The organism is Streptomyces sp. NPDC005408 (genome assembly GCF_040606445.1).
Taxonomy (GTDB): Bacteria; Actinomycetota; Actinomycetes; order Streptomycetales; family Streptomycetaceae; genus Streptomyces.
This window is the reverse complement of the sequence record NZ_JBEXEX010000055.1, coordinates 1-46,168: the sequence shown is the minus strand read 5'-3', so window position 1 is coordinate 46,168 and position 46,168 is coordinate 1. Positions and strand designations below refer to the sequence as shown.

Sequence of the window (46,168 nt, the reverse complement as noted above, 5' to 3'; positions counted from 1 at the left end):
TGGCCCGGGACTCAGGTCCCGGGCCACCGCCTTGTTTCGTAGGGGGTCAGCGCATCTTTCCGCCGCGCGGCATCCGCATGCCCTTCGGCATCGGACCCTTCGGCAGCGGCATATTGCTCATGAGGTCGCCCATAGCACGAAGGCGGTCGTTCGCCGCCGTGACCTGCGGGCCGGTGAGCACGCGCGGCAGCTTGAGCATCGTGGTGCGCACCTTCTTCAGCGGCACCTGGCCCTCGCCGTCGCCCACGATGATGTCGTGCACCGGCACGTCCACCACGATGCGCGCCATCTTCTTCTTCTCGGCCGCCAGCAGTGTCTTCAGCCGGTTCGGGTTGCCCTCGGCCACCAGCACGATGCCCGCCTTGCCGACCGCCCGGTGCACCACGTCCTGGCTGCGGTTCATCGCAACCGCCGGAGTCGTGCTCCAGCCGCGGCCCACGTTCTGCAGCACCGCGGCCGCCGCGCCCGGCTGGCCCTCCATCTGCCCGAAGGCCGCCCGCTCGGCGCGGCGTCCGAAGACGATCGCCATCGCGAGGAAGGCCAGCAGGAATCCGAGGATGCCCAGATAAATGGGGTGGTCGATCAAGAAACCGATCGCGAGGAAGACACCGAAGGTGACGATTCCCACAGCCGCGACGACAAGACCGACCTTCGGGTCGGCCTTTCGGGTCATCTTGTACGTCAGGGCGATCTGCTTCAGTCGCCCGGGGTTCGCAGCAGCGTCAACGCTGTCTGAGTTTGCCTTCCTCGCCATGTCTGGAAGTTTACGTGGCCTAGGAAGTGCGACCCGCCACGGCCTCCAGTACATGCTGTGCCTCGACCCGGTCCTTGGCCCTTCGCCGGTCCTCGAGGACGGCGGTCCAGGCGTTCCTGCGGGCCGTGCGCTGCCCGCTGCGCAGAAGCAGCGACTCCATGGCGCGCAGAGCATCGGTGACGGACGGGATGGCGTTTGCGCGTACGGGACGAACCGGCGCGGCCTGCATGGTGGAGGTCCCCCTCGGGGTGAGGATCGTGGAGCGGACGGTGCGGGGGGTGCGGGGTGAATCGGCGGGGTTGATCGGGGTGGTGCGTGCGGCGTGAATCGGGGGTGGTGCGTGCTGTGCGTAGAGCCAGCGTCACTGATTGGTGTTACCAGGGCGTGACTCCGGGGTCAAACACCGATGAAACCTTTACTCACGCGCCCAAAAGACTGACGCGGCCCGTACGCCGCCCCGACCTGCGGGGGAGTATGAGCCGCGTCCAACTTGCCGTTACTCGGCAGTAGTTGCTTGTGCCTGAATTCACACAGCCTGTGATCAGACCGCCGGGCTGGCCACCGCCGCGCCGCGGCGGTCCATCGCCTGCTGGTACAGGCGTCCCGCGCGGTACGAGGAACGGACCAGCGGGCCCGACATCACACCGGAGAAGCCGATCTCCTCGGCCTCCTCCTTCAGCTCCACGAACTCGTGCGGCTTCACCCAGCGCTCGACGGGGTGGTGGCGTACGGAAGGACGCAGATACTGCGTGATGGTGATGAGTTCGCAACCCGCGTCGTGCAGGTGCCGCAGCGCCTCGCTGACTTCCTCGCGCTCCTCGCCCATGCCCAGGATGAGGTTCGACTTGGTGACCAGACCCGCCTCACGGGCGCGCGTGATGACCTCGAGCGAGCGCTCGTAACGGAAACCGGGGCGGATCCTCTTGAAGATCCGCGGCACGGTCTCGACATTGTGCGCGAGCACCTCGGGGCGGGAGGAGAAGACCTCGGCCAGCTGCTCGGGCACCGCGTTGAAGTCGGGGATGAGGAGCTCGACCTTGGTGCGGCCGGCGTCGCGCTCCGACGTCATCGAGTGGATCTGGCGCACGGTCTCCGCATACAGCCAGGCGCCGCCGTCCTCCAGGTCGTCGCGCGCGACGCCGGTGATGGTGGCGTAGTTCAGGTCCATCGTGACGACCGACTCGCCCACGCGGCGCGGCTCGTCACGGTCCAGCGCCTGTGGCTTGCCCGTGTCGATCTGGCAGAAGTCGCAGCGCCGGGTGCACTGGTCGCCGCCGATGAGGAAGGTGGCCTCGCGGTCCTCCCAGCATTCGTAGATGTTCGGACAGCCGGCTTCCTGGCACACGGTGTGCAGACCCTCGCTCTTCACGAGCTTCTGCATCTGCGTGTACTCGGGGCCCATCTTCGCCCGGGTCTTGATCCACTCGGGCTTGCGCTCGATGGGGGTCTGGCTGTTCCGGACCTCCAGGCGCAGCATCTTGCGTCCGTCGGGTGCGACTGCGGACACGACCGGCTCCCTACAGCTTCGATTCTTCGGCGAACACCAGGGTACGCCCGTAATTCGTACGGCTTTACGTCTGGCCAACCTGCGGCCGGACGGCCGCATTCCTCAGACGGACGCCTTCTCCGCCTCGCGCTCGATCTCGCGCGGCTTCAGGTCCGCGTGCTCGACCACCTCGCGCAGGTGCTTCTCCAGTACGGGGAGCACCTCCGCGATCGTGATGTCGCGGCCCAGCTCGTTCGCCAGCGAGGCCACGCCCGCGTCCCGGATCCCGCAGGGCACGATCCGGTCGAACCAGGTGTTGTCCGGGTTCACATTGAGCGCGAAGCCGTGCATCGAGACGCCCTTGGCGATACGGATACCGATCGCCGCGAGCTTGCGGTCCTCGCGGCGCTGGCCGGCGTTGGACGGCGCGTACTCCGGGCCGTTCATCCGCGGGTCGAACTCGTCGTCCTGCAGTCGCGGGTCGAAGTCGAGCGAGAGACCGCCGATCGCCGGGCGCTGCTCCACCGGGTCGCCCAGCACCCAGACACCGCTGCGGCCCTCGACCCGGCTGGTCTCCAGGCCGAAGTCGGCGCACGTGAGGATCAGCGCGTCCTCGAGCCTGCGGACATGCGCGATGACATCCACCGGACGCGGGAGCTTCAGGATCGGGTAGCCGACCAGCTGGCCGGGGCCGTGCCAGGTGATCTTGCCGCCGCGGTCGACGTCGACGACGGGGGTGCCGTCGAGGGGACGCTCGCTGTCCGCCGTACGCCGCCCGGCCGTATACACCGGCGGGTGCTCGAGCAGCAGGCAGGTGTCCTCGATCTCGTCGGCGAAGCGGGCGGCGTGGACCTCGCGCTGCTTCTGCCACGCCTGCTGGTACTCGACGGCTTCGTCGCCGAACCCCAGATGGACGAACCGCAGCTCACTCACGGCTGTGCCTCCCTAGAACCTTCAGCCTGCACTTATCACGCCCAGCCACTGTACGGCGGCCCCCGGGAGGGCGGCCGGGCAGGGATGTCCCGTCAGCGGCGCCCCCAATCCTCACACGATCGGATGAATGTGGGGCGAAGGTGGCGGTCAGGGTGGGAAGTGCCGCTAAATTCACGCCGTTCCATGTGGGCTGCTCCCCGGCCCGGAAGGCAGGAGACCGCACAGCTGATGACGGAACGACCCCCTCAGCGCATCCCCAACCGACAGCTCGCCGCGCTCATCGCAGAAGCCGGATTCTCCAACGCAGGACTTGCCCGCCGAGTGGACCAGCTCGGTCTCGAGCATGGACTCGATCTGCGCTACGACAAGACGTCCGTGACCCGCTGGCTGCGCGGTCAGCAGCCTCGCGGCACGACGCCCGCGCTGATCGCCGAGGTGTTCACACGGCGGCTCGGCCGCCGGCTGTCGGCGCAGGACCTGGGGCTCGACGCCTGTGCTCCCGTCTACGCCGGTCTGGAGTTCGCGGCCACGCCCGAGGAGGCCGTGGACATCGTCGGCGGGCTGTGGCGCAAGGACTCCGGCAGCCATGCGGAGCTGCGCAAGATCGCCTTCACCCCGGCCGGTCTGGTGGTCCCGAGCCGGGACTGGCTGATCGGCCGGGCCGACGAGCGGGTCAGCCGGGGAGAAGCGGGGCACAACGGCACCGCCCGCGTCCCCCTGCAGGGCAGGACCGCCGTCCCCCGCCAGCGCGGCACCGACCGGGGGCCCGGGCAGAAGGTCTCCAGCGGCGACATCGCGGCGCTGCGCTCGGTCGGCGAGCTCTTTCGCACCCTCGACCACGCCTACGGCGGCGGGCACGCCCGGCAGGCCCTGATGCGCTACTTGGAGCACGAGGCCGAGCCGATGCTGCGCGGCACCTACGGGGAGGTGACCGGGCGGCGGCTGTTCGCCGCGGCCGCGGATCTGACGCGGCTGGCGGGCTGGACCTCGTACGACATCGCGGCGCACGGACTCGCCCAGCGCTACTTCGTCCAGGCGCTGCGGCTCTCACAGGCCGCGGGGGACCGGGCGTACGGCTCGTATGTGCTGGTCACCATGAGCCGCCAGGCGGTTTACCTCGGGCACGGGCGCGAGGCGGTCCAGCTGACCCGCGTCGCCCAGCAGGGCGTGGGCTCGTCGGCGCCGCCGGTGGTGCAGGCGCTGCTGCACTCCGTGGAGGCGCGCGGGCACGGGGTGCTCGGCGAGGTGCGGGCGTGCACCGCCGCGCTGGTGCGGGCCGAGCGGGCGCTGGAGACGGCGCGGCCGGGGGACGATGTGCCGCACTGGGCGCGCTTCTTCGACGAGGCGCAGCTGGCGGACGAGTTCGGGCACTGCCACCGGGATCTGCAGCAGTACCGCTCGGCGGTGCAGCATGCGGAGCGCTCGCTCCAGCTGCGCGCCCCGGCGTTCGCGCGCAGCCGCCTGTTCTGCCGGGTGGTGCTCGCCTCCGCCCGGCTCGGCCTGGGCGAACTGGACCAGGCGTGCGCGCTGGGGGCGGAGGCGGCATTGCAGGCTTCGGAGATGCGGTCGGCGCGGGCGGTGGAGTACGTACGGGAATTCGAGCGCCGTCTGGAGCCGTACCGGGACGCGGCGGCGGTCCGGAACTACCGCGACCGGGTCGCTGCGCTGGGCTAGGGCGTGTTGTGAAAGTAGCTCCGTCCGCCCGGCAGGCGTCGCGGGCCAGGAGGTACTTTCACAACACGCCCTGGCCCCGGGGCTCCGCCGCGGGGCGGAGCCCCAACTGTTAGGCGACCGCCGAGAGCGCGGCCGCCTCGTCCGACGCCGACTGGACGCCGAAGTCGCGCAGGATCGCGTCCGCCGCCCTCCTTCCCGAGAACAGCGCGCCCTGCACCGTGCTCGTGTCGCGGTGGTCCCCGCACACGTACAGACCGGACAGCAGCCGCACCGGGCGGCGCAGGTCGTGGGGCGGGGGCATCGCCGGGACCGCCTCCGGGTCGTGGTGGACCGAGAGCAGTTCCCAGTCGTCGGTCGGCGTGCCGTACAGCGTGGCGAGATGAGCGCGGACCCTGCGGTCCAGATACGGCGGGGGAGTCCCCAGCACCGTCGAGGAGATCAGCACCCGGCCGGCCGGTGCCCGCGAGGGGTCGACCTCGCTCATCACGGCGGTGTGCGAGACGGGGCCGCCGCGGTCCGCGTCCAGTACGAGGGCCGGGTCGGCGAGCGGCGCCCTCGGCGCGGTGTGGTGCAGCACCGTCACCGGGTGGAACGGCGGCACCCGCAGGCCCGGCAGCAGCTGGGCCGCCGCGCGGGCGCCGGTGGCCAGCACCAGGGCACGGCAGCGGAGTTCGCCGTACTCCTCGGTCCTGATCCGGTTGATGGAGGCGTCCGTGACGCGGATCCCGGTGTGGACGGTGCCCGGCGGCAGCGCGGCCGCCAGCTGCCGGGGCAGGGCCGCGGCGCCGCCCTCCGGCACGCACATCAGGCCTCGTGCGAAGCCGCGCAGCGCGAGATCGGCGCACCGGCTCGAGGTGGTGAGCGCCGGGTCGCAGAGCAGCGTGGAGAGCAGGGGGCGCAGGAAGCCGTGGACCGTACGCGCCGGCAGCCCGCGGGCGCAGAGCGATCCTGCCGTGGCCCGCTCGGGGCGTGCGAGCAGGCGTTCCACCGGCGTGGCCGCGAGGCGGGCCAGGGACGCACCGAGCCGTGCCTGGTCCAGCGGCCTGGGGGCGCTCGCTAGGGCGCGCGCGACTGTGAATGCTCCCCCTACGCCCCTGAGGGCGTGCGGGGAACCCCTCCGCGCGCCCCCGGGTTCGCCGGTCCGCCGGACCACTTCACCGGTGCGCTGCAGCCGTCCCCCGCTGTGCACGAGCACACCCGGTGAGAACGGCCGCAGGACGACATCCCCGAGCCCGGCGGTGCGGCGCAGTTCGGGATACGAAGTGTTGAGCAACTGGCCGATGCGGTCGAGCCGGAAACCGTCGAACTCCTCGGTGGCCATCCGGCCGCCCACCTCGTGGGCGGCCTCCAGAACGCTGACCGTGAGGCCTGCGCGGCTGAGTTGATGAGCTGCCGAGAGACCGGCGATCCCGGCCCCGACGATGACGACGTCCGCATGGTGAGCGGTGCTGCTGAGCACGTGCCCCTCCCCGAGGTCGGCGCGGCTGGTGGGAGGGTCATGCCCCCAACAGGCCCCCGGAATACCCGAGTTCGGACCGAGACTAGGCAGCCGTGGCCGAAGCGCGAGTCGCGCATGCTATGGAGCACCGGTGCGCGGGGGCGCACAGGCCTTTCCTCCTTGGCCCCTGACCCCGCACCGCCCTAGCGCAGAGCCGCGCCGATCGCCTCGTCGATGCCCGGGAACGCGAACGAGAAGCCCGACTCCAGCAGCCGCTTCGGCAGCACCCGTGCGCTGCTCAGCACGTCCCCGGCCAGCCCGCCGAGCACGATCCGCAGCGCCGGGGCCGGGACCGCGAAGACCGTAGGCCGGTGCAGCGCGCGGCCCATCGCTGCCGTGACCTCGCGATTGGTGACCGGGTCCGGAGCCGTGAGATTGAAGGGACCCGACAGCGACTCCGTATCGAGGAGGTGCCGCAGCGCCGCGATCTCGTCGTGCAGCGAGATGAAGCTCCAGTACTGCCTGCCGTTGCCGAGCCGTCCGCCGAGACCGGCCTTGAACAAGGGGAACATCCGGCCCCACGCCCCGCCCTTGCGCGACACCACGAGCCCGGTGCGGGCGAAGGCCGTCCGGATGCCCGCCTCCTGCGCCGGGGCCGCGGCCCCCTCCCACTCCACCACCATGTTTGGCAGAAATCCTTCGCCGGGGGGCGCGCTCTCGTCCACCGCGCGGTCCCCGGTGTCGCCGTAGTAGCCCATCGCGCTGCCGCAGACCAGCACCCGCGGCGGCACGTCCAGCGTGGCGAGGGCCTCCGCGACGGTGGCCGTGCCCAGCACGCGGCTGTCTCTGAGCTCCTTGCGGTACGCGTCGTTCCAGCGGCGCTCGCCGATGCCGGCGCCCGCGAGATGCACGAAGCCCTCGCAGCCGACCAGTCCCGCCACATCCACGTACTGCCTGCGGGGGTCCCACTCCACCTCGTCCCCGGCCTGCGCGGGGCGGCGCACCAGGCGCACCACCTCGTGCCCGTCCGAGCGCAGCGAGCGTACGAGTGCCGTACCGATGAGTCCGGTCGAACCGGTGACCGCGATGCGCATGGGCACATCCTGCCCCGCCGGTGCCGCATGGCACAGTGGCGACCATGCCCGAGTCGCACATACGTACCGCACTCCGCACCGACGACGCAGCTCTTGGCGAGCTCGACCGGGACACCTGGTCGCCGCTGCACGCCGTACAGCCCAGGCCGGTGCCCCCGTACGACCCGTTCTTCGACTCGAACCACCGGCCCGAGCACTTCCTGGTCGCCGAGGGCGCCGACGGCACGGTCGTCGGCTACATCCGGCTGATCCCGCCCACCCCGCTCGCCTGCAACCAGCATGTGCGCCAGATCCAGGGCCTCGCCGTTGCCGAGCGGGCGCGCGGGCGAGGAATCGGGCGGGCGCTGCTGCGGGCGGCGTTCGACGAGGCGCGGCGCCAGGGCGCGGTGCGGATGACGCTGCGGGTGCTCGGCCACAACAAGCCGGCGCGGGCGCTGTACGAGTCCGAGGGCTTCGCGGTCGAGGGCGTGCTGCCGGGGGAGTTCTACCTGGACGGGCAGTACGTCGACGACGTGATGATGGGCCGCAGCCTCACCGTATAGGCGGCGGCGTGAGCGGGGATGGGGGCAACTCGCCTGTCGCACAGGGGGGTTGTCACGGTTCCCCGAAGCGCTCCCAGAGCTTGGGGAAACGTTGCGCCAGGGCCGCGTCGTCGTCGAAGTCGAACGGCGTGCCGATCGGCTCGGCCGCCTGGGGCGGGATTCCCAGATCCGGTGCGACCACGCCGGTCAGCTGCTCGTACGCCTCGTCCGCCGCGTACCCCAGCTCCTCGCCGTCCCCGTCGATGTCCTCGTCGAACTCGTCGAGCAGCTCGGCGAGCGAATCCGGATCGTGCATGGCCCCCTCGAAGATCTCCCGGCCCTGGCCGATCAGCCAGCAGCGGAAGTAGTCGAAGGCGTCGTCGCTCGCGCCGCCGAGCAGCACGGCGGCCGCGCCCCACAGATCCCAGGTGTACGCGCGGTTGTAGCGGGCCTCGAAGTGCCGTGCGAAGTCCAGCACGGAGTCGGGGTCGAGCTGCAGCAGCCGCTCGACCAGCAGATCGGCGTGGTCCTCGGGGTCGCCCTCGGCGGCCTCGCGCGTGCTGTCGATGATCTCCCAGAACTCCGTCTCGTCCATCACGGGACAAGCATCGTGGTTGGCGAGGGGCTGCGCACGCGGAGCCGCCGAAATGCTGACTCTTTCGATGAGCGGATGAATGGCGGACAGGAGATGTCGGGTATCCGTGCGACGGTCGGCCCATGACGACAGAGACACCACTCACAGGGAAAGTCGCACTGGTCGCGGGCGCCACTCGGGGCGCGGGCCGCGCCATCGCCGTACAGCTGGGCGCCGCGGGCGCGACCGTCTACGCGACCGGGAGGACCACCCGCGAGCAGGTCAGCGAGGTCGGCCGGGCGACGGAGACCATCGAGGAGACCGCGGAACTGGTCACGGCGGCGGGCGGCGAAGGCATCGCCGTACCGACGGACCATCTGGAGCCCGGGCAGGTACGGGCGCTGGTCGGGCGGATCGAGCGGGACCACGGCCGGCTCGACATCCTCGTCAACGACATCTGGGGCGGCAACTTCCTGCTCGACTTCAACACCAAGATGTGGGACGTCGAGCTGGACCGCGGACTGCGGATGCTCGATCTCGGCGCCAAGAGCCACATCATCACCAGCAGCATCGCGCTTCCCCTGCTGGTGAAGCAGCCCGGCGGTCTGGTCATCGAGGTCACCGACGGCACGGCAGAGACGAACAAGGGCTTCCGCGAGAACTTCTACTACGACCTCGCCAAGAACGCCCCGATCCGGATGGCCTTCATCCTCGGCGAGGAGCTGAAGAGCGTGGGCGCCACGGCCGTGGCGGTCACCCCGGGCTTCATCCGCTCCGAGGAGATGCTCGACATCTTCGGCCTCACCGAGGAGACCTGGCGCGACGGGATCGACAAGCAGCCGCACTGGGCGCTGTCCGAGTCGCCCCTCTATCTCGGCCGGGGAGTCGCGGCGCTCGCCGCCGATCCGGAGCGGGCCCGCTGGAACGGGCAGTCGCTCTCCAGCGGTGAGCTGGCGAGAGAGTACGGCGTCACGGACGCGGACGGCAGCCGCCCGGACGTCTGGGCGTACATCATGGCCGAGAAGGCGGCGGAGGCCCCGGAGAAGGCCGGGGACAAGCCGTCCATGGACGACTACCGGTAGAGCTGTGCGGCCGCTTCCGCCGACTCGGCGAACAGGGTGCGCAGCTCCGCCGGTTCCAGCACTTCCACATGGGGTCCCAGCGCGAACAGCTGCCCGTACGCCACCTGATGGGACTCCACCGGCAGAGTGAGCGTCACCCGGCCCTGCCCGTCCGGCGGTTCGGCGGCCGCCAGCGCCTCACGGGCCGCCACCCGGTCCGTGACGTACGGCAGGCGGCGCACGCCCTCCTCGGTGAGCCGGAGCACCACCTCGGCGCGGAGGATGGAGCGCGCGAACTGTGCCGCGCGCTCCCCCCAGAACGCGGGCAGGTCGAACTCCTCGTCACGCTCGAAGAGCTGCCCGTCCAGGTCCACCGCCGTGAAACGGTCGATCCGGTACACCCGGAAGGCCGTGTCGGCGCGGGCGCACAGATACCAGACGCCCGCCTTGAGCACGAGTCCGTACGGCTCCAACTCCCGCTCCACCTCGGTGTCCTGGCGCCGGTAGCGGGCCTTGATCCGGCGGTCGTCCCACACGGCCTCGGCTACGGCGGGAAGCAGCTCCGGCGTCTGCGGCTCCTGGTACCAGCCCGGGGCATCGAGATGAAAGCGCTGCGCCGCACTCTGTGAGGCGTCCCGCAGTGAGGGCAGCAGCGCCGCGGACACCTTCAGGCGGGCCGCGGACGCCGCGTCCTGAAGGCCCATCTCCCGCAGCGCGCCCGGGAGTCCGGACAGGAACAGGGCCTCGGCCTCACTGCGGCCGAGCCCGGTGAGCCGGGTCCGGTAGCCGCCGACGAGGCGGTAGCCACCGGCCCGGCCGCGGTCGGCGTAGACCGGGACCCCGGCCTCCGACAGCGCCAGGGCGTCCCGGGTGATGGTCCGCTCCGACACTTCCAGCTCGCGTGCCAGCTCGGCCCCGGTCATCGAGGGCCTGGCCTGGAGGAGCAGAACCATCTTGATCAGCCGGGCAGCGCGCATGACTCCATGATGACGGAGGTCAGGCGAGGGGCTCCTGCAGCTCCGTCACCCAATTCTCTCGGTCCGCCGGGCATTCCAGGCTGACCTCGCGCGCATAGCCCGCCGAACGGTGGCCGCCCGCGTCGATCCAGCGGGCCAGGTTCTGGGCCGTCGGCATGACGGCGTCCATCGGGCCGCGGTGCACGATCGTCGCCGCCCGCTCGACGGCGGGCAGGTCGACGATCTCGAAGTCGTAGCCGGGCTGCGGACCGGCGGCGACCGTCACTCCCGCGTGCACCAGGATCGCGCCGTCGCCCCCGGGCGCGTCCTCGTAGTACGCGATGCCGGGTCCCGTCGGCGTGACGCCCGCCGCCTCCACGCGCCGGAACAGCTCCTCGTACAGCGGGCTGATGACCGGCCCGATGTGCTCGGGTCCGTAACCGGCGGCAACGGCCGTCAGTTCGGCCACCCGTACCGTGGGGATGCTCTTGATGATGACGTCCTCGGTGGGCATGCGCCCCTCGCTCTCGATCGACCGGAGCCTCGCCTCGACCTGGGAAAGCCTCGCGGCCGCCTCGGCCATCGCCGCCTCCAGCTCCGCCCGCCGCAACGAGAGCATCCCGCGCAGCTCCTCGGTGCTCACCTTGCCCTCCAGGATTTCCTGCACCTGTTGCAGCGTGAAGCCGAGATCCTTGAGGGCGATGATGCGGTTGAGCTGGGCGAGCTGGGCCGCCGCGTAGTAGCGGTAGCCGCTGAAAGGGTCGGTGCGCTCGGGGCGCAGCAGCCCGATCGCGTCGTAGTGACGCAACATGCGGGCCGACACACGGCCGTGCCTGGCGAAGTCTCCGATGGTGAACATGACGTCCCCCAGTGCAGGCCTTCACACGGTGTCAGGGTCAAGCATCACCCACGACGAACCCCCGGCGGCCGTCGGGCCACCGGGGGTTCGTACCCAATAGAGGACTTACAGGCCGTAGCGCTCGCGCGCCTCCTTCACGGCCGAGGCCGGGACCTCACCGCGCCGGGCCAGCTGCGCCAGGGCGGCGACCACGATCGACTGCGGGTCGACACCGAAGTGGCGCCTGGCCGCCTCACGCGTGTCCGACAGACCGAAGCCGTCCGTGCCGAGCGAGGAGTAGTCCTGCTCGACCCACTGGCTGATCTGGTCCGGGACCTGGCGCATCCAGTCGGACACCGCCAGGACCGGGCCCGGAGCGCCCTCCAGCGCCTGAGTGACGTACGGAGTGCGCTGCTCGCCGCGGAAGAGGGCCTCGTCGGCCTCCAGCGCGTCCCGGCGCAGCTCGCCCCAGGAGGTCGCGGACCAGACGTCGGCCGCAACTCCCCAGTCGGAGCCGAGCAGTTCCTGTGCCTCGAGCGCCCAGTGGATCGCCGTGCCCGAGGCAAGCAGCTGGAGCCGCGGGGCGTCGGCGGTAGCGGCCACGCCCTCCTTGAAGCGGTAGAGACCGCGCAGGATGCCCCCCTCGACGCCCTCCGGCATCGCGGGCTGCACCTTCGGCTCGTTGTAGACGGTCAGGTAGTAGAAGACGTTCTCGGCCTCGGGGCCGTACATCCTGCGCAGACCGTCCTTGACGATGACGGAGATCTCGTACGCGAAGGCCGGGTCGTAGTTGAGCGACGCCGGGTTCGTGGACGCGATCAGGTGCGAGTGGCCGTCCGCGTGTTGCAGGCCCTCGCCGGTCAGCGTCGTACGACCGGCCGTCGCGCCGACGATGAAGCCCTTGCCGAGCTGGTCGGCGAGCTGCCACATCTGGTCGGCCGTGCGCTGCCAGCCGAACATCGAGTAGAAGATGTAGAAGGGGATCATCGGCTCGCCGTGCGTCGCGTACGACGTCGAGGCGGCGATGAAGTCGGCCATGGCCCCGGCCTCGGTGATCCCCTCGTTGAGGATCTGGCCGTCCTTGGCTTCCTTGTAGTACATCAGCTGGTCGCGGTCGACCGGCTCGTACGTCTGGCCCAGCGGGGAGTAGATACCGGCCGACGGGAAGAGCGACTCCATACCGAAGGTGCGGGCCTCGTCGGGGACGATCGGGACCCAGCGCCTGCCGGTCTCCTTGTCCCGCATCAGGTCCTTGACCAGGCGTACGAAGGCCATCGTGGTGGCCATCTCCTGCTTGCCTGAGCCCTTTTCGAGCGCCTTGAAGCCACGCTCCTCGGGGGCGGGCAGCGCCACTGCGTGCACCCGGCGTGCCGGGGCCGGGCCGCCGAGGGCGGCACGGCGCTCCTGGAGGTAGCGGACCTCGGCGGAGCCGGCGCCGGGGTGGCCGTAGGGCACCAGGCCGTCGGCGAACGCGCTGTCCGCGATCGGGAGTCCGAGCAGATCACGCATGCCCTTGAACTCGTCGATCGTCAGCTTCTTCATCTGGTGGTTGGCGTTCTTGGACTCGAAGCCCTTGCCGAGCGTGTAGCCCTTCACCGTCTGCGCCAGGATCACGGTCGGCGCGCCCTTGTGCTCGACGGCCGCGCGGTACGCCGCGTACACCTTGCGGGCCTCGTGGCCGCCGCGGGAGGCGTAGAAGCACTCGGCGATCTTCGCGTCGCTCAGCAGCTTCGACAGCTCGACGAGCGCGGGCTCGGCGCCGAAGAAGTGCTCGCGGATGTACGCGACGTCGCGGGTGGCGTACGTCTGGAACTGCGCGTCCGGGACCTCGCGCAGGCGGCGCACCAGCGCGCCCGTCGTGTCGAGCTGGAACAGCTCGTCCCAGGCGGAGCCCCAGAGCGACTTGACGACATTCCAGCCGGCGCCGCGGAACTGGGCCTCCAGCTCCTGCACGATCTTGAAGTTGGCGCGGACCGGGCCGTCGAGGCGCTGCAGGTTGCAGTTGATGACGAAGGTCAGGTTGTCGAGCCGCTCACGCGACGCGAGCGCGAGGGCCGCGGTCGACTCGGGCTCGTCCATCTCGCCGTCGCCGAGGAAGGCCCATACGTGCGAGTTGGCTGTGTCCTTGATCCCGCGGTTGTGCAGATAGCGGTTGAAGCGCGCCTGGTAGATCGCGGAGAGCGGACCGAGGCCCATGGAGACGGTGGGGAACTCCCACAGCCAGGGCAGGCGCCGCGGGTGCGGGTAGGACGGGAGGCCGTTGCCGCCCGCCTCCTGGCGGAAGTGGTCGAGCTGCTGCTCGCTCAGACGGCCGTCGAGGAAGGCGCGGGCGTAGATGCCGGGCGAGGCGTGGCCCTGGATGTAGAGCTGGTCGCCGCTGCCGTCGCCCTCCTTGCCGCGGAAGAAGTGGTTGAAGCCGGTCTCGTAGAGCCAGGCCGCGGAGGCGAAGGTGGCGATGTGGCCGCCGACGCCGAAGCGGGAGCCGCGGGTGACCATCGCGGCCGCGTTCCAGCGGTTCCACGCGGTGATGCGGGCTTCCATCGCCTCGTCGCCGTCGAACGCGGGCTCGGCGGAGGTGGGGATGGTGTTGACGTAGTCCGTCTCCAGCAGCCGCGGCACGGGAACCCCGGCCGTCTCGGCGTGCTGGAGGGTGCGGCGCATCAGATACGCGGCGCGGTGCGGTCCTGCGTGCTCGGTGACGGCGTCGAGGGACGCCGCCCACTCGGCGGTTTCCTCGGCGTCGCGGTCCGGGAGCTGGTCGAGCTCGCTCGGAAGCTTGCCTACGGGGTCGGTCATGATCGCCGCCTTCCGGACAGGAGGGGGGTGGAGAAAAGGGGGGGCCTTGTCTGGCAGGACAGGGCGACGGGTCGGTGGACCCGATGTCGACTGTAAGTCCCTGATCGATGATCGATCAAAGCTTGGCGGGAAATTGGCATCCAGTGCCGCGAAATGGGGCACAGGGTGCCGCCGCGAAACGGGGCGTAAGGGGTACTTTGCTGCTCCGCCGCGTGGGGCTGCGCCCCGGCCGCGCGGCGCGCCCGCTTCGCGACGCGCCCTGGGGCAGGCCCCCAGACCTCGTACGCGCTTCGCGCGCGTCCTCCGCCGCCGGCGGAGCCCCCGGCCGTGCTGCGCCCCGCTTCGCGGCGCGCAGCTGCCACCGGTACCCGCTTCGCGGGGCGGCGGGGTTCGGGGCGTGGGGTTCGGGGGGCGGAGCCCCGGCAAGGGCCCGTCGGCGGAGCTCCCGGTCAGGCGCGCGGGGCGCAGCCGAGGACGTGGGCCTTGACCAGCGCGCCGATCTCCGGGTCGCGCCGCCGGAACGCCGCGACCAGCTCCTCGTGCTCCTCCGCGTACGACTTCTGCACCGTCCCCAGCCAGCGGATCGAGAGCGCCGTGAACACCTCGATGCCCAGCCCCTCCCAGGTGTGCAGCAGCACGCCGTTCCGCGCGGCCCGCACCAGCTCCCGGTGGAAGGCGACCGTGTGCCGTACCTGCGCCGCCGAGTCGGTGGCCCGGTCCGCCTCGTACAGCGCCGCCACATGCGGCTCCAGCGCCGAGCAGTCGTCGGCCAGCCGGTCGGCCGCCAGCTCGGCGGCGATCTGCTCGAGACCGGCCCGTACGGGGTAGCTCTCCTCCAGATCGGCGGCAGTGAGATTCCGTACGCGTACGCCCTTGTTGGGCGCCGACTCGATCAGCCGCAGGCTCTCCAGCTCCCGCAGCGCCTCGCGCACGGGCGTCTGGGAGACCTGCAGTTCGGTCGCGATACGCCGCTCGACGATCCGCTCGCCGGGCTTCCAGCGGCCGCTGACGATCCCCTCCACGATGTGCTCGCGGATCTGTTCGCGCAGCGAGTGGACGACTGGCGGGGTCATGGACGGCTCCTGGGGAGGGCAGCGCGGACCTTGTCATTATTGCCGGGCGCGCAAGACGCCTGTGCCCCCGCCGGGCGAACCGGGCGGGGGCACAGGCACTGCTCGAAGCGGGACCGAGCGAGACCGAGCGAGGCTTACAGGCCGAGCTCGACCTCGAACTCGCCGGCCTCCAGGATCGCCTTGACGGCCGTCAGGTAGCGGGCCGCGTCGGCGCCGTCCACCAGGCGGTGGTCGTAGGACAGCGACAGGTACGTCATGTCACGGATGCCGATGACGGTGCCCTCGGCGGTCTCGATGACCGCCGGACGCTTGACGGTGGCGCCGATGCCCAGGATGGCGGCCTGGTTCGGCGGCACGATGACCGTGTCGAACAGGGCGCCGCGCGAGCCGGTGTTGCTGATGGTGAAGGTCGCGCCGGACAGCTCGTCCGGAGTGATCTTGTTGCCGCGGACCTTGCCGGCGAGGTCGGCCGTGGCCTTGGAGATACCGGCCAGGTTCAGGTCGCCCGCGCCCTTGATGACCGGGGTCATCAGACCCTTCTCGGAGTCCACGGCGATGCCGATGTTCTCCGAGTCGAAGTACGTGATGGTGCCCTCGTCCTCGTTGATCCGGGCGTTGACGACCGGGTGGGCCTTCAGCGCCTGGGCAGCGGCCTTGACGAAGAACGGCATCGGGGACAGCTTGACGCCCTCACGGGCGAAGAAGGCGTCCTTGGCCTGGTTGCGCAGCTTCATCAGCTTGGTGATGTCGACCTCGACGACCGAGGTCAGCTGGGCCTGGCTGTGCAGGGCCTTCATCATGTTGTCGCCGATGACCTTGCGCATGCGGGTCATCTTGACCGTCTGACCCCGCAGCGGGGACACCTCGAGGGCCGGAGCCTTCGAGGCGGCGGCCGGAGCTGCGGCAACCGGAGCCGGAGCGGCAGCGGCGGCCTTGGCGGCCTCCGCGGCGGCGATGACGTCCTGCTTGCGGATACGGCCACCGACGCCGGTGCCCTTGACCGACGCCAGGTCGACGCCGTTCTCGGCGGCGAGCTTACGGACCAGGGGGGTCACGTACGCGTCGCTCGCCTCGGCGGCGGCGGGAGCTGCGGGAGCCGGGGCCGGGGTGACCGGAGCCGGAGCAGCGACCGGGGCGGGGGCGGGGGCGGCAACCGGAGCCGGGGCAACCGGAGCGGCGGGCGCGGCCGCGGGAGCCGCAGGGGCAGCCGGGGCCGGGGCCGGAGCGGCGGGAGCCGGGACCGGGGCGGCGGGTGCGGGAGCAGCGGCCGGAGCGGCACCCGGGGCGCCGATCACGGCCAGCTTGGCGCCGACCTCCGCGGTCTCGTCCTCGCCGACCACGATCTCGAGCAGCACACCGGAAGTCGGGGCCGGGATCTCGGTGTCGACCTTGTCCGTGGAGACCTCGAGCAGCGGCTCGTCGGCCTCGACGCTCTCGCCGACCTGCTTGAGCCAACGGGTGACGGTGCCCTCGGTGACGCTCTCGCCGAGCGCCGGAAGGACGACGTCCGTACCGGTGGCACCGCCCGCGGGGGCAGCGGCCGGGGCCGGAGCGGCGGCCGGGGCGGGAGCCTCGGCAACCGGAGCCGGAGCGGCCGGGACGGGGGCGGCCACGGTCGGGGCCTCGGCGGCAGCCGGAGCCGGGGCAGCGGCGGGCGCGCCGCTGCCGTCGTCGATGATCGCCAGCTCGGCGCCGACCTCGACGGTCTCGTCCTCGGCGACCTTGATGGACGCGAGGATGCCCGAGGCCGGGGCCGGGATCTCGGTGTCGACCTTGTCGGTCGACACCTCGAGCAGCGGCTCGTCGGCCTCGACGCGCTCGCCCTCGGCCTTCAGCCAGCGGGTGACAGTGCCCTCGGTGACGCTCTCGCCGAGCGCCGGAAGGGTTACGGAAACCGACATGGTTTCTGTTGCTCCTAACGAATGTGCGGAAGTGGTCGTCGCGCCCGAGGGACTAGTCGTGGGCGTGCAGGGGCTTGCCCGCGAGTGCCAGGTGGGCCTCACCGAGCGCCTCGTTCTGCGTCGGGTGGGCGTGGATGAGCTGCGCGACCTCGGCCGGCAGCGCCTCCCAGTTGTAGATCAGCTGGGCTTCGCCGACCTGCTCGCCCATGCGGTCACCGACCATGTGGACGCCGACCACGGCACCGTCCTTGACCTGGACGAGCTTGATCTCGCCCGCGGTCTTGAGGATCTTGCTCTTGCCGTTGCCCGCCAGGCTGTACTTGAGAGCGACGACCTTGTCCGCGCCGTAGATCTCCTTGGCCTTGGCCTCGGTGATGCCCACGGAGGCGACCTCGGGGTGGCAGTACGTCACTCGGGGCACGCCGTCGTAGTCGATCGGGACGGTCTTGAGACCGGCCAGCCGCTCTGCCACCAGGATGCCCTCGGCGAAGCCGACGTGCGCGAGCTGGAGGGTCGGGACGAGGTCGCCGACCGCGGAGATCGTGGGGACGTTCGTCTGCATGTACTCGTCGACCAGGACATAGCCGCGGTCCATCGCGACGCCCTGCTCCTCGTAGCCGAGACCGGCGGAGACCGGGCCGCGGCCGACGGCGACGAGCAGCACCTCGGCCTCGAAGGTCTTGCCGTCGGCGAGGGTGACGCGCACGCCGTTGTCGGTGTACTCGGCCTTCTCGAAGAAGGTGCCGACGTTGAACTTGATGCCGCGCTTGCGGAACGCGCGCTCAAGAAGCTTCGAGCTGTTCTCGTCCTCGACCGGGACCAGGTGCTTCAGGCCCTCGATCACGGTGACCTCGGAGCCGAAGGACTTCCACGCGGAGGCGAACTCGACGCCGATGACGCCGCCGCCCAGCACGATCGCGGACTGCGGGACGCGGTCCAGCACCAGCGCGTGGTCCGAGGAGATGATGCGGTTGCCGTCGATCTCCAGGCCCGGCAGCGACTTCGGTACGGAGCCGGTGGCGAGGAGGACGTGGCGGCCCTGGACACGCTGGCCGTTCACGTCGACGGAGGTGGGGGAGGACAGCCGGCCCTCACCCTCGATGTAGGTGACCTTGCGGGAGGCGATCAGACCCTGGAGACCCTTGTACAGTCCCGAGATCACGTCGTCCTTGTACTTGTGGACGGCCTCGATGTCGATGCCCTCGAAGGTGGCCTTGACGCCGAACTGCCCGGCCTCACGAGCCTGGTCGGCGATCTCGCCGGCGTGCAGCAGCGCCTTCGTGGGAATGCATCCGTTGTGCAGGCAGGTGCCGCCGACCTTGCCCTTCTCGATCAGGGCGACGTCCAGGCCCAGCTGAGCTCCACGCAGCGCCGCAGCGTAACCGCCGCTACCACCGCCGAGGATCACTAGGTCGAAAACGGTGCTGGCGTCGTTCGCCACGTCACGTCCTCCATGCATGTGCGCCGGTCGCCGGTCCTCTGACCGGGCGGCGGCTGGTGTTCGGCCGCTGTTTCTTCGGCCCTGTGGTGGGGGCCCTGTCCTGCCGAGAACCCATCTTCGCACTTGTTGACGGACGGCGGGACCCGGGGCCGGTTTACCGGGGCCCGGCCTCAAGGGCCGGGCCCCCGTTCCGGCTAGCCCAGGTCGCCGTCGGCCGTGCGCTCGGCCAGCTTGACCAGGGTGCGGACCGCGGATCCGGTGCCGCCCTTGGGGGTGTAGCCGAACGGCGCGCCCTCGTGGAAGGCCGGGCCCGCGATGTCCAGGTGCGCCCAGGTGATGCCCTCGCCGACGAACTCCTTCAGGAACAGACCGGCCACCAGGCCGCCGCCCATCCGCTCACCCATGTTGGCGATGTCGGCGGTCGGGGAGTCCATGCCCTTGCGCAGCTCGCTGGGGAGCGGCATCGGCCAGGACTGCTCGCCGACCTCCTCCGCGATCTCGTGGATCGAGGTACGGAAGGCGTCGTCGTTCGACATGATGCCGAAGGTGCGGTTGCCCAGCGCCATCACCATCGCGCCGGTCAGCGTCGCCACGTCGATGATCGCGTCCGGGTTCTCCTCGGAGGCCCTGGTGAGCGCGTCGCCGAGCACCAGGCGGCCCTCGGCGTCGGTGTTGAGCACCTCGACCGTCTTGCCGCTGTACATGCGCAGGACGTCGCCGGGGCGGGTGGCCGAACCCGACGGCATGTTCTCGGCGAGCGCGAGCCAGCCGGTGACATTGACGGCGAGGCCCAGGCGGGCGGCCGCGACGACGGCGGCGAACACCGCGGCGGCGCCGCTCATGTCGCACTTCATCGTCTCGTTGTGGCCGGCCGGCTTGAGCGAGATGCCGCCCGAGTCGTAGGTGATGCCCTTGCCGACCAGGGCGAGCGTCTTGGCCGCCTTGGAGTGGGTGTAGCTGAGCTTCACGAGACGCGGCGGGTTCTGCGAACCCTGGCCGACGCCGAGGATGCCGCCGAAGCCGCCCTTGACGAGCGCCTTCTCGTCCAGGACCTGGACCTTGACGCCGTGCTCCTTGCCCGCGGCGGTGGCCACGGCGGCGAATGCCTCGGGGGTGAGGTCGTTCGGCGGGGTGTTGATCAGGTCGCGGGCGCGGTTGATCTCCTCGGTCAGCGCGATCGCGCGCTCGGCCGCGGCCTTGTACGCCTTGTCGCGCGGCTTCGCGCCGAGCAGGGCGACCTCGGCGAGCGGCTGCTTCGCGCCGTTGCCGTTCTTGGCGTTCTTCGCGTCCTTCTCGCCACCCTGGTAGGCGGTGAAGGCGTACGCGCCGAGCAGCGCGCCCTCCGCGATGGCCTCCGCGTCCTCGGACGCCTCGACCGGCAGCGCGAAGGCGGCCTTCTTCGAACCGGCCAGCGCACGGGCGGCGGAGCCGGCGGCACGGCGCAGCGACTCGGCGGCGTACGCCTCGTCCTTCTCCGGGACCGGGCCGAGGCCCACGGCGAGGATGACCGGCGCCTTGAGGGAGGAGGGGGCGGGGAGCTTGGTCACCTCTCCCTCGGCACCCGTGGCGCCGAGGGTGTCCAGCACGGAGGCGAGCTTTCCGTCGAACGCTTTGTCCACGGCCTCGGCGCCCGGCGCGACGACCGGGCCCTTGGCGCCCTTCGCGACGCCGACGACGAGTGCGTCGGCGCGGAGCGTCGCCGCGCCGGCGGTGCTGAGAGTGAGAGCAGTCACGGTGGTGAAATCTCGCTTCCGTTTAGTTCCGGGGCCGTAGAAGGGGATGGATCGACATCCCACGCCGGACAAGAGCCTACGCGCGGTCACATGCCTGGCTCACGGCGGCGCTGGTTCACTCATCCGTGGCGTCTCTTTCATGTTTTGCGCCGGAGTGGCGAGACCTCAGTCACACTCACCCCATTCAGGCAAGGGAGCGAGCGGCTTCTTTGCATCATCTCCACAGGTCCTCCGCACGCTTCGCGTGCGTCCGAGAGGCCGTGCGAGAGGGGAAAGCCATGGGGTTGTACGGACTGCGCGCGGGCAGAACCGCGGCCGCGCTGCTGGCGGCCGGAGTGCTGGCGACAGCCGCACCGGCGCCGGGAGCGGCGGCCGCCACCGCGCCGCGCATCGATCTGACGGTGCTCGTCGTCGACGACGGAGGGGGAGCGGTCGAGGCGATCGTCGCCGAGCTCAGGGACATCGGGGTGCCCTACCGCGTGCTGCGGCTGGACGACCCGGGGCGACCGGTGGTGAACGCCGCCTTCCTCAGCGACACGGTCAGTGGCCGGCCGCGCGCCAAGTACCAGGGCGTCGTCGCCCCCGACGAGGACCCCTTCGGTGCGTCGTCGGCCGCCGGAGCCGCGGAGAACGAAGCGCTCTTCGCGTACGAGAAGACCTTCGGCATCCGCCAGATCGACGCGTACACCTGGTCCCATCCGGGCGTCGGCCTGGAGTACACCGACAACGGCGGCTATGCGGGCGTGCTGGACGGCGCGAAGAGCGCGGTCACCGCCGCCGGGCGCACCTCAGGACCCTTCGGGTATCTGGACGGGCCTGTCACCTTCGAGGACAACTCCCCGCTGACCGCCGAGAGCTACGGCTATGCGGGCAAGCCGAGGGAAGGATTCACCAGCTATCTGGACACCCCGGTCGACGACGCCGGGGCGCGCGCCAGCCTGATCGGCGAGTACGCCCACGACGGGCGGAGCGAGCTGGTTGTGACCTTCGCCTACAACCGCTACCAGCGGCAGTTCCGGGTGCTGGCCCGGGGCATGGTCGAATGGCTCACCCAGGGCATCCACCTCGGGCAGAGCCGCCAGTACTTCGCCGTGCACATCGACGATGTGTTCGCGCCGGACGCCCGCTGGGACACCGAGCGCAACTGCACGCCCGGCGACATCGACTGCGGCGACGGCTCGGAAGCGACCACCACCGACATCCGGATGACCGCCGCCGACGCGCAGTACGCGAAGCAGTGGCAGCAGAGCAGCGGCTTCACCCTCGACATGGTCTACAACGCGGGCTCCGGCGAGGAGTGGAAGACCGAGCACGGCGGCACCGACGCGCTCGCCGCGCAGCTGCTGGCCGACCGGGCGCAGTACCGCTGGATCAACCACACCTACACCCACCTCTTCCTCGGCTGTGTCCAGGACGTCTCGGTCGTGCCGTGGCAGTGCGCCAAGGACCCGGCGGGCACCACCCGGTGGACGAGCCGCTCCGACATCTCCGCCCAGATCCGCGACAACCAAAACTGGGCCACCGGCAAGGGCATCCCGGTCGACCGCAGCGAGCTGGTCACCGGTGAGCACTCAGGGCTGATGACCCTGCCGCAGCAGCCCCAGGACAATCCGAACCTCGCAGGCGCACTCGCCGACAACGGTGTGAAGTGGACCGCGAGCGACAACTCCCGCGAGCCCCAGCAGCGGAAGGTGGGTGCGGCGCTGACTGTGCCGCGCCACCCGATGAACGTGTACTACAACGTCGGCACCGCGGCAGAGATGGCCGACGAGTACAACTGGATCTACGCGGCCGAGAGCGACGGGGGCAGCGGCGTCTGCGAGACCAACCCCGCCTCCACCTGCCTGGCCGAACCGCTGGACACCGCGACAGGCTACGCGTCGTACATCGTGCCGCAGGAAGCCCGCATCGCGCTGAGCCATGTCACCGCCAACGACCCGCGCCCGCACTACGTCCACCAGTCCAACCTCGCCGAGGAGCGCATCCTCTACCCGGTGCTCGACAAGGTGCTGGCCGACTACCGCGCCCTGTTCGCCGACAGCGCCCCGATCGTCAACCCGCGCCAGCGCGACATCGGTACGGAGCTCCAGCGCCGCGCCGTCTGGAACAAGGCGGTCGCGGACGGCAAGGTGACCGCGTACCGCATCGGCGACACCGTCACCGTCAAGGCGCCATCGGGGGTGAACGCGCCGGTGACAGCGCCCGAGGGCACCCGTAAGCAACAGCTCCTGGGCAGTGCGGTGTTCGGGGCCGCGTACGCGGGAGCACGGTCGGCCTGGACCGCGCCGGACCTGCTGCAGTCGGCGGTCACGCTGAAGCTGCCGACCGCCTGAAAGACCGATGACCGCTGTTCAGGGGGGACACGAATGCTGAGCTGTGGGCGCCATGTCACCATGCTCACCGAAGGCACCTATCCGCACGTCCACGGGGGAGTTTCCACCTGGTGCGACCAGCTCGTACGCGGCATGCCGGAGGTCGACTTCCAGGTCGTCGCCCTCACCGGCACCGGCCGTGAGCCGGTCACCTGGCAGCTCCCGCCGAACGTCTACCGGCACACGGCCTTCCCGCTCTGGGGGCCGGTGCCGGGCCGGCGGCTCCCGCTGTACGGGCGGGAGCGGCGCCGCTTCATCGATGTCTACGAGCGCTTCCTGCTGTCGGTGCTCGACCCGTCGGCGGGCTGCGACTTCGGCGAAGGGCTCGACGCACTCGCCGAGTTCGCCCGTGCCGGACGGCTGACGGCGGCGCTGCGCTCGGAGTCCGTCCTGCGCTCACTGATGTGGATCTGGACCATGCCGCATCTGCAGATCTCGGCGTCCCGGCCCACCGTGCACGACGCGCTCACCGCCACCGATCTGCTGGAGCACGCGCTGAGGCCGCTGGCGGTGCGGATACCGGACGACTCGATCGCGCACGCCGTCAGCGCGGGGCTCGCCACCCTGCCCGCGCTGGCGGCCCAGCGGTTCGAGGGCGTCCCGTTCCTGCTGACGGAGCACGGCATCTACCTGCGCGAGCGCTATCTCGGCTACCGCGCCGAGGGCCAGCGGGCCCCCGTCAAGGCGCTGATGCTGGGCTTCTACCGGGAGCTGAACTCGCTCGGCTACAAGCGCGCTTCTCTGATCACGCCCTGCAATCAGTACAACCGGCGATGGGAGGAACGGGGCGGGGCGCCCGCGGACCGTATCCGCACCGTCTACAACGGCGTCGACCCGCACGCCTTTCCGCAGGCCGGTCCCGAACCGGACGTGCCGACGATCTCCTGGGCGGGCCGCATCGACCCGATCAAGGACCTGGAGACGCTGATCCGGGCGTACGCCATCGTCCGCGCCGAACTCCCCGAGACGCGCCTGCGGTTGTTCGGCGGGGTGCCCGCGGGCGGCGAGGCGTATCGCATCCGGCTGGAGAAGCTCGCCGCCGAGCTGGGCGTCGTGGACGGCGTCGTCTGGGAGGGACGGGTCAGTGATGTGGCCCGCGCCTATGCGGCGGGCAGCGTGGTGCTGCTCTCCAGCATCAGCGAAGGGTTCCCCTTCTCGCTCATCGAGGCGATGTCCTGCGGCCGTGCCACCGTCTCCACAGATGTGGGCGGGGTACGGGAAGCGGTCGGCGACACGGGCCTCGTGGTGCCGCCTCGTGAACCCGCGGTGATGGCGGAGGCGACGCTGGGGCTGCTGCGGGACGCGGCACGACGGGCCGAACTCGGGCGGCTCGCCCGGCAGCGGGTCGTCGACCGGTTCACGCTGAGGCGCTCGGTGGACGGCTTCCGGCGTATCTACCTCGAACTGGCCGGGCTGCCCGAGCCGGAGGAAGCGCACGTCTGGCGCGCCCCGAAGTGGGCGCTGGGGTGAGCGGACCGCTGTGGCAAGGGCCCGGCCAGCACGTCGACACCCTGCCGGTGCTGCCGCGGCACCGGCAGGGTGCCGAGGGGTCCGGCCGGGCCGCCGATCCCCTCGACGAACTCGCCCACCGGATGGAGGAGTTGGTCGCGGCGGCCGTCCACCCCGACGAGATCGCCGCGATCCTCGAATCCGACGGCATGACGGACGACCACATCCGGCTCACCTACGGCCGCGATGACTCCTTCGCGCTCGCGGAGGAGCTGTACGCCCGTATCCCGCGCAGCTATCCGGAGCCTCCAGGGCCGCCCGTCGACCCGTGGCGGGTGGGTCTGCTCGGCTGTCTCCTGCGCGGCCTGGTCTTCGCACTGCCGGGTCTCGCATACGTCCTGGGCGCGCCGCTGCTGCGGGGAGCGGGCCTGGCCCCGCTGCTCGCGGGCGCGCTGACCGGGTGGGTGTGGAACCAGGCGCTCTCCCACCGGGCCTACTCCTGGCTGGGCCTGGGCGACCGCGAGGCGGCGGCCCGCTCGTTGCTGACGGGTGCGCCTGCGGGTGCGCTGCTCGGCACCGCTGCGGCGGGGGCCGCGGCGCTGGCCTCGTCGGGCCCGGGCCAGTGGCCGGCGGCCGGTTTCGCCACGGCCCAGGCGCTGTATCTGTCGGCGGCGACGGTCCTGCTGGTCCTGGACCGCGAACGGGCGCTGCTGTGCGCGCTGCTGCCGATGACGGCGGGGGCGGTGCTGTCGATCCCGTATGCGGTGCCGGTGCCGGTGCGGGTGGTGCTGTTGGCGGTGTCGCTGGGGGCGGCGGTGTGGTTGGCGGGGGGCGTGCTGCGGGCCGCATATCCAGCCCGTCCGGCGTTTGAGGACACGCGCGAAGCGCGTACGGGGGTCTGGGGGCTTGCCCGCAGTTTCGGGAAGGGGCGGGGTGGGGGAAACAACCGCCCACCGCTGCGGACCTCCGTCCCCTACGGACTCTTCGGCCTCGGCACCGGCCTCCTCGTCCTCTACACCGCCCTCGGCGACGTCCTCGCCGGCGACCCCGGCGCCGTCGTCTCCGCCCCGTCCGCCGTCGCGCTCACGCTCAGCATGGGCCCCGCCGAGTGGCTCCTGCACCGCTTCCGCGGCGAAAGCCTCGCCGGGCTGCGCGCCAGCACCACCTCGCGGGCCTTCTGGCGCGCCGCCGCCGCCGTGCTCGCCGAGTGTCTCGCCGGGTATCTCGCGGTCCTGTTCGTGCTCGCCGTCGCCGGGACGCTGCTGTGGCCCGACGCCCCCGCGCTCGGCGGGGTGCGCCTCGCCACCCTGCTGCTCATCGGCACGACGCTCTGGACGGGACTGCTGCTCCAGTCGTTCGGCGCGGTGACCGGCGCGGCCGCGGTCTGCTGCACGGCCGCGCTCGCCCAGACCGCCGCCCTGCTCACCGGCGCCGGAAGCCCGAGGCTCGTCGGGCTCGGTGTCGCGGCGGGGGCGGCGGGGCTGCTGGCCGGTCTTGTCTGTGTTCTGCTGGGCCGTGCGACCGCCCACCGCATATGAGGAAGCGCTCCGTGAAGACGCTGCTGGTGCCGTATTACGAGCATCCCGCCGAACAGCCCGACGCCTGGGACGCCCTGGTCGCTGCCGCACCCCGGATCCACGGCGTGGTGCTCAACCCGGCCAGCGGCCCCGGCGCCGCACCCGACCCGGCGTTCGCGGCCGTCGCGGAGCAGCTGCGCGCGGCCGGGGTCCGCGTCCTCGGCTATGCCGACACCGACTACGCCCGCCGCCCGCACGCCGCCGTCGTACGGGATCTGCTGCTCCACCGCGACTGGTACGGCACGGACGGGGCCTTCCTCGACCAGGCGTCCGCGGACCCCGAAGCGCTGCCTTACTACCGCCGCCTCGCCGTCGCCGCCCGCGCGGCCGGCGCGGAGACCCTCGTCCTCAACCACGGCGTGCACCCGGACCCCGCCTATGCCGAACTCGCCGACCTGCTGGTCACGTTCGAGGGACCGTGGGACAGCTACCGCGGCCTCGCCGTCCCGCTCTGGACCGCCGCCCACCCGCCCGAACGCTTCTGCCATCTCGTGTACGCGGCCCCGCCCGAGGCCCGCGCCTCCGCGGCCGTCCACTGCCTGGTCCCCGGCGCCGGTGCCCACCCGTGGGGCACGCTCCCGCACGCACTGGAGCCGGCCCGTTGAGACGACTGCCGCTGCTGCTCGCGCTGCTCCTTCTCGTACTGACGGGCTGCACCACAGCGCCGGACGACGACCACCCGACCCCCGGGCGCTGGCAGCCCGAGCCCGGCCTGGGCTGGCAGTGGCAGCTCAGCGGCAAGCTGGATCCGACCGTGGATGTGCCTGTGTACGACATCGACGGCTTCGACCACCCCAAGTCCGCCGTCGACGATCTGCACCGCCGCGGCCGCAAGGTCATCTGCTATCTCTCCACCGGCGCCTGGGAGGACTTCCGCCCGGACGCGGCGAAGTTCCCCAAGGAGGTCCTCGGTCGCGGCAACGGCTGGGACGGCGAGCGCTGGCTCGACATCCGGCGCACCGACGTCCTCGAACCCCTCATGGCCGCGCGCATCGACATGTGCCGCACCAAGGGCTTCGACGCGGTCGAGCCCGACAACATGGACGCGTACGCCAACCCCACCGGCTTCCGTATCACCGCCGCCGACCAGCTGCGCTACAACCGCCTGATCGCCCGCCTCGCCCACGACCGCGGCCTGGCCGTCGGACTCAAGAACGACCTGGACCAGATCCCGCAGCTGGTGGGTGACTTCGACTTCGCGGTCAACGAGCAGTGTGCGGAGCACGACGAGTGCGCGGAGCTGACGCCGTTCATCGAGGCGGACAAGGCGGTCTTCCATGTCGAGTACGAGTTGAAGACCGGGGAGTTCTGCCCCGGGGTGCGGCGCCTCGACCTCAGCTCGATGCTGAAGAAGTACGAGCTGGGGGTCTGGCGCAGGCCCTGCTAGGCCTGTCCGGCCGATCGTGCCGGGCTCGCGTGCCCTGGCACGGTACTTCGCTGCGTTGTCGTCGGTCGCCGACGCTCCGCGTCGGCTCTCCACCTGCCTTCGGCGGGGGGACCCCCATCCTCATGCCTTGCGATGCTCCCCCGTAGCCCTTCGGGCACGGGAGGTGCCCCCATCGCCAGACCCGCTCATTGATCCGGCCCGATCGACCGGACAGGACCTAGCCGAGCACCAGCGCTACGAGCGAGGCCGTCGCCGCCGTCTCGGCGAGCGCGCCGAACACATCCCCGGTCACCCCGCCGAAGCGGCGTACACAGTGGTGCAGCAGGAGTTGGGCCGCGCCCAGTCCTGCCAGGACCGCGAGCGCCTGGTGCAGCACCCCGCCGTATCCGCCGAGGAGCGCGCCCGCGGCCGCGCAGAGGGCGGTGACCAGCGCCGCGACGGCCACCCCTGTGCGTACGGGAACGGTCTCCGCGACCGCAGCGCCCAGGCCCTCCGGGCGGGCCGCCGGGACGCCCGCGCGTGAGGCCAGGGTCAGGGCGAGGCGTGCGGTCACGGCCGAGACGGCCGCACCGACTGCGCCGTGCGCCCAGCTCTGGGCGTACAGCTCGGCCACCGCCGCGACCTGGGCGAGCAGCACGAACAGCAGCGTGATGACCCCGAATGGCCCGATGTCCGACTGCTTCATGATCCGCAGCGCGTCCTCGGCGGGCTTGCCGCTGCCGAGACCGTCGGCGGTGTCGGCGAGGCCGTCCAGATGCAGGCCGCGGGTGAGCGCCGCGGGGACGGCGACCGTGGCCACCGCGGCGAGCAGCGGGCCCGAGCCCAGCAGTGCCGGCAATCCGCCGACGCCCGCCGCGAACAGGCCCACGACCAGACCGGCCAGCGGAGCGCACAGCATCCCGGCGCGTGCCGCGTCCCGGTCCCATCGGGAGACGCGGACCGGAAGGACGGTCAGGGTGCCGAAGGCGAAACGTATACCGGCCGAAAGGATCACCGGCGAAGGGTAGCCCGGCCCGACTGAAGGTAAATTGCGCGAGAGGCACAAATCGGGAGCGGGTGGCATGGGTCACTGGTTTAGCCGCAACATCACAGAGCCGGGAAAGCTCCCGATGCTGCTCGCGCTGACCTCCTTCGTGCTCACCTTTCTGATCACCCGCATGGTCGTCCGGCTGATCAGGGCAGGGCGCGGGCCGTTCAAGAACGTCACGCCGGGCGGTATGCACATCCACCACGTGGTCCCCGGCATCATCCTCATCGTCGTCGGCGGCTTCGGGGCGGTCGGCAGCAGCAGGTGGGGCGTTGCCGCCGCGGTCTGCGCAGTCGTCTTCGGCATGGGGGCGGGCCTCGTCCTGGACGAGTTCGCGCTGATCCTGCACCTCGACGACGTCTACTGGAGCGAGCAGGGCCGCCAGAGCGTGGAGGTCGTGGTGCTCGCCGCGGCCCTGGCGGGGCTGGTCCTCAGCGGCTTCTCGCCGCTCGGCGTCAATGAGATGACCCCCGACGAGCGACAGAACCGCGCCTCGCTGATCGTGACGCTGATGATCAACTTCCTCCTGGTGCTCATGACCCTGTTCAAGGGGAAGCCACGGATGGCCCTCATCAGCGTGCTGGTGCCGTTCGTCGCGATGTTCGGGGCGGTACGTCTTGCCCGGCCCGGCTCGCCCTGGGCACGGCGCTTCTACCGCAAGCGGCCCAAGGCCCGCGCCAGGGCCCGGCTGCGCTCCTTCCACCACGACCGCCGCTGGGACCGGCCGCGGCGCAAGTTTCAGGATCTGATCGGCGGCGCACCCGACCGGCCCGACGTGCGCGAGAGCTGAATCCTGCGCCGCCGCCTTCGCCGTCGCAGCGCCGAAATCCCGATCACCGTGAACACGGCCACGATCGCCGCCAGATGCTCCTTGCCCGCGAGGTTGTTCTTGACCAGCACCTCGACGATCATCGCCACGACCACGATCGCGGCCGTGAACCAGGCCCGGTAGCGCCAGCAGACGAAGAGCGCGAGACCGATGACGGCCGCGGACGGGCCGGTGTCGACGACCTGGGCGTCCGACGCGGGCAGCCCGAGGATGTGGTCGGGGCCGAGCGAGACGCCGATCCGTGCGCAAGTCGTCCCCGCCAGGGTCGAGACGTACGCGATGACCAGCGTCCGCCACTTGCCGAGGCAGATCTCCGCGATCCCGAACACCAGCAGCACCTGTGCCAGCGCGCCCCACACCGGAAGATCCAGCGCGGGCACGAACAGCGACAGCGGGGTGCGCAGCAGGGCCACCCACAGCGGGTCATCGGCCTTGACGAAGCCGATGTCGCGGACCGGGCCGAGGCCCCAGGACTGGTTCTGCACCAACTGGAAGAACGCGGTGAGGCAGACGGCCCCGAGTGTCATCGGAATGGCGCGGCACTTCTCGGTGACGACCGCATGCCGCAGGGTCGCGTACAGAGGCCCCCACTCGCGGCGCGCGAACGCGCTCACTGTGTTCAACGCTTGGTCTCGAGGTGTCTGCGGTGCATCCACTTGGGCAGACCGGGCGCCTCCAGGAAGCCCTCGGCGCGGCCCGCCGCGATCCCGATGCGCAGCAGGTCGGCGCTCTTTTCGAAGAGCATGAAACGGGGCTCCCAGATCGGCCGGTACTTGGCGTTGGCCCGGTAGAGCGACTCGATCTGCCACCAGCGGGAGAAGAAGCTGAGGAGCGAGCGCCACAGTCTCAGCACCGGACCGGCGCCGAGCTTCGAGCCGCGTTCGAAGACCGACCTGAACATCGCGAAGTTCAACGAGACCTGTGTGATCCCGATCTCCTTCGAGCGCTCGAGGAGTTCGATGGCCATGAACTCCATCAGGCCGTTCTCGGAGTCACGGTCACGCCGCATGAGATCGAGCGAGAGCCCCTTGGGGCCCCAGGGCACAAAGCTCAGCACCGCACGCAGTGCGCCTTCGCCGTCCGTGCACTCGAGCATGACGCAGCGGCCGTCACCCGGATCGCCGAGCCGCCCGAGCGCCATCGAGAAACCGCGCTCGGTCGCCCCGTCGCGCCAGTCGTCGGCGCGCCTGAGCAGGACGTCCATCTCCTCGGGCGGGATCTCCTCGTGGCGGCGGATGCGCACTTCGTACCCGGCGCGCCCGACCCGGTTGTAGGCCTGGCGCACGGTGCGCATCGCGCGCCCGTCCAGGGTGAAGTCGTCGGTCTCGACGATCGCCTCGTCGCCCAGTTCCAGGGCGTCCAGGCCGTGCCGCGCATAGATGGTGCCCGCTTCCTCGCTCGCGCCCATCACCGCGGGGATCCAGCCGTGTTCGCGCGCCTCGGTCAGCCACGGGTCGATCGCGCCGGGCCAGGCCTCCGGGTCGCCGATGGGGTCGCCGGACGCGAGCGAGACCCCGCCGACGACCCGGTAGACGACGGCGGCCTTCCCGGTCGGGGACCAGACCACGCTCTTCTCGCGGCGCAGCGAGAAGTAGCCGAGCGAGTCCCGGTCGCCGTGCCGCTGCAGCAGGACGCGCAGCCGCTCCTCGTCGTCCTCGGTGAGCGGGTCGACGGCCCGGCGCGAGCGGAAGGCCGCGTACAGAACGGCGAGCAGGAGCAGCGTGGACAGGACGTTGATGGTGACATTCACCCAGCCGGGCGTGGCGATCCCGGCGAAGCGGGAGTCGTCGGCGGCGAGCGAGACCAGTCGCATCACGCCGTAGCGCCAGCGCTCCAGGAAGGTGGAGTGGTTGGCGGAGGTGTTGGTGACGGTGACGAGGACTGCGGCGAGCAGCGAGGTGACCAGCAGCCCGCCGACCGCGACGGCCGCGGCCAGCCTGGGGTTGGAGCGGTCGCCCTTCGCGTAGAACTCCCGCCGCCCGAGCACCAGGGCGAGCACGAAGGCGGCCGTCAGGACCAGCGAGATCCAGTTCTGCGCGTGCTCGCGGATCTCGGGGTCGACGGCGATCGCGAGGACGAAGAGCAACAGAAAGAGCCCCGCAAGGACGAGGTTGAGGATCCACGCGGCCCGCTTGCGCCGGCGCATGGTGATCGCCAGGAAGAGCGTGAAGGCTCCGGAGGCGAAGCCCGCGGTCAGCAGATACGGCGTGAAGAAGTCATCGATGTTGTGGCGCCGCAGATCCTGCCCGAGAGAGACCCATACGGCGCTAAGGAGATTGATGAACGTCACGGCGCGCAGATACCAGACGGCGAACGCCGCGCTGCGCCGTGAGCGGTCGATGCTGCGGCTCGTGCTTCGGCTCGCCTCTACGCTGGACAAACGGACCTCTCCCATGAAACGCGATGATATGGGGCATCACGCGCCAAGATGGGCGAGGCTGCGGCCGCCTGTGGCGGCCGCAGCCTGCGCGTCAGTCCGTGTCGCTCTCCACCGGCTCGGCCGGTTCTTCCGGCTCAACCGGCGCCGTACGCTCCGGCAGTTCGGCCGCGAGCGCGGCAGACGCCTGCACGAGGGGGAGTGCGAGCAATGCCCCGGTTCCTTCCCCCACAGTGACGCCCTGATCGAGGAGCGGGTTGAGCGCCATCCGGTCCAGCGCCTTCGACTGCGCCGGTTCGCCGCTCACCTGGCCCGCGAGCCACCAGTCCGGAGCGCGGAACGCAGCACGCTGTCCGACCAGCGCACACGCCGCCGACACGACCCCGTCGAGGATCACCGGCATCCGGCGTACGGCGCTCTGCAGCAGGAAGCCGGTCGTCGCCGCCAGATCCGCGCCCCCCACCGCCGCCAGCAGCTCCAGCTGATCCCCGAGCACCGGCCGGGCGCGCCGCAGCGCGTCGCGGACCGCCGCGCACTTGCGCATCCACGCCAGATCGTCGATGCCCGCCCCGCCGCGGCCGGTCACCACCGAGGCGTCGGTGCCGCACAGCGCGGCGATCAGCGTCGACGCGGGCGTGGTGCCGCCGACGCTCAGATCGCCGAGCACGACCAGATCGGTGCCGGAGTCGGCCTCCTCGTCGGCGATCGCCATGCCCAGGCGTACGGCGGCCTCGGCCTCCTCGATCGTCAGCGCGTCCTCGACGTCGATCCGTCCGCTGCCGCGCCGCACCCGGTGGCGTACGACCTCCTCGGGCAGCAGCTCCGGGTCGCAGTCCAGGCCGGCGTCGACGATCCGCACTGGCACACCCATGCGGCGGGCCAGCACGGCGACCGGGCTCGCGCCCTCCAGCGTGGCGCGCACGAGCTTGTGCGCGGAGCCGGACTCCCGCCCGGAGACGCCCAGTTGGGCGACCCCGTGATCACCGGCGAACAGCACCACACGCGGCTGCACGATGGCCTTGACCGGTACGGAGGCCTGCGCGGCGGAGAGCCACTCGCCCAGCTCGTCGAGCCGCCCGAGGGAACCGGGCGGAACGATCAGCCGCTCCCGGCGTTCCTCGGCGTCACGCCGGATGCCGCTGTCGGGACGCTCGATCAGATCGGAGAAGTCATCGAGATTCAGCCTGCTCATTCGCCGAACAGTACCGGCAGCCATGTCGAGCCTGCGCAGCGCCCGTCAGCTGCGCAGCACGAGGGCCTGGCCTGCGACGACCAGCAGGACCTGCTCGCACTCGTCGGCGAAGGCGGCGTTGAGGCGGCCCAGTTCATCACGGAAGCGGCGGCCCGACGCGGTGGCGGGCACGACCCCGCTGCCGACCTCGTTGGTCACCCCGACGACGGTGCGCGAGGTGGCCCGTACCGCGGCGATCAGTTCGGTGACCCGCTCGCGAAGCGCGCCCTCGCCGCCCGCCTCCCAAGTCGCGTCGTCCCAGGCACCCGCCTTGTCCATCGCGTCGGTCAGCCACAGGGACAGACAGTCGATCAGCAGCGGCGGCCCCTCCTCGACGAGGAGGGGTACGAGATCGCAGGTCTCGGCGGTACGCCAGGAGCCGGGCCTGCGCTCACGGTGCAGCGAGACCCGTGCCGCCCACTCGGCGTCGCCGTCCCGGCTGCCGCCGGTCGCGACGTACAGCACCTCGGGGAAGGTCTCCAGCCTGCGTTCCGCCTCCAGGGACTTGCCCGAGCGGGCGCCGCCGGTGATCAGGGTGCGGCGGGGGAGATCCGATACGGCCTGGTACTCGCCGACGGTCACCGTCGTCCCGTCCGGCACGGCCCGCGCACCCGCGGCTGCGAGCCGCCGGGCCAGCTCGGGGCCGCCGCCGGGGACGTCGTGGTCCAGGTGCACGGCGATGATGTCGGTGGTCGGGCCGATCGCCCCGGACGCGCGCAGCCGGGCGATCGCGTCGGGCCGCCCCACGACATCGCCGACGACCATGTCGTACGCCGCGAGGCCCTCCGCGAGACCCGCGGGCGATCCGCCCGGCGGCAGATACAGCAGCCGCTCGCCCTCCGGCGACGTCACCTCGTACCCCGTGCCCGGGTTGTCCATCGGCACGGCCCGCACCCGGTGCCCGCTGATCAGCGTCAGTTCCCGCCCGTCCGGCACCCGCCCGGCCGCGGGCAGCCCTGCGGGCAGATCGACCGCGGGCCCGTCGTGCGGATGCGTCAGCAGCACCTGCCGTACGCCGACGAGGGAATGCCCCGCCCGCGCGGCGGCCAGGGCGGCACCGGGCGTGAGATCGAGCAGCAGGGCCCCGTCCACGAGCAGCGCGGTGGCGGCCCGCGCCAAGGCCCCGCGCGCGGTGGCACAGACGGCGCACGGACAGTCGGGCCGGGGGAGTCCGGCGGGCGCGCCGGTGCCGAGCAGAGTGAGTTCCACGCATCTGATCCTCCCGCGTCACCGCGGGGCGTGCGCGCCCGGCTACGCTGCGGGCAGCAAAGAGATCAGCTGGTGGCCCCTGGGAGTGGGAGGCGGACATGGCATGGACGTGGCGTTTCGAGAAGTCCGACGGAACGGAGGTCCAGCCGGCGGTGCAGCCGGAGGAGTTCACGACGCAGGGTGACGCGGAGTCCTGGATCGGCGAGTTCTGGAAGGACTTGCTGGAGGGCGGGGCGGACCAGGTGGTGCTGTCGGAGGACGGCACGAAGATCTACGGCCCGATGTCTCTCCAGGCGAACGAGGGGTAACTGGGGCTTCGCGGCTCCGCCTCAATCGCCGGAGGGGCTGAACATTCAGCCCCTCCGGCGATTGAGGAGCGGGGTCCGGGGCGGAGCCCCGGGTCGGGAAGGGGCGGGCAGGGGAAGGCCCGCCGCAGGCGCCCCCCGGCCCCCCGGCTCGGCCCGTCAGACCTCCCCCAGCGTCACCTCCACCCGCACCGACTCCCCATCCCTCACATACGTCACCGCCACCACCCCGCCCGGCTTCTCCACCGCCAGCGCCTCCGCCAGCGACGTGACCGTCAAGGTCTCCGTGGAGCCCACCTTCGTGATGATGTCCCCGGGGCGGATCCCCGCCTTGTCCGCCGCGCCCCCCTTGGCCACCGACACCACCGCCACCCCCGACGGCTGGTAGCTGTCGTCGAGCACTGTGCGGACCGTGATGCCCAGTGCCGCCCGGCCCGAGTCCGTGACCCGGCCGTCCTTGACGATCTGGTCGGCGACCGTCTTCACCATCGAGGCCGGGATCGCGAAGCCGATCCCCGGCGCCGCGGCCTCGCCGATGCTCGGATCCGCCGCCGCCAGCGTCGGGATCCCGATCACCTCGCTGTCCAGATTGACCAGCGCCCCACCGCTGTTGCCCGGGTTGATCGCCGCGGACGTCTGGACCATGTTGGCGATCGTCGCCCCCGTGCCGCCGCCTTGCTCGCTCTCGCTGACTGTGCGGCCGACCGCCGAGACGATGCCCTGGGTGACGCTGCTGGACAGGCCGAGCGGCGAGCCCATCGCCAGCACGATGTGGCCGACCTCGACCTTCGAGGAGTCGCCGAAGGTCGCAGGCTTCAGCCCCGCCGGGATCTTGTCGAGTTGGATGACCGCCAGGTCCTGCTCCGGGAAGGTGGAGACCAGCGTCGCGCCCAACTCCTGCTCGCCCGTCGCAACGGTCACCCTGAACTTCTTCTCCGCGCCCACCACATGCGCGTTGGTGACGACATGGCCCTTGTTGTTGTAGACGATCCCGGAGGCCAGACCACTCCCCGTCTCGATCTGCACGACGGACGGCAGCACATTCCTGATCACGGTCTGGTAGTCGGTCTGCAGATCACTGGTGACCCTCGGCGCCGCCTGCGTCGTCGCCCCCGAATCCTCGGAGGAGCCGCCCGTGCAGCCGCCCACCAGGGCGACCGCACAGACCGCGCAGACCGCAGCGGTCAACGTCAGCACGGCACGACGTCGTACGAGTGATATCTCCATGTCCGGAGTATCACTTTTGTCCGTACGTGGCGGCCTCCGGTAGACCCCCGATCAGGGGGCCGTCGCCAGGAACTGCGTCGCCGCCAGCTCCCCGTACAGCGGATCCGACGCCACCAGCTCTCCGTGCGTCCCCACCGCCCGTACCTTCCCCGCGTCCATCACCACGATCCGGTCCGCCAGCGTCACCGTCGACAGCCGGTGCGCCACCACCAGCACGGTCACATCCCGCGACACCTCGGCGACCACATCGCGCAGCGCCATCTCGTTGACCGCGTCGAGCTGCGAGGTCGCCTCGTCCAGAAGTAGCAGCCGGGGCCGCCGCAGCAGCGCACGCGCGATCGCCACCCGCTGGCGTTCGCCGCCCGAGAGCTTGGAGCCGCGATGCCCAACCACCGTCTCCAGACCGTCCGGCAGCCGGTCCACGAGAGCGTCCAGCCTTGCCCGTACGAGAACGCCCCGGATCTGCTCCTCGCTCGCGTCCGGCGCGGCGAAGACCAGGTTCTCGCGCAGCGTCCCCGACAGCACCGGAGCGTCCTGCTCGACGTAGCCGATCGAGGCCCGCAGATCGGCCAGCGGCCAGTCCCGAACATCCCTGCCGTCCACGATGATCCGGCCGCCGCCCGCCTCGTAGAAGCGCTCGATCAGCCCGAAGACCGTCGTCTTGCCCGCGCCGGACGGGCCGACGAAGGCCGTCATCCCGGCCCCGGGCACCTCGAAGGAGACGCCCTGGTGGACATAGGGGAGATCGTCCCGGTAGCGGAAGGTGACGTCCTTGAAGACGACCGACGCCGGGCCCGTGCCCAGGACGCCCTGCGGCGCCGTCAGAGTCTCCGTCTCCAGCCGCTCCGCCTCCACGATCCGCGCGATCGCCGCCGAGCCCACCTGGTACTGCGAAGCCGCCTCCACCAGCTTCGACACCGGGTCGATCAGATAGAAGAGGAACAGCAGGAAGGCCACGAGCGTCGAGACGGAGATCGCCCCTGACGCGACCCGCGCACCGCCGATCCCCAGCACCGCCAGGAACGACACCTGCACGGCCAGGCCCACCGAGGACCAGGCCGCGGACTGCCACTTCGCGGACCGTACGCCGTGCCGCCACGCTTCACGCGCAGCCTTCGAGACGACCTCCGTCTCGCGCTCCTCGGCGCCGGAGGCCTTGACCGTACGGAAGGCGCCGAAGGCCCGCTCCAGGACGGTGGATATCTCGCCGACCGCCTCCTGCGAACGCTTCGTCGCCTGCGCGATCTTCGGCATCAGCAGCCCGACACAGCCGCCGATCAGCACGATCACGCCCAGAGTGACGCCGAGCAGCACCACGTCCATCAGCCCCATCATCACGATCGTGGCGATGAAGGCGAGCCCGCCGGTCGCCGCCGAGACGATCGACTGGGTGGTGACCGCGCGCAGCAGCGTGGTGTCGGAGGTGACCCGGGACATCAGATCGCCCGGCTGGGTGCGCTCCACCTCCGGCAGCCGCAGGCGCAGCAGCCGCCCGATCAGCGAGCGGCGTGCGGCGAGGACCACGGACTCGGCGGTCCGCTCCAGGATGTACGTGCCCACCGCCTCGATCGCCGTGCCGAGCACCACCAGACCGGTGAGCAGCAGCAGGACGCCGGTGATCGACTCGTCCTGGCCGAGCTTGTCGACCAGGGACTTGGCGGCGAGCGGCTGGGCAAGACCGGTCACCGTGCCCACCAGGGCCAGGGAAGCGCCGAGCGCGACGACCCAGCGGTGCGGGCGGAAGTGTGCGTACAGCGCCCGCCAGGTCTCCCGGGCCGGGAGTCTGACGGGCGGCTTCTCTGTGGACTCTGCGGTGGTCACTTCAGTGAGGACGCGAAAACCGCCAACGTGCCTGACCCGGCGGGGAATTCAGCCGCGTACTCCGCACAGGTGCAGCAGCGCGGCGACCCTGCGGTAGGGCTCCGTGCGCCCTGCCCGGTCCTCCGCTGCCAGCAGCCGGTCCAGCTCGGCGGCGGGCAGCTCGGCGTCGTTCGGCACGTTGTCCGTGCTGTGCCTTCCCGGGGGAAAATCCCCGGACCCCCAGTCGGTGAAGACACGTACGCCGTACCAGGCGTGCAGCGGCGCCGCGATCCCCGCCAGCGTCGCCGTCAGCGCCTCCAGCCGGTCGGCGCGCACCGAAAGCCCGAGCCTGTTGGTGTACGTGTCCGAGTCGAAGGCGTTCAGCGCGCCCGGCCAGTCCCCGGCAAGGCCCGGCCGCATGGCCAGCGCGTCCCCGTTGCGCACCAGCAGGGAGAGCAGGCCCCCGGGTGCCAGCATCCGGGCCAGGCCCGCGAGCATCGCGTCCGGCTCCTGGACATACATCAGCACGCCGTGGCAGAGCACCACGTCGAAGCTGCCGGGCAGGAAGTGCACCCCGGTGTCGCGGCCGTCGCCCTCGATCAGCCGGACCCGCTCGCGGATCCCGGCCGGTTCGGTGACGAGCGACTCACGGGCCGCCTTCAGCATCTCTGCGTCGGACTCCAGGCCGGTCACGGTGTGACCGGCCCGGGCCAGGCGCAGCGCCTGGGTGCCCTGGCCCATGCCGACGTCGAGAATCCGCAGCCGCTGCCCGACCGGGTAGCGGGCGGCTATCTGCTCGTCGAGCTGGCGGGCGACAAGCTCCTGGCGGACGATGTTGCGCAGTCCGCCGAGCCCGGCCAGCCATTCGGCCGAAGCGCCCCCGAATCCGGAGACTTCCGGACTCAGGGCCGCTCTCCGCGCTTGACCTGCGGCTTCGGCAGACGCAGTCGGCGCATCTGGAGCGTACGCATCAGGCCGTAGGCGACCGCGCCGCGCTTGGGCTCGTTCGGGAAGCGCTCGTTCAGCTGCTTCTTCATGCGGAACGCCAGGCCGATCGAGTCGACGACGATCAGCACGATCACACCGAGCCACAGCAGCAGTGCGATGTTCTGCAGCGAGCCGACCCGGACCATGCTCAGGACCAGGATCACCACCGCGAGCGGCAGGAAGAACTCGGCGATGCAGAAGCGGGAGTCGACGAAGTCGCGCACGAACCGGCGGACCGGTCCCTTGTCACGAGCCGGCAGATACCGTTCGTCGCCACTGGCGAGGGCCTCGCGCTGCTTGGCGAGGTCCGCGCGGCGGGCATCCCGCTGGCGCTTCGAGGCCTCCTTGCGGTCGGCCGGCGCGCTGCTGGAGGCACGGCGGCGCTGGGTCTGGGCCTCACTGCGCTTCGGCGTGGGGCGGCCCTTGGGGGCCTCGGGGTCGCGGGGCTGCTTGGAGAGGTCCAGCTGCACCTTGTCGGTGGGGGACTTCTCTTCCTTGGAACGGCTACCAAACACAAAGCCCAAGGGTACGGGGTGGAACGCATGGACCCAACGCCGCTGGGGAACGATCCGGCAACACCGGGCGTCAGTACAGGACAGAAGCCGGCCACAAGCCGGACAGAGCGGACGTTGCCCGCGGTTTCCATGACGGCCACCTACTCCTTGCGCCGGATCGATGCCGTGAGCAGTCGTCCTTGGGGAGGAGCGCATCCGTCCCCGAACAGTGCGGTAATGGATGCAGGGCCCGTACTGTGGGTTCTGTTGGAGTGCTGAAGCTGAGTCCGTCAGAAGGGGGCGCGCGAAGCCCATGAGCGGTGTCATGAAGCGTATGGGGATGATCTTCCGCGCGAAGGCAAACAAGGCCCTTGACCGGGCCGAGGATCCGCGCGAGACCCTCGATTACTCGTACCAGAAGCAGCTGGAACTGCTGCAGAAGGTGCGCCGCGGAGTCGCCGATGTGGCGACCTCCCGCAAGCGGCTGGAATTGCAGCTGAACCAGCTGCAGGGACAGTCGACCAAGCTGGAGGACCAGGGCCGCAAGGCGCTGGCGCTCGGCCGTGAGGACCTGGCGCGCGAAGCGCTGTCCCGCCGTGCCTCGCTCCAGCAGCAGGTCACCGACCTGGAGACCCAGCACCAGACGCTGCAGGGCGAGGAGGAGAAGCTCACTCTCGCGGCCCAGCGGCTGCAGGCCAAGGTCGACGCCTTCCGTACGAAGAAGGAGACCATCAAGGCCACCTACACCGCCGCCCAGGCGCAGACCCGTATCGGCGAGGCCTTCTCGGGCATCTCCGAGGAGATGGGCGACGTCGGCCTGGCGATCCAGCGGGCCGAGGACAAGACCGCGCAGCTGCAGGCCAGGGCCGGTGCGATCGACGAGCTGCTCGCCTCCGGCGCCCTGGACGACCAGTCCGGCATGGCGAAGGACGACATCGCCGCCGAGCTGGACCGCATCTCCGGTGGTACTGATGTAGAGCTGGAGCTGCAGCGGATGAAGGCCGAGCTGGCCGGCGGCCCGAGCGCCTCGCAGCAGGCGATCGAAGGCGGCAATGGCAAGCAGGACGCCGCCCCGCAGCAGAACACCCCGAAGTTCGACAAGCAGTAGGGACTCGTCATGATCGTACGGATCATGGGGGAGGGTCAGCTGGAGGTGGCGGACAGCCACCTCGCCGAACTGAACAAGCTCGACGACGAGCTGCTGGCCGAGATGGAGAGCGGCGACAGCCCCGGCTTCCGCCAGACTCTCCGCGCGCTCCTGGAGAAGGTCCGGGAGCTCGGTGAGCCGCTGCCGGACGACTCCCTGGAGCCGTCCGAGCTGATCCTTCCCGCTCCGGACGCGACTCTCGAAGACGTACGGGAACTGCTCGGCGACGACGGCCTCATCCCGGGCTGACGTCCGCCACTCCAACAGACGGCGTGCCCCGCCCCGGATTGATCCGGAGCGGGGCATTCTGCTGTCTTCTGCTGTGTCCTCGGGTGTACGCGGCTGTCGCGGCACGCCGTACCGTTGCTGGATGTGACCTCACTCGCCACCGGGTTCGCCCGCACCCAGCAATGGCTCCGCGCGCATCCGCTGGCGCTGGACGGCGCGGTGGCCGTGGTCGTGCTGGTCTGTATGGTCGCCGGGTCCTTCGCCGACCCGAACGGGCGGCACGGTCCGCAGTTCGGCGGCCGCACCCCCGAGCTGCGCAGTGTTGTGCTGATGGTCCTGGTGGCCGGGGCGCTCGTCTTCCGCCGCCGCAATCCGATGGCCGTGCTCGTCTTCACCGGTGCGGTGTCGGTCGTCGAGCTGGTGGTGGGGGAGCCGCCGGCACCCGTCGCGATGAGCGCGGTGATCGCGCTCTATACGGTCGCATCGCGCACCGACCGGCCGACCACCTGGCGGGTCGGTCTGCTGACCATGACCGTGCTGACCGGTGCGGCGATGTTCTTCGGCTCGCCCCCCTGGTACACGCAGGAGAACCTCGGCATCTTCGCCTGGACGGGGATGGCGGCGGCAGCGGGCGATGCCGTACGCAGCCGCCGCGCCTTCGTCGACGCGATACGGGAGCGGGCCGAGCGGGCCGAGCGCACCCGCGAGGAGGAGGCCCGCCGCCGAGTCGCCGAGGAGCGGCTGCGGATCGCCCGCGATCTGCACGATGTGGTCGCGCACCACATCGCCCTGGTCAATGTGCAGGCCGGTGTCGCGGCGCATGTCATGGACAAACGCCCCGACCAGGCCAAGGAGGCCCTCGCCCATGTGCGCGAGGCCAGCCGCTCCGCGCTCAACGAGCTGCGTGCCACCGTCGGCCTGCTGCGCCAGTCCGGCGACCCGGAGGCCCCCACCGAACCGGCTCCAGGACTCGACGTCCTCGACGAGCTGGTCCTCACCTTCCGGCAGGCCGGACTGCCGGTCGAGGTGGCCCGCGCCGACGACGGCGTCCGGCTCCCTGCAGCCGTCGACCTCGCGGCGTACCGGATCATCCAGGAGGCGCTGACCAATGTGCAGAAGCACGCGGGCACGGACGCCAAGGCCGAGGTGAGTGTGATCCGGGTCGGCCCGACGCTGGAGGTCACGGTGCTCGACAACGGTGCGGAGCCCGAGGGGCAGACGGACGGCGGCGGCCACGGTCTGCTCGGGATGCGCGAGCGCGTCACGGCACTCGGCGGGACGCTGACCGCGCGCCCGCGCTACGGCGGCGGCTTCCGTGTCCAGGCGATACTTCCCCTCAAGACCCGCACGGGGGAGGACAGATGACGATCAGGGTGCTGCTCGCCGACGACCAGACGCTGCTTCGCAGCGCGTTCCGGGTCCTGGTGGACTCCGAGCCCGACATGGAGGTCGTCGGCGAGGCCGCGGACGGCGCCGAGGCGGTCGCCCTCACCCGCTCGGCCAAGGCCGATGTGGTCCTGATGGACATCCGGATGCCCGGTACGGACGGTCTCGCCGCGACCCGCATGATCAGCTCGGACCCCGAGCTTTCCCATGTACGCGTCGTCATGCTCACCACCTTCGAGGTCGACGAGTACGTCGTGCAGTCGCTGCGGGCCGGGGCCTCGGGCTTCCTCGGCAAGGGGGCGGAGCCGGAAGAACTGCTCAACGCCATCCGGATCGCGGCCGCCGGAGAGGCACTGCTCTCCCCGGTCGCCACCAAAGGCCTGATCGCCAAGTTTCTTGCCCAGGGCGGCGCTTCGGACGACGGGCAGGAGACCCAGGCGTACTCCGAGCGCCTCGCCGCGCTCACCGGACGCGAACGCGAGGTTCTCGTCCTGGTCGGCGGCGGCCACTCCAACGACGAGATCGCCGAGCGTCTCGAGGTCAGCCCGCTGACCGTGAAGACCCATGTGAACCGGGCGATGGCGAAGCTGGGCGCCCGCGACCGGGCCCAATTGGTGGTTATTGCCTACGAATCGGGCCTGGTACGTCCAAGGGTGGAGTGAGCCGGCGGTCCGCCTACTCCAGCTGCGGTATGCGCGGGATAAGGAACTGGACCTGGGATCGACGGTCGGGCCCCTTCGAATGCCTGATCGTATAAGCGGGCAGCTGACTGCGCCCCTCCATGCCCTCAACGTTCCTCCCGCCGCGCACGCCACAGAAGAGAGACCCCATGTCCTGGCTGTCCAGATTCAGCCTGTCGCAACGGGCCCTTGTCGGTCTGATGTCGATCGTCGCGATCGTCTTCGGAGCGATCGCCATCCCGCAGCTCAAGCAGCAGCTGCTGCCCTCCATCGAACTCCCGATGGTGTCGGTGCTCGCCCCCTACCAGGGCGCGTCCCCCGATGTGGTCGAGAAGCAGGTCGTCGAACCGCTCGAGTCCACCATCAAGGCCGTCGACGGCATCAAGGGGATCACCTCCACGGCGAGCGAGGGCAACGCCGTGATCATGGCCAGCTTCGAGTACGGAGACGGCTCCAAGCAGCTCGTCGCCGATGTCCAGCAGGCCGTGAACCGGGCCCGCACCCAGCTGCCCGAGGACGTCGACCCGCAGGTCGTCGCCGGTTCGACGGACGACATCCCGACCGTCGTCCTCGCCGTCACCTCCTCCAAGGACCAGCAGGCGCTGGCCGACCAGCTGGATCGCACCGTCGTCCCGGCGCTCGAGGACATTGCCGGCGTGGGACAGGTCTCGGTCGACGGCGTCCAGGACCTCCAGGTCTCCGTCACCCCCGACGACAGGAAGATCGCGGCGGCGGGCCTGAACACCCCGGCCCTCGGCGAGGCACTCAAGGCGGGCGGCGCGACCATGCCCGCCGGCTCCTTCTCCGAGGACGGCAAGAGCCGCACCGTCCAGGTCGGCGGCGGCTTCACCACACTGAAGCAGATCGAGGACCTGCGGGTGACCCCCCTCAAGGGCAAGCCGGTACGCCTCGGTGACATCGCCACGGTGAAGCAGGAGGAGTCCGAGCGGGTCTCCATCACCCGTACGAACGGCAAGCAGAGCCTCGCCGTCCTCGCCACCATGGACAACGACGGCAGCGCCGTCGCCATCTCCGACGCGGTCAAGGACAAGCTCCCCCAGCTCCGCAAGGACCTGGGCTCCGGCGCCGAACTGACCGTCGTCTCCGACCAGGGCCCCGCCGTCTCCAAGTCGATCTCCGGTCTGACCACCGAGGGCGCGCTCGGCCTGCTCTTCGCGGTCATCGTGATCCTCGTCTTCCTGGCCTCCCTGCGCTCCACCCTGGTCACCGCGGTCTCCATCCCGCTCTCGGTCGTCCTCGCGCTGATCGTGCTGTGGACCCGTGACCTGTCGCTCAACATGCTCACCCTGGGCGCGCTGACCATCGCGATCGGCCGGGTCGTCGACGACTCGATCGTGGTCCTGGAGAACATCAAGCGGCACCTCGGCTACGGCGAGGAGCGCCAGAGCGCGATCATCACCGCGGTCAAGGAGGTGGCCGGAGCGGTCACCGCGTCCACGCTGACGACCGTCGCGGTGTTCCTGCCGATCGGTCTGGTGGGCGGCATGGTCGGCGAGCTGTTCGGCTCGTTCTCGCTGACCGTCACCGCGGCGCTGCTCGCCTCGCTGCTGGTCTCGCTGACCGTTGTGCCGGTGCTGTCGTTCTGGTTCCTGCGCGCGCCGAAGGCCGTACGCGGCATCGACCCGGAGGAGGCCCGGCGCAAGGCAGAGGAGAAGGAGGCGCGCAGCCCGCTGCAGCGGCTGTACGTCCCGGTGCTGCGCTTCGCGACCCGTCGCCGCATCACCAGCGTCGCCCTCGCGCTCCTCGTGCTCGTCGGCACCTTCGGCATGGCGCCCCTGCTCAAGACCAACTTCTTCGACCAGGGCGAGCAGGAGGTCATGTCCGTCAAGCAGGAGCTGGCCCCCGGCACCAGCCTGGAGGCCGCCGACGCCTCCGCGAAGAAGGTCGAGAAGGTCCTCGACGGCATCGACGAGATCAAGGACTACCAGGTCACCGTCGGCTCCTCCGGCTTCATGGCTGCCTTCGGCGGCGGTACGGGCGCCAACCAGGCTTCGTACCAGCTGACGCTGAAGGACGCGGCGTCGTACGAGAAGACCCGCGACCTCATCGACGAGGAGCTCGGCAAGCTCAAGGGCATCGGCGACACGACGATCGCGGCGGGCGACGGCTTCGGCAATCAGGACCTGAGCGTCGTGGTGAAGGCGTCCGACGCGGACACGCTGAAGAAGGCCTCGGAGGCGGTCCGGGCCGAGGTCGCCAAGCTCGACGTCACCGACGTACAGAGCGACCTGGCGCAGAGCATCCCGAGGATCTCGGTCCGGGCCAACGCGAAGGCCGCGGACGCGGGCTTCAACGAGACCACGCTGGGTCTGGCCGTCGGCCAGGCCGTGCGCGGCACCCCCTCGGGCAAGGCGATCCTGGACGACACCGAGCGCGATGTCGTCATCACCTCGGCGAAGCCCGCGAAGACGCTGGCCGAACTGCGCAACCTCTCGCTCGGCGCGGTGAAGCTCGGTGAGATCGCCGATGTGAAGCTGATGCCCGGCCCGGTCTCGATGACCCGGATCGACGGCTCGCGGGCCGCGACGATCACGGCGAAGCCGAAGGGCGACAATACGGGCGCGGTCAGTGCCTCTCTGCAGAGCAAGCTGAAGTCCCTGGACCTCCCGAAGGGCGCGACCGCTTCGATCGGCGGCGTCTCCTCGGACCAGGACGACGCCTTCGCCTCGCTGGGCCTGGCGATGCTGGCGGCGATCGCGATCGTCTTCATGCTGCTCGTGGCGACGTTCCGCAGCCTGGTGCAGCCGCTGATCCTGCTGGTGTCGATCCCGTTCGCGGCGACCGGCGCGCTCGGTCTGCTGATCGTGACCGGTACGCCGATGGGCGTCCCGGCGATGATCGGCATGCTGATGCTCATTGGCATCGTCGTCACCAACGCGATCGTGCTGATCGACCTGATCAACCAGTACCGGGCGCAGGGCCTGGGCGTGGTGGAAGCGGTCGTCGAGGGCGGCCGCCACCGGCTCCGCCCGATCCTGATGACGGCACTGGCGACGATCTGCGCGCTGCTCCCGATGGCGCTGGGTGTCACCGGCGAGGGTGGCTTCATCGCCAAGCCGCTGGCGGTCGTGGTGATCGGCGGTCTGATCACGTCGACGCTGCTGACGCTGCTCCTGGTGCCGACGCTGTACGCGATGGTGGAGCTGCGCAAGGAACGCCGCGCGAAGAAGAAGGCGGCGAAGTGGGCGGCCAAGTCGGGCGCGGCGGACGAGCCGCACTCCGAGAACGTGGAGGAACCGGCTCCGGCCGGCGTGTAACGCGGTCACGGCACCCACCCGGCGGTGGTCCCTTTCGGGGGACCGCCGGGTGTGGTGCTTTTCGGCTTTTCGGGGTAAGGAGAGCCGCATGGCGACATACGTACTCATCCCCGGCGCCGACGGCCGCGCCTGGTACTGGCACCGGGTCGTGCCCGAACTGCGTGCACGGGGCCATGACGTGGTGACCGTCGACCTGCCCCAGGACAACTCGGCGGGACTCGCCGAGTACACCGACGCCGTCGTACGGGCCATCGGCGCCGCCACGGTCGGCGAACTCGTCCTCGTCGCGCAGTCGCTGGCCGGATTCATCGCCCCGCTCGTCTGCGATCGCGCCCCCGTCGACCGGCTGATCCTGGTCAACGCCATGGTCCCGGCACCCGGCGAGACCGCGGGGGATTGGTGGGCCAACACAGGCCAGGCCGAAGCGCGTGCGGCTTTCGCGGCCCAGCAGGGCCGGGACCCGGACGCGGACTTCGACCTGCTGACCGACTTCTTCCACGACGTCCCGCAGGAGGTGACCGACGAGGCCATGGCCCAGGGCGAGGCCGGACCGTCGGAGGCCGTGTTCACCCAGCCCTGGCCGCTGAGCGCATGGCCGGACGTCCCCACCCGCTTCATCCAGGGACGTGAGGACCGGTTCTTCCCGCTGGACTTCCAGCGCCGTATCGCCAAGGAACGACTGGGCATCGCGGTCGAGGAGATGCCGGGCGGACACCTCCTCGCGCTGAGCCGCCCGGCGGAGCTGGCCGAGCTGATCTGCCGGTAGCTCAGCAGAACCAGCCCGGAAAAGGGGGGCGCCCCGGCCGGAGACGGCGAAGTCGACGAGCTCGGCGGGCGCGTTGCGGCCGGTGATCACCACATGCTGGGTGCCGGGGCGGTCGCGCAGCACCTGGATCACCTCTGCG

Annotated in this window: 39 protein-coding genes and 1 pseudogene; 16 read left to right on the top strand and 24 right to left on the bottom strand. The window is 70.9% G+C overall.

Annotation, left to right across the window (positions count from 1 at the left end; translation table 11 throughout):
• Positions 1-46 precede the first annotated feature (46 nt).
• From ABZS64_RS32990 to lipB, 4 genes are all read right to left on the bottom strand, one after another.
• The gene (locus ABZS64_RS32990; protein WP_355837653.1) at positions 47-754 is read right to left on the bottom strand and encodes a DUF4191 domain-containing protein; all 708 of its coding nucleotides are present in this window, start codon (positions 752-754) and stop codon (positions 47-49) included.
• Between the two features lie 19 nt (positions 755-773).
• The gene (locus ABZS64_RS32985; RefSeq protein WP_355837651.1) at positions 774-983 is read right to left on the bottom strand and encodes a hypothetical protein; all 210 of its coding nucleotides are present in this window, start codon (positions 981-983) and stop codon (positions 774-776) included.
• 312 nt (positions 984-1,295) lie between these two features.
• Complete coding sequence (gene lipA / locus ABZS64_RS32980) at positions 1,296-2,261, bottom strand: lipoyl synthase (protein WP_355837649.1); 966 nt, start codon at positions 2,259-2,261, stop codon at positions 1,296-1,298.
• 102 nt (positions 2,262-2,363) lie between these two features.
• Entirely contained in the window at positions 2,364-3,173 is an 810-nt protein-coding gene (gene lipB, locus ABZS64_RS32975; RefSeq protein WP_355837647.1) for a lipoyl(octanoyl) transferase LipB, read from the bottom strand.
• Between the two features lie 228 nt (positions 3,174-3,401).
• Between lipB and ABZS64_RS32970 the strand changes: the two genes are divergently transcribed.
• Complete coding sequence (locus ABZS64_RS32970; protein ID WP_355837645.1) at positions 3,402-4,847, top strand: regulator; 1,446 nt, start codon at positions 3,402-3,404, stop codon at positions 4,845-4,847.
• Between the two features lie 109 nt (positions 4,848-4,956).
• Here ABZS64_RS32970 and ABZS64_RS32965 read toward each other — a convergent pair whose 3' ends face one another.
• Both ABZS64_RS32965 and ABZS64_RS32960 read right to left on the bottom strand, forming a co-directional pair.
• Positions 4,957-6,306, bottom strand: coding sequence for an NAD(P)/FAD-dependent oxidoreductase (locus tag ABZS64_RS32965; RefSeq protein WP_355837643.1), 1,350 nt, complete (start codon positions 6,304-6,306; stop codon positions 4,957-4,959).
• A gap of 182 nt (positions 6,307-6,488) precedes the next feature.
• Positions 6,489-7,385: a TIGR01777 family oxidoreductase gene (locus ABZS64_RS32960; protein ID WP_355837641.1), complete on the bottom strand. Its 897-nt coding sequence runs from the start codon at positions 7,383-7,385 to the stop codon at positions 6,489-6,491.
• A gap of 38 nt (positions 7,386-7,423) precedes the next feature.
• On the opposite strand from ABZS64_RS32960, the gene ABZS64_RS32955 reads away from it, so the two are divergent.
• On the top strand, positions 7,424-7,921 hold the full coding sequence (locus ABZS64_RS32955) for a GNAT family N-acetyltransferase (RefSeq protein ID WP_355837639.1): 498 nt from the start codon (positions 7,424-7,426) through the stop codon (positions 7,919-7,921).
• 52 nt (positions 7,922-7,973) lie between these two features.
• On the opposite strand, the gene ABZS64_RS32950 is transcribed toward ABZS64_RS32955, so the two are convergent.
• Entirely contained in the window at positions 7,974-8,495 is a 522-nt protein-coding gene (locus tag ABZS64_RS32950; RefSeq protein WP_355837656.1) for a DUF4240 domain-containing protein, read from the bottom strand.
• A gap of 122 nt (positions 8,496-8,617) precedes the next feature.
• Here ABZS64_RS32950 and ABZS64_RS32945 point away from each other — a divergent pair, with 122 nt between their 5' ends.
• Positions 8,618-9,556, top strand: a complete 939-nt coding sequence (locus tag ABZS64_RS32945; protein ID WP_355837637.1) for an SDR family oxidoreductase — start codon at positions 8,618-8,620, stop codon at positions 9,554-9,556.
• Here the strand turns inward: ABZS64_RS32945 and ABZS64_RS32940 are convergent.
• The 7 genes from ABZS64_RS32940 to ABZS64_RS32910 all read right to left on the bottom strand — a co-directional run bounded on the left by ABZS64_RS32940 (position 9,547) and on the right by ABZS64_RS32910 (position 20,273).
• Positions 9,547-10,512, bottom strand: coding sequence for a WYL domain-containing protein (locus ABZS64_RS32940; RefSeq protein ID WP_355837635.1), 966 nt, complete (start codon positions 10,510-10,512; stop codon positions 9,547-9,549). The two genes, ABZS64_RS32945 and ABZS64_RS32940, sit on opposite strands and share 10 nt — an antisense overlap.
• 19 nt (positions 10,513-10,531) lie before the next feature.
• Positions 10,532-11,350 (bottom strand): MerR family transcriptional regulator, encoded by an 819-nt coding sequence (locus ABZS64_RS32935; protein ID WP_355837633.1) that lies wholly within the window; start codon positions 11,348-11,350, stop codon positions 10,532-10,534.
• A 105-nt stretch (positions 11,351-11,455) separates the two neighbouring features.
• Complete coding sequence (gene aceE, locus ABZS64_RS32930) at positions 11,456-14,125, bottom strand: pyruvate dehydrogenase (acetyl-transferring), homodimeric type (RefSeq protein WP_355837631.1); 2,670 nt, start codon at positions 14,123-14,125, stop codon at positions 11,456-11,458.
• 449 nt (positions 14,126-14,574) lie between these two features.
• A complete protein-coding gene (locus ABZS64_RS32925) occupies positions 14,575-15,198 on the bottom strand; it encodes a GntR family transcriptional regulator (RefSeq protein ID WP_355837629.1) in 624 nt (207 codons plus the stop codon).
• Between the two features lie 134 nt (positions 15,199-15,332).
• On the bottom strand, positions 15,333-17,099 hold the full coding sequence (sucB, locus tag ABZS64_RS32920; RefSeq protein ID WP_355837627.1) for a 2-oxoglutarate dehydrogenase, E2 component, dihydrolipoamide succinyltransferase: 1,767 nt from the start codon (positions 17,097-17,099) through the stop codon (positions 15,333-15,335).
• Positions 17,100-17,151: 52 nt separating this feature from the next.
• Positions 17,152-18,540 (bottom strand): dihydrolipoyl dehydrogenase, encoded by a 1,389-nt coding sequence (gene lpdA, locus ABZS64_RS32915; RefSeq protein ID WP_355837625.1) that lies wholly within the window; start codon positions 18,538-18,540, stop codon positions 17,152-17,154.
• A 194-nt stretch (positions 18,541-18,734) separates the two neighbouring features.
• Complete coding sequence (locus tag ABZS64_RS32910) at positions 18,735-20,273, bottom strand: leucyl aminopeptidase (protein ID WP_355837623.1); 1,539 nt, start codon at positions 20,271-20,273, stop codon at positions 18,735-18,737.
• A gap of 278 nt (positions 20,274-20,551) precedes the next feature.
• Here ABZS64_RS32910 and ABZS64_RS32905 point away from each other — a divergent pair, with 278 nt between their 5' ends.
• The 5 genes from ABZS64_RS32905 to ABZS64_RS32885 are packed head-to-tail and all read left to right on the top strand — an operon-like array spanning position 20,552 to position 27,058.
• Positions 20,552-22,606, top strand: a complete 2,055-nt coding sequence (locus ABZS64_RS32905; protein WP_355837621.1) for a hypothetical protein — start codon at positions 20,552-20,554, stop codon at positions 22,604-22,606.
• 33 nt (positions 22,607-22,639) lie between these two features.
• A complete protein-coding gene (pelF, locus tag ABZS64_RS32900; RefSeq protein ID WP_355837619.1) occupies positions 22,640-24,115 on the top strand; it encodes a GT4 family glycosyltransferase PelF in 1,476 nt (491 codons plus the stop codon).
• A complete protein-coding gene (locus ABZS64_RS32895; RefSeq protein ID WP_355837617.1) occupies positions 24,112-25,632 on the top strand; it encodes a hypothetical protein in 1,521 nt (506 codons plus the stop codon). Before pelF ends, ABZS64_RS32895 begins: the two co-directional genes overlap by 4 nt.
• A gap of 11 nt (positions 25,633-25,643) precedes the next feature.
• On the top strand, positions 25,644-26,276 hold the full coding sequence (locus ABZS64_RS32890) for a spherulation-specific family 4 protein (RefSeq protein ID WP_355837615.1): 633 nt from the start codon (positions 25,644-25,646) through the stop codon (positions 26,274-26,276).
• Positions 26,273-27,058 carry an endo alpha-1,4 polygalactosaminidase gene (locus ABZS64_RS32885; protein WP_355837613.1) on the top strand — a complete coding sequence of 262 codons (786 nt, stop codon included), beginning with the start codon at positions 26,273-26,275 and terminating at the stop codon, positions 27,056-27,058. The genes ABZS64_RS32890 and ABZS64_RS32885 overlap by 4 nt, the downstream gene beginning before the upstream one ends.
• Before the next feature lie 217 nt (positions 27,059-27,275).
• On the opposite strand, the gene ABZS64_RS32880 is transcribed toward ABZS64_RS32885, so the two are convergent.
• Positions 27,276-28,052, bottom strand: a complete 777-nt coding sequence (locus tag ABZS64_RS32880; protein ID WP_355837611.1) for an adenosylcobinamide-GDP ribazoletransferase — start codon at positions 28,050-28,052, stop codon at positions 27,276-27,278.
• 67 nt (positions 28,053-28,119) lie between these two features.
• On the opposite strand from ABZS64_RS32880, the gene ABZS64_RS32875 reads away from it, so the two are divergent.
• Entirely contained in the window at positions 28,120-28,875 is a 756-nt protein-coding gene (locus ABZS64_RS32875) for a hypothetical protein (protein ID WP_355837609.1), read from the top strand.
• Here the strand turns inward: ABZS64_RS32875 and ABZS64_RS32870 are convergent.
• The 4 genes from ABZS64_RS32870 to ABZS64_RS32855 all read right to left on the bottom strand — a co-directional run bounded on the left by ABZS64_RS32870 (position 28,824) and on the right by ABZS64_RS32855 (position 33,731).
• On the bottom strand, positions 28,824-29,537 hold the full coding sequence (locus ABZS64_RS32870) for a hypothetical protein (RefSeq protein ID WP_355837607.1): 714 nt from the start codon (positions 29,535-29,537) through the stop codon (positions 28,824-28,826). The genes ABZS64_RS32875 and ABZS64_RS32870 overlap by 52 nt on opposite strands.
• Positions 29,534-31,309 (bottom strand): phosphatidylglycerol lysyltransferase domain-containing protein, encoded by a 1,776-nt coding sequence (locus tag ABZS64_RS32865; protein WP_355837605.1) that lies wholly within the window; start codon positions 31,307-31,309, stop codon positions 29,534-29,536. Before ABZS64_RS32865 ends, ABZS64_RS32870 begins: the two co-directional genes overlap by 4 nt.
• Positions 31,310-31,385: 76 nt before the next feature.
• A complete protein-coding gene (gene cobT, locus ABZS64_RS32860) occupies positions 31,386-32,483 on the bottom strand; it encodes a nicotinate-nucleotide--dimethylbenzimidazole phosphoribosyltransferase (RefSeq protein ID WP_355837603.1) in 1,098 nt (365 codons plus the stop codon).
• Between the two features lie 45 nt (positions 32,484-32,528).
• Positions 32,529-33,731 carry a bifunctional adenosylcobinamide kinase/adenosylcobinamide-phosphate guanylyltransferase gene (locus ABZS64_RS32855; RefSeq protein ID WP_355837601.1) on the bottom strand — a complete coding sequence of 401 codons (1,203 nt, stop codon included), beginning with the start codon at positions 33,729-33,731 and terminating at the stop codon, positions 32,529-32,531.
• Positions 33,732-33,829: 98 nt separating this feature from the next.
• On the opposite strand from ABZS64_RS32855, the gene ABZS64_RS32850 reads away from it, so the two are divergent.
• On the top strand, positions 33,830-34,039 hold the full coding sequence (locus tag ABZS64_RS32850) for a hypothetical protein (protein WP_355837599.1): 210 nt from the start codon (positions 33,830-33,832) through the stop codon (positions 34,037-34,039).
• A gap of 156 nt (positions 34,040-34,195) precedes the next feature.
• Here ABZS64_RS32850 and ABZS64_RS32845 read toward each other — a convergent pair whose 3' ends face one another.
• From ABZS64_RS32845 to ABZS64_RS32830, 4 genes are read right to left on the bottom strand one after another with little or no spacing between them, the layout of a single operon-like run.
• Positions 34,196-35,263 carry a trypsin-like peptidase domain-containing protein gene (locus tag ABZS64_RS32845; RefSeq protein ID WP_355837598.1) on the bottom strand — a complete coding sequence of 356 codons (1,068 nt, stop codon included), beginning with the start codon at positions 35,261-35,263 and terminating at the stop codon, positions 34,196-34,198.
• A 51-nt stretch (positions 35,264-35,314) separates the two neighbouring features.
• Positions 35,315-37,084, bottom strand: coding sequence for an ABC transporter ATP-binding protein (locus ABZS64_RS32840; RefSeq protein ID WP_355837596.1), 1,770 nt, complete (start codon positions 37,082-37,084; stop codon positions 35,315-35,317).
• Positions 37,085-37,132: 48 nt separating this feature from the next.
• Positions 37,133-37,924, bottom strand: a complete 792-nt coding sequence (locus ABZS64_RS32835; protein WP_355837655.1) for a methyltransferase domain-containing protein — start codon at positions 37,922-37,924, stop codon at positions 37,133-37,135.
• 41 nt (positions 37,925-37,965) lie between these two features.
• Entirely contained in the window at positions 37,966-38,565 is a 600-nt protein-coding gene (locus ABZS64_RS32830; RefSeq protein WP_355837594.1) for a DUF3043 domain-containing protein, read from the bottom strand.
• A gap of 292 nt (positions 38,566-38,857) precedes the next feature.
• On the opposite strand from ABZS64_RS32830, the gene ABZS64_RS32825 reads away from it, so the two are divergent.
• The 6 genes from ABZS64_RS32825 (at position 38,858) to ABZS64_RS32800 (ending at position 46,029) form a co-directional block, all read left to right on the top strand.
• The gene (locus ABZS64_RS32825; RefSeq protein WP_355837592.1) at positions 38,858-39,652 is read left to right on the top strand and encodes a PspA/IM30 family protein; all 795 of its coding nucleotides are present in this window, start codon (positions 38,858-38,860) and stop codon (positions 39,650-39,652) included.
• Positions 39,653-39,661: 9 nt separating this feature from the next.
• A complete protein-coding gene (locus ABZS64_RS32820) occupies positions 39,662-39,940 on the top strand; it encodes a hypothetical protein (protein WP_355837590.1) in 279 nt (92 codons plus the stop codon).
• Between the two features lie 123 nt (positions 39,941-40,063).
• Entirely contained in the window at positions 40,064-41,284 is a 1,221-nt protein-coding gene (locus ABZS64_RS32815; RefSeq protein WP_355837588.1) for a sensor histidine kinase, read from the top strand.
• Complete coding sequence (locus tag ABZS64_RS32810; protein WP_355837586.1) at positions 41,281-41,967, top strand: response regulator transcription factor; 687 nt, start codon at positions 41,281-41,283, stop codon at positions 41,965-41,967. The genes ABZS64_RS32815 and ABZS64_RS32810 overlap by 4 nt, the downstream gene beginning before the upstream one ends.
• Positions 41,968-42,134: 167 nt before the next feature.
• Entirely contained in the window at positions 42,135-45,263 is a 3,129-nt protein-coding gene (locus ABZS64_RS32805; protein ID WP_355837585.1) for an efflux RND transporter permease subunit, read from the top strand.
• A gap of 88 nt (positions 45,264-45,351) precedes the next feature.
• A complete protein-coding gene (locus ABZS64_RS32800; protein WP_355837583.1) occupies positions 45,352-46,029 on the top strand; it encodes an alpha/beta hydrolase in 678 nt (225 codons plus the stop codon).
• Between the two features lie 54 nt (positions 46,030-46,083).
• On the opposite strand, the pseudogene ABZS64_RS32795 reads toward ABZS64_RS32800, so the two are convergent.
• Positions 46,084-46,168 (bottom strand): annotated as a pseudogene (locus ABZS64_RS32795) (cob(I)yrinic acid a,c-diamide adenosyltransferase); the annotation flags it as partial.

Excerpts from the sequence above, each read along its gene's own strand:
- ABZS64_RS32990 (WP_355837653.1), bottom strand. The coding sequence starts at position 754 with ATGGCGAGGAAGGCAAACTCAGACAGCGTTGACGCTGCTGCGAACCCC.
- ABZS64_RS32985 (WP_355837651.1), bottom strand. The coding sequence starts at position 983 with ATGCAGGCCGCGCCGGTTCGTCCCGTACGCGCAAACGCCATCCCGTCC.
- ABZS64_RS32970 (WP_355837645.1), top strand. The coding sequence starts at position 3,402 with ATGACGGAACGACCCCCTCAGCGCATCCCCAACCGACAGCTCGCCGCG.
- ABZS64_RS32955 (WP_355837639.1), top strand. The coding sequence starts at position 7,424 with ATGCCCGAGTCGCACATACGTACCGCACTCCGCACCGACGACGCAGCT.
- ABZS64_RS32950 (WP_355837656.1), bottom strand. The coding sequence starts at position 8,495 with ATGGACGAGACGGAGTTCTGGGAGATCATCGACAGCACGCGCGAGGCC.
- ABZS64_RS32945 (WP_355837637.1), top strand. The coding sequence starts at position 8,618 with ATGACGACAGAGACACCACTCACAGGGAAAGTCGCACTGGTCGCGGGC.
- ABZS64_RS32940 (WP_355837635.1), bottom strand. The coding sequence starts at position 10,512 with ATGCGCGCTGCCCGGCTGATCAAGATGGTTCTGCTCCTCCAGGCCAGG.
- ABZS64_RS32935 (WP_355837633.1), bottom strand. The coding sequence starts at position 11,350 with ATGTTCACCATCGGAGACTTCGCCAGGCACGGCCGTGTGTCGGCCCGC.
- aceE (WP_355837631.1), bottom strand. The coding sequence starts at position 14,125 with ATGACCGACCCCGTAGGCAAGCTTCCGAGCGAGCTCGACCAGCTCCCG.
- ABZS64_RS32925 (WP_355837629.1), bottom strand. The coding sequence starts at position 15,198 with ATGACCCCGCCAGTCGTCCACTCGCTGCGCGAACAGATCCGCGAGCAC.
- sucB (WP_355837627.1), bottom strand. The coding sequence starts at position 17,099 with ATGTCGGTTTCCGTAACCCTTCCGGCGCTCGGCGAGAGCGTCACCGAG.
- ABZS64_RS32905 (WP_355837621.1), top strand. The coding sequence starts at position 20,552 with ATGGGGTTGTACGGACTGCGCGCGGGCAGAACCGCGGCCGCGCTGCTG.
- pelF (WP_355837619.1), top strand. The coding sequence starts at position 22,640 with ATGCTGAGCTGTGGGCGCCATGTCACCATGCTCACCGAAGGCACCTAT.
- ABZS64_RS32875 (WP_355837609.1), top strand. The coding sequence starts at position 28,120 with ATGGGTCACTGGTTTAGCCGCAACATCACAGAGCCGGGAAAGCTCCCG.
- ABZS64_RS32865 (WP_355837605.1), bottom strand. The coding sequence starts at position 31,309 with ATGGGAGAGGTCCGTTTGTCCAGCGTAGAGGCGAGCCGAAGCACGAGC.
- cobT (WP_355837603.1), bottom strand. The coding sequence starts at position 32,483 with ATGAGCAGGCTGAATCTCGATGACTTCTCCGATCTGATCGAGCGTCCC.
- ABZS64_RS32850 (WP_355837599.1), top strand. The coding sequence starts at position 33,830 with ATGGCATGGACGTGGCGTTTCGAGAAGTCCGACGGAACGGAGGTCCAG.
- ABZS64_RS32845 (WP_355837598.1), bottom strand. The coding sequence starts at position 35,263 with ATGGAGATATCACTCGTACGACGTCGTGCCGTGCTGACGTTGACCGCT.
- ABZS64_RS32825 (WP_355837592.1), top strand. The coding sequence starts at position 38,858 with ATGAGCGGTGTCATGAAGCGTATGGGGATGATCTTCCGCGCGAAGGCA.
- ABZS64_RS32820 (WP_355837590.1), top strand. The coding sequence starts at position 39,662 with ATGATCGTACGGATCATGGGGGAGGGTCAGCTGGAGGTGGCGGACAGC.
- ABZS64_RS32810 (WP_355837586.1), top strand. The coding sequence starts at position 41,281 with ATGACGATCAGGGTGCTGCTCGCCGACGACCAGACGCTGCTTCGCAGC.
- ABZS64_RS32805 (WP_355837585.1), top strand. The coding sequence starts at position 42,135 with ATGTCCTGGCTGTCCAGATTCAGCCTGTCGCAACGGGCCCTTGTCGGT.
- ABZS64_RS32800 (WP_355837583.1), top strand. The coding sequence starts at position 45,352 with ATGGCGACATACGTACTCATCCCCGGCGCCGACGGCCGCGCCTGGTAC.